The organism is Haloarcula vallismortis ATCC 29715, from assembly GCF_000337775.1.
Classification (GTDB): Archaea; Halobacteriota; Halobacteria; order Halobacteriales; family Haloarculaceae; genus Haloarcula; species Haloarcula vallismortis.
The window spans coordinates 1-55,967 of the sequence record NZ_AOLQ01000040.1; the positions used below are offsets into that span (position 1 = coordinate 1).

Below are 55,967 nucleotides of genomic sequence, written 5' to 3' on the forward strand. Positions count from 1 at the left end.
ATCGTGCGCTCGGTGAGTGCGATCAGGATGTCGAGGCGGTCGACGACACTCTCAACTCGGTCGACTGACGTCCGTACCTTGTAAGCAGTGTACCCGCCACGGATGCGGGAGGCGAAGTCCTTTGAGGTGAAGACGTGTCGACCAGCCCGGGAGAGTGCCTGCGCGAAGATCTTCCCGGTGGAGTCGATTCCATCGCCGGCTTCGCCGCCGATGGCCCAGTTCAGGTCCTCTGGCATTATATCCCTCGGGTAGCCAGCGTGGTAGGAAAAGCCTTCCGTAACCGCCCGCGCGCGCACTACTCGCTTTCGAGTGAATTTTCACATAGTTTCGAGCGAAAAACGGCATCATCACTCGTATGTGTGAAAAAACCGGCAACGCGGGCCGGGTAGACTGAAACTCCGCGACCGTAACCCCCTTGCCCAGCCACGGTAACTCTGAGGTATGGATGAACGAGTCCTCGACGTGGTTGCCGTCCGAGATGCCGGACCGGACACCGTGGCGATTGACTTTGAGACACCAGAGGCCTTCGACGCACAGCCCGGTCAGTTCGTCAAGCTGACACTGACCGTCGATGGAGAGGACATCTCCCGGTTCTACACTATCTCCTCGCCGACGGTCGACGAGGCGTTCGAGATCACCGTCGGCATCGACCCCGACGGCGAACTGGCACCACATCTCGGCGCGCTCGAAGCGGGCGACGGCGTCCGTATCGCTGGGCCGTTCGGGTCGGACTACTACGAAGGCGAGAGTCGCGTCGTCGTCCTCGCTGGCGGTCCCGGTGTCGGCCCGGCGGTCGGTATCGCCGAACGTGCACTGGATGACGGCAACGAGGCTGCAGTCGTGTATCAGGACGACGCGCCGGTCCACGAGGACCGACTGGACGCGCTCGCACAGGCCGGGGCGCTCGTCTCAGTCATCGGTGGTGGGGCGTCCCTGACCGAGCCGGTCGCTGATGCCGTCGAGGACGGCGGTCAAGTGTTTATTTACGGCTTCGCGGACTTCCTAGATGCGGCCACGGAAGCGCTCGAAGCTGCCGGCGTCAGTACCGACGACGCGAAGGTCGAAAACTTCGGATAGGTCGGTCGAGGGTCGTTCGAACGGCGTCTCGCCGGCTGGTAATATCGCCATGACAGACCACTGGGAGCGATGCTAGCTTTCGTCACCGGCATCCGAAGCTCGAACAGTCATCACCGGCACCGGCGAGGTTCGGACCAGTTTTTCCGCGACGCTGCCCAGCAGGTAGCGGTCGATACCAGTGCGGCCGTGGGTCCCGATGACGACGAGGTCAGCATCAGTCTCCTCGATGGCGTTGAGGATGGCCCGATACGGGACACCATGGGTGATGGCTGTCTCGACGGTCTCAACTCCCAGCTCAGAGAGCCGGTCGGACGCATTCTCTACGGCGTCCGTCGCAACCGACTCCAGTTCGTCGATGATAACGCTCGACCCGACATCGATACCGAGTGACCGAGTGTCCACGACCGAAACGAGGTGGACAGTGGCATCGGTTGTGTTTGCGAGCGCGCCCGCCGGTTCGATAGCCGCCTCTGCCCCGCTACTGCCATCGGTCGGGAGCAGAATGTCGTCAAACGAGACGGGTCCCGGCTCAGCGTCGGCTCTGACTGAGAGGACTGGCACATCGGCGAGGCGGACGACTTTCTCGGTCACGCTGCCGAGGAGGAACCGACGGACACCAGTCCGACCGTGGGTTCCCATCACGATGAGGTCGATGTCGTTCGCGTCGCCGTAGTCGAGAACCGCATCGTGGACGACCCCCTCGCGGACCGCGGCGGTGATGGACAGACCGTCGGTGTCGACGTGGTCGGCCTGGGACTCGACGAACGCTTCTGCTGGGGAGTCGCCGTCGTAGTCCCAGTCGTCCGTGGGTCCGTGCTCGTCGACAACTGAGAGGACGTGGACGGCCGCATCGTGAGTGCGGGCGAGCGTGGCGGCCACTTCGAACGCGCGCTCGGAACCGGGGCTGCCGTCGGTCGGAACGAGAATGCTGTCGAACATTGGATGTCGCTATTCACTGCCGACAGTGATAAACTATCGTGGCTGAGACAGGAACATCAGGAGAGCCCCACTGCGGCGGTACGAGAACAGAACAAAGCATATAACAGTTGGATGCGAACTTTTCCCATGCGCGAGGCAAGTCGGACGACGCGCCAGCGCATCGCTGATCAACTACGCGACGAAGCGATGGCCGCCGGGACAATCGCGAACGAGTTCGAGATACAGACCAGCGACGCACTCACGCACGTAGAACACATCGCGAAATCCCTAGACTCGACTGACGAAGAGCTTCTCGTCGCCCCACCGGAATGTGAAGAGTGTGGCTTCACAGACTTCGATGACCTGACCAACCGACCGAGTCGGTGTCCGGAGTGTAAATGTGAGGCTGTCTCGGAGCCTGCGTACCGAATCAGCTGAAACGCTCCGCGGCACCGCTGCTGTACGTTCAGTTCCCGGAGAAGCCGATGCGACCGCGTGAGGAGAGGTCGTGGTCGCCGGAAGGGCCCTGATTTTCGAACTCGTAGCGCTCGTCGGTCAGATAGATGTCGCCGTCCTCGGTGGTAATAGCGACTTCCTCCAGAACCGCCCCCTCGCAGGGGCCGTAGTTACACAGCCCCGAATCGGACTCGAACGTGGCCCCGTGTTTCTCACAGACGAGTTGCCCATTGCGAACCGTTGCTCCACTTCCTTTGTCCAGTCGGACATCCGTCCAGTGTGGACAGTAGTTCTCGAACGCGACGACGGCGTCAGATAACTCGACGATAATCGCTTCCTTCGTGTCGAACCCGTCGCGAACAGTAAACAGAAATGTTCCGTCATCGGGCACCTCGTCCAGCGCGACGATACGGCTGTCCTCGTCCATACTACCTGCTTGTAGGGACCTAAGCCGTTTTAAACCGCCGGTCCCGGCGCTATTCTCGTATCGAGGAGACGAACACCAGGACTGCATCTGCGTCAGTAGTGCTGCTGCTCGATTCGCTCGTCGAACAGCCGCTGGAGGAGTTTCGTCATCGGCCCGCTCCCCACGGAGATGCCGTCGACGGTCTCAATCGGTCGGATTTCCCACGTCGAGTTCGTGAGAAACGCCTCGTCGGCGTCGCGCAGGGCATCGAGCGAGTAGTGGCCTGTTTCGACGGGGAACTCTTCGCCTCGGGCGATGTCCATCACGATGTCGCGGGTGACCCCCGGCAGCAGGTCGAGGTCCGCGCTCGGTGTCCGGAGGCCGTTGTCGGTGACGAAAAAGAGGTTGCTCGTCGCCCCCTCGGCCAGATTGCCGTCCATATCCCGGATGAGACACTCGTCAGCTGGTTCACCGCCGGCGGCGGCCTTTCGGAGTTCCAGTCGGCCGAGGATGCCGTTGAGGTAATTGTGGGTCTTCGCGTCTGCCGGGACGGCCTCGCTGGGAATCCGTCGGGTCCGGACCGTCTGGACCGACGCCGGTCCGTCCCAGACGCGTTCGCCCTCTAACCCGCCCCGCGGGAGTTCCTTGCAGATGACGACGATAGTGGGGTCAACATCGGCTCCCGGCGTGAGCTTTCCGGGCTGGACGCCACGCGTGACAGACAGTCGGACGTAGGCCTCGTCGAGGTCGTTGGCAGCGAGCGTATCGTCGACGCGCTCCCGGAGGTCATCGGGCACGGCGTCGGCGAAGCCCAGCGTCTCGGCCGTGCGCTGAAGCCGCTCGCGGTGGGCGTCCCACTGGAACGGTTCGCCCCCGTAGGCCCGGAGTGTTTCAAAGGCCGCGTCGCCGTACATGAACCCGCGGTCGCGCACTGACACCGTCGCCTCGTCGTCGGGGACGAGCGTTCCGTTTACGTGGTATTGCATAGCAAGCAGAAGTTCTCGATCATAGCCTTGCCGTGGTCGGTCAGAATGCTTTCGGGGTGGAACTGGACGCCGATGTGCGGGCGGTCACTGTGGCGAACGCCCATGACGACCTGCGACTCATCCGTGCCGTCGGCGACGGCAGCGTCGGCTGAATCGGGTTCCACAGCGGCCCCAGCGTCGTCGCTGACGGTGTACGCTGTCTCGGTCAGCGCGTCAGGGAGGTTCTCGCGGTCGACCGCAAGCGAGTGGTAGCGGCCGACCTCGAACGGCTCCGGAATGTCTTCGAACACGCCAGTACCGTCGTGAGTAACCGACGAGGACTTGCCGTGGACGACCGCCTCGGCGTGGCCGACAGGTGCGCCGTTGGCCGCACACAGCGCCTGGTGGCCGAGACAGACTCCCAGCGTGGGGTATTCCAGCTCCTCGAATATCGGAATTGAGACGCCGGCGTCCTCCGGCGTGCCCGGGCCTGGTGAGACGACGATGCCGTCCGGGTCCAGCTCGCGGATGCCCTCGACATCGATGGCATCGTTGCGCCGGACGACGACGTCGGCTTCGGTCCCGCCGAGCCGGAGCACCACTTCGCCGACGTACTGGACGAGGTTGTACGCGAAGGAGTCGTAGTTGTCGACGACCAGCACGGTCGGTGCGAGCGAGTCTCCCGTCGAGCCAGTGCCGCCGCCGTGGGGGTCACTCATCCGCCGTCCTCCATCGTCAGGTCGAGGCGTCTCCCGAGGGCCTCGTCGACGGCGGTGACGAGCGCCCGGCCCTTATCCAGTGTCTCCTGATACTCGCTGTCCGGGTCCGAATCGTGGACGACGCCGGCACCGACACGGAGGTGGTATTCCTCGGCGTACCGGACTAAGGTCCTGATGACGATGTTCAACGTCGCGCGGCCGTCGAAGCCGAACAGGCCGATGGAGCCGGTGTACGGTCCCCGTCGCGTGGCTTCGACCTCATCGATAATCTCCATCGTCCGGGGTTTGGGCGCGCCGGTGATGGTCCCGCCGGGGAACACCGCGGCGATGGCGTCCTCAAGCGTCGCGCCGTCGCGGAGCTGCCCCTTGACGACCGAGACCAGATGCATCACCTCGGAGTAGCGGTCGACGCGGCGGTAGTCCGACACCTCGACGCTCCCAAATTTGCTCACTTTCCCGAGGTCGTTGCGCTCCAGATCGACGAGCATCGCGTGTTCGGCCCGCTCCTTCTCGTCGTCACGCAGGTCCGCTTCCAGTTGGTCGTCGGCTTCGGGCGTTTCGCCCCGCGGGCGGGTGCCGGCGATGGGTTCAGTCTCGATTCGGTCGCCGTCACGGTGCAAGAGCAGTTCCGGACTGGCGCTGACGAGGTCGACGCCGGGGAACTCAAGTAAGGCGGAGTACGGTGCTGGATTCACGCTCCGAAGCGCGTCGAAGGCCTCGACCGGATGGACCGCTGCGGGGGCACGGAGGCGCTGTGAGACGTTCGCCTGAAACGTGTCGCCCTCGCGGATGTACTGCTTGACGGCCCGGACCCGGTCAGCGAATGACTCGCGCGTACAGTCGCTCTCGAAGGTCGCTTCGTCGGCCTCGACCGGCGGGTCCTCGACACCCGGGTCGCCCTGTACGGCCGCCCGAGCCAGGTCAAGCGCGTGCTGTTTGCCGAACTCGTAGGCCAGTTCGGCCGTTTCGAAGTCGCCGATTCGCGGGCAGGCTGTCACGCGCAGCGTTACCGACTCACCGCGGGGCTCCTCCCAGGCCGCGAAGCGGTCGTAGCGAGCTATCTGGAGGTTCGGGAGCGCGCGGTCGGCGTCGGCGCTGTCGGGCAGTGACTCCAGTTCCCGCGCCACGTCGTACGAAAGCCACCCGACGGCTCCGCAGGGATACGGCACGCCACAGTCACCGCGGACCAATCGCTCGCCCTCGACAAATTCGGTCAGTGCGGCGAGGGTCCCGCCCGCTCTGGGGCTGACCTCGCGAAAGTTCGCGGGAGCGGTCCCGAAGTAGCCCCAGCCCGACTGGCCGCCGGTGGTCGCCAGATACACGCCCCCCGTCTCGTCACGCGCCCGACGATAGGCGAGAAACGGGTCGTCGATATCCACGTGCACCTCGACGGGGACGCGCGCCGCTGCGGGTGCGTCGGCCGCGAGGTCGGTGAACGTAGTCCGGTCGGTTTCGACCGATTGCATTACCGAATGAAAGCAGTGCGGCGACTAATTCCCTTGCGGTTCAAAAAGATGGACTGCCAGTTGTCTCAGAACTCTTCTGCCCGCTCGATCCAGCCCGAAACGCGGCTCTCTGAGAGGTCGGTGTCCGCGGCGATGTCCGCTGCGTCCCCAGCGGCGAGTTCGCTGACCGTCTCGATACCGATACCGTCGAGCCGGTCGGCGTAGGCGGGACCGATACCTTTGATTTCCGTGACAGGGGCGGTGTTTTCCCCGTCGCCGGTCTCAGCTACGTCCTCGTCGTCAGCCTCGGCCGGTTCCTCGTCAGCGCTGCTCTCCGAGTCGCTGGCTTCGTCGTCGAGCGCTGTGTCTTGCTCGGACTCCGGGGGAGAAGCATCGGTCGCAGATTCTGATTCGTCGTCGGTGGCGGTCGGTGACGCAGCGGTCTCTGACTCGTCCGTCTGCGTCGATGTTCCACTCCCAGTCCCCGATGCAGTACCGGCCCCGTCCGCAGTATCGGATGTGTGGGTCTCGGTAGTCGCGGCAGTGTTCGTCCCCTTCACAGCGTCTTCGTCTTCAGTAGAGGGCTCTCGCTCGACGGTCACGTCCACGTCGCGATTCGTTCCCGACGTGGATGACCCAGTCCCGTCAAGCCCAAGGGCGGATTTCAATTTCTGAAGCAGACCCATACATGAACGTATTTATCCCCTACACAAATCTCTTGCTGGTGACCGGTCCGCTACAGGTGTTCACGCAACTGGCTGTTCATACTATCTACTGGCGCGTCTTGGCCAGTCCAGCGTTCGAACGCTTCGACCCCCTGATACAGGAGCATCCACGCGCCGTCAACGGTCGTTGCGCCCGCAGCCGCCGCGTCCTGTAGCAGGCGGGTCTCAATCGGCGTGTACACCGCATCGAGCACCGCAAGGTCGCCGTGCAACGCGTCGGCGGGAACCGGCGTCTCGTCTTCCTCCATGCCCACGCTCGTACAGTTGACGAGGATGTCGGCGTCCGCGAGTAGACCGGGAAGCGAATCAAGGCCATGGCCCGTCGCGTCCGGGACCGCATCGGCGAGCGCATGGGCTTTCGATTCGGTCCGGTTTGCGACCTTCACCGACAGCCCTTCATCGGCGAGACCGAACGCGACCGCCCGGCCCGCGCCGCCGGCTCCGACGACGACAGCGGTACCCGATAGCGGTACCTCGTGGTGGTTCAGCGCTCTGACCGCACCGACCGCGTCGGTGTTGTAGCCTGTCGGCGTGTCACCGGTGAAATCGACGGTGTTGACCGCGCCGATGCGCTCGGCGAGCGGCGCGGGGTTGACGGCGTCTAGCACGTCCTGTTTGAACGGGATTGTGACGTTGAGGCCGCTTATTCCGAGCGTCTCTGCCGCCTCGATGGCCGCAGCACCAGAGTCCGCTGGTGGTTCGAACGTGACGTAGCGTGCATCAAGTCCCAGTGCCTCGTAGCCCGCCTCGTGCATCGGCGGCGACAGCGAGTGCCCGACCGGGTTTCCGAGAAGTCCGTAAACGTCCATACCAACGTCAGCGCGCCCCGGTCGTATCAACGCCACGCTCTGCGGGACACAGCCTCCGGCCGACACTTTCGCAAGCTTTTCAGCCGGACCCAGCCACACTTCCGACAGTGAGTCGTCTACGCCATCCACTGATTCAGGTTGCCGTCGCGCTGGCCCTGACCGTCGGCTGGATTTACCTCTTTATCACCGGCATCGAAGTCGGGAACGTGACCACCGTCGCGGTCAGTGGGCTCGCCGTTCTCGGGGCGTCGTTCCTGCTGGCCTGGGGCGCTGAAACAGCCGAGAAAGACGTGCCAAGAGCCTTCGCTATCGCTGTCCTCGCCATTCTCGCCGTTGCTCCCGAGTACGCCGTCGACGCGCTGTACGCCTGGAACGCCGGGGCGGGTGGCGCGACGACGGAAGCCTGTCGCCAGTTCACGGCGGCAGAAATCGAGTCTGCGACCGGGGGCCTCGCTCGCGCCTGTCACGACGCGAACCTCGCCATCGCGAACATGACCGGCGCGAACCGTATTCTCATCGGCATCGGCTGGGCCGGCATCGCCGTGTTCACGGTCTGGCGGGCCGCGAAAACGCAAGACCCCGCAGTCACGAAACGCGACGGCTTCCTGACCGACGCCGTCCAGCTGGACACCGACATCGCGACCGAGATTACCTTCCTCTTTCTGGCGACGATATGGGCGTTTCTCGTCCCGTTTGGCGGCGGTATCGGTATCCTCGATACGCTGTTTCTGGTCGGCCTGTACGTCGCGTACATCGGTCTCGTGCTCAAGTCCGACATCGAACACAGCGAGCACACCGTCGGCGTGCCGAAGTACTTCCAGGGGTGGTCGCTGCCGTGGCGGCCGCTCGTTGTCCTGGCGCTGTTTGGCTACTCCGGTGCGATGATATTCACTGCGGTCGAGCCGTTCGCCCACGGCCTCGAAGAGATCGGTGTCGCCAACGGCGTCCCCGAGTTCTTCATGATTCAGTGGGTCGCCCCGCTGGCCAGCGAGTCGCCCGAACTCATCGTCGTCGCCGTGCTGGTCAACAAGGCCCGGTCGACAGCCGGATTCAACGCGCTCATCTCCTCGAAACTCAATCAGTGGACACTTCTCATCGGGACCATCGCAGTGGTGTACTCCATCGCGCTCGGCGGGTACGGCGTCCTGCCGTTCGACGCCAGACAGGGTGCGGAAATCTGGATTACGGCGGCCCAGTCCTTCTTCGCGCTTGCGATTCTGGTCAACTTCGAGATCAGTATCCGCGAAGCGGTCGGGCTGTTCGCGCTGTTCATTTCGCAGGTGATTCTGGAGTTCGCTATCATCAGGGACCTCGTCGCCGTGCCGATATCGAGCCACGACCTCCTACTTGCCTACACAGCGCTGTACGTCGTCGCCGGGGCCGGACTGTTCATCCAGCGCCGCGAGGCGCTGAAACACCTGTTCGGGCTGGCCGGAGACGCCGTCCGGACCGCAATGGGTCATGAACCGGCCAATCTGGAGAACGCGGACTGATGCTTGGAATCGTCGTCTCACATGCTGACGCGGCGTCGACTCATATCGGTGAGCACCTGCGCTCCCTGCGAGACTGGGACACTCGCGTCGACGAGACGCGGCCCGACGCCGATGGCGGCGGCACAGTGTACCGGACTGACAGCGTGGAACTCCGTGAGTTCGAGGCGCTTCATCTGGACATCGAAAACGTCGCGGCGGCGTTCGACGACCCGGACCTGCTGGTGTTCGCTTCGAAACATGCCGGCGAGACGGACGAACTCCTGACGGCACACCACACCGGGAACTTCGGCGTCGCGGAGTACGGTGGCGAGGACGGTCGGTTCGCCCGCGCCTGCCCCGGCGCACACGAGGCCGTGATTTCGGCGCTCCAGCGCCATGCCCCGCCGGGCTATGAGGTTGGTATGGAGTGTACCCACCACGGTCCGACGGCGGTCGGCGTTCCGTCGATGTTCGTCGAGGTCGGCAGCGCGGAACCACAGTGGGAGGACCCGGACGCCGCCGACGCCGCCGCCAGAGCGATACTGGACCTTGCGGACGAACCGGCCGACAAGCCGCGAGAGAACGGGACGCGCCGCCACCTGCTGGGCGTCGGCGGCGGCCACTACGCGCCGCGGTTCGAGCGCGTCGTCCGCGAGACGGACTGGGCGGTCGGCCACATCGCCGCTAACTGGTCGCTGGAGGCGCTGGCGGAGTGGGCCGACAGCGACGAGGAGCGCGACGCCGTTCTCGAACGCGCTTTGGCAGCCAGTGCGGCCGACTACGCCCTCATGGAGGGCGAACGCCCAGACCTCCAGGCGGCTATCGAGTCGCTGGGCTACCGTGTCGTCAGTGAGACCTTCGTTCGGGAGACAACCGCTGTCGACCTGGACCTCGTCGAGACGCTGGAAGACGCTGTCCGGCCGGTCGACGACGGTCTCAGGTTCGGGAAGCTTGCGCCCGGATACGACGGGGAATGGACGATTCTTGACCTGCCGAACGAACTCATCTCGGACGTGCGCGGGGTCGATAGCGAGGCGCTGCGCGAGACCGTCGAAAATCAGTCCATCGCGTACGCGACCGAACAAAACGGCACCGTCCTCACCGGACCGATTGTCTGCCCGGCGGAGGCGGACCTGCAAGCGGTCGTCGCCCCGCTCGTCGAAATCCTCGAACGAAGATTCGACAGTGTCGAGTGGACTGCGGACGAACTTGTTGCCCGCGAGACAGCGTTCGACCCGGATCTCGCGCGCACAGCCGGCATCCCTGAAGGACCGAAGTTCGGGAAGCTTGCCTCGGGTGAGTCAGTCGAAATCGATGGAGAAGAGATAGAGCCAGAGCGGTTCCAGCGAGAGCGTATACGTCGATATACGCTGTGAACACTGGCGTGTTAGACGCCGAAACTGGGACTCAACACGTCAGACAAGCGTCAGACATAGGGGGAAAACTAATAACTATTCGTCTGCAAGGACGCTTTAAATTATGGATTCGATAATTGACGACGCTATCGACGAGGCAGAACAAGACGGGGAGGACGCGGACGGAGGAAATGTCAGCGAGACGTCATCGACACCGTCACAGGACATGTCCACGTCGGGGACAATGTCCGACGAGGAACTGGCAAGCGTCGTCAAGGACCTAGAGACGAAGATTACGGTCGTCGGCTGTGGCGGTGCCGGCGGGAACACGGTCACCCGGATGATGGAGGAGGGCATCCACGGGGCCAAACTCGTCGCCGCAAACACCGACGCACAGCACCTCGCCGACGAGGTGGCTGCCGATACCAAGATTCTCATCGGCCGCAAACGCACCGGCGGCCGCGGCGCGGGTTCGGTCCCGAAAATCGGTGAGGAGGCGGCACAGGAAGATATCGAGGATATCCAGCAGTCCATCGACGGCTCGGACATGGTGTTCGTCACGGCGGGTCTCGGCGGCGGGACCGGAACTGGCGCGGCCCCGGTCGTCGCACAGGCTGCGCAAGAAGCTGGCGCACTCACCATCTCTATCGTCACGATTCCGTTTACTGCGGAGGGTGAGCGCCGGCGTGCCAACGCCGACGCCGGCCTCGAACGGCTCCGCTCCGTATCTGACACCGTGATCGTCGTCCCGAACGACCGCCTGCTGGACTACGCGCCGTCGATGCCGCTACAGGACGCCTTCAAGATCTGTGACCGCGTCCTCATGCGCTCGGTCAAGGGCATGACTGAACTGATCACCAAGCCCGGCCTCGTCAACGTGGACTTCGCTGACGTTCGCACTATCATGGAGAACGGCGGCGTCGCGATGATCGGCCTCGGCGAGTCCGACTCCGAGAACAAGGCCCAGGACTCCATCCGGTCGGCGCTTCGCTCGCCGCTGCTCGACGTGGAGTTCGACGGCGCGAACTCCGCGCTCGTCAACGTCGTCGGCGGCCCCGACATGAGCATCGAGGAAGCCGAGGGCGTCGTCGAGGAGATTTACGACCGCATCGACCCCGACGCCCGAATCATTTGGGGTGCGTCGGTCAACAACGAGTTCGAGGGCAAGATGGAGACGATGATTGTCGTCACCGGCGTCGAGAGCCCACAGATATACGGACAGAGCGAGGCCGAACAGGAGAAGGCCGCCCAGCAGCTCGGCGAAGATATCGACTACGTGGACTGAAACAGCCTCGCCGTCTGTTCTTCTGGCTACAGGTACTGGATACCCCGTCATCTATTATTTTGACTACAAATACCAGTGGATAGCTCTCTTTATTTACACGAATGCTATCATAAATGATATTCTTGCCGAAAGGGGTTTATTCTGAAATTCAGTCTCTACTCACATGTACTCAGATTCGAGGCGTAATGTTCTCAAAAAGTGTTTAGCTGTTGGGAGTTTGGGCCTCTCGTCTGGCTGTCTTGGATCTCTGAGCGGAAGCGGTGACACTGTGCAGTTTGGTGCACTCCTTCCGCTCAGTGGTGCACTCGCTCCACTCGGGCAACACGGCAAGCGCATGGTCGAGCAGGCTGTGAACGATGTCAACGCTGGCGGTGGAATCGGCGGTAATAGCGTCGAAGTGACCATCCTCGATACCGAGGCGAGCGCCGAAACTGCTGTCGAACAGTACCGCTCGCTCGCCGACCGTGGTGTCGTCGGTTTCGTCGGTGGCCTCGTCAGTGACGCGTCGCTCGCGCTCGCGCCGGAGGCTGCCAGCGACGAAATTATGGAGGTCAGCCCCGCCAGTACTGCCCCGCAGCTATCGACTGCCGGCCGGGCCAACGGGCGGAAGTACTTCGGCCGAACAGTGCCAAGCGACGGGACGCAGGCAGTGGTAATGGCGAAGGCCGTCGACGACCCGCTCTACATCGACGCGGACTCCGTCGCACTACTGAGTATCGACAACTCCTTCGGGGCCGGACTGGCCGAAGTGCAACGCGACGTATTAGACGCCGAGGTCGTCGCCGATATTCGGTACGACCCGTCGTCGGAATCGTTCGACGACACGCTCGCAGACGTGTTCCAGAGCGACCCCGATGCCGTCAGCTTTACTAGTGTCTCCGGTCAGGAGCGCGGTATCCTTGATGCGTACAGCCAGTCGGAGTACGACGTTCCATGGGTGTTGTCTGCGGGGATGTTCGGCGGCGACCTCCCGTCGTATTACGACGGGTTCTACAGCGCGTCGCTGTCATCAGCGCGGACGCAGGCGTACTTCGAGCTTGTCCGCCGACTCTCGGACATCGATGATCCCAGAGCGTACTCGGTCAACGCCTACGACGCGCTGTTTTTGATGGCGTGTGCCGCCGAGCAGGCCGGTGAAGCCAGCGGGCCGGCGATCGCCGAGACCATTCAGTCAGTTTCCGGCGGGTCCGGCCACACCGTCTCAGTCGGCGACTTCGGCCGTGTTCGGTCACTTACCGAAGCAGGACGAGCAGTGAATTACCAAGGTGCGTCTGGAAGCGTCGACCTGACCGGCAATCTCGAGCCGCTGAGTTCGTACCTCATCGAGCGAGTCACTGATGGGTCAGTCGAGTCTCTGGAGCTATTGCAACCGCAGTTCTTCAAATCGGGAGGGAACCGATGAGTTCGCTCCCGAGCCGGATGGTGCAGGCGACGGAGCGCGCGCTCCCAAGCGTCATTCGGCGGCGGTACGCGGCGAAGTTCGGTGTGCTGTTGCTCGGCGTGGTCGTCTTGCTCGCACTCGGTGGGGCAGCCATCAACCTCGAGACGGGAGCGCTGGTCGAGTCACAGACAGAAGAGCAGATCCGCGGTGTTGCGGAGTCCCAATCGAGTTCCGTCTCCACGTGGGTCTCGAACAAGCAGTCGACGGCATCGTTCCTTGCGGCGTCTATCGGTGACCGGTCCGAGTCGACTACGGACAGAGAACATCAGCGGTGGCTCGAACAGAAGCTGATTGGGCTCCCGGGAGACGTTCGCGCGCTTCATTACGTCGACGCCGCTGACGGCACAGTCACTGCCAGCACCGACGACGAACTGAACGGCGTCGCACTGAGCGACGTTGACGACCCGTGGACGGACGCGAGTGGTACGGTCGTCTCATCGGGACCGACGAGCACGTCAGAAGCGTACCAGAGCGGTAACGAGTCGGTTATCGCCTTCGTCCAGCCCGTCTCCGGCAGCGACGAATACGTCGTGTTGACGGCGTCGCTTGAGGCGCGCTCTCATGAATTTACCTCACCGTTTGCGACCGGCGACGTGAAGGTAGTCGGGTCGGACGGCCAGATCATACTCGACAATCGAAAGAGTTCGATTCTCGAACAGTACGCGGCGACCGGGGACGCGACCGACACGAGTGTCGAAGCGGCACTGAACGGCGAGACCGGCTACAAATCTGTCTCCGCCAGAACGGGGATGGAAGACGGTCAGTACGTGATGGCGTACACGCCGGTGACCGGCACTGAGTGGGCGCTGCTGTATCACGTGCCCCAGGACCGCGCGTTCGCACTGCAATCGGCTGTCTCACAAAACATCGTGCTCCTGCTTGCGCTTGCCGTCGGGGCACTGTTCGTCGTCGGTGTGACAATCGGGCGCGGAACCGCGAACGCGCTCTCCCGCGTGGCCGAAAGCGCCGAGGACATCGCTGCCGGTGACATCAACAGTACGCTCCCGGAGACCACCCGCGTTGACGAGATGGGACAGCTGTACGACTCATTCGCGTCGATGCAGGCGTACCTGACGACCGCCGCGGATCAGGCCGACGCGCTCGCAGCAAAGCGGTTCGACGACCCGGCGCTCGACGAGAGCATCCCCGGTGAGTTCGGCGCGGCGCTGGAGGAGATGGGCGAGGATATCCAGACGTTGATTACTGATGTCGAGGCCGCCAGAGACGAGGCGGAGGCAGCGAAAGAAGACGCTGAGGAGATGGCGTCTGCGCTCGAAGCAAAGGCAGCCGAGTTCAGCGACGTGATGGACCGGTCGGCGGCCGGTGATCTCACCCAGCGGATGGCTACCGACAGCGACTACGACGCGATGGTCGATATCGCGGAGAGTTTCAACGAGATGATCGCTGAACTCGAACGGACCGTCAACCGCATCGAAGGGTTCGCTGGAACCGTCGACAGTTCGACGGAGACGATTTCGGCGAGCGCACAGGAGGTGCGGTCGGCCAGCGAGTCGGTGAGCGAGTCGGTGCAACAGATCGCCGAGGGCGCTGACGAGCAAAACAGAAACATCCAGCAGGTGAGCGACGAAATGACCGACCTGTCGGCGACCGTCGAGGAGATTACTTCGTCAACCGACGAAGTCGCCTCGAAGTCACAACAGGCCGTCAACGACGGCGAGTCCGGCCGCGAATACGCCGAGCAGGCCGCCGCCGAAATCGAGGCGCTCGAACGGAAATCCACCGAGGCTATCGAACAGGTGGAGTCCCTCGCGGCGGAGATGGAGCGCATCGGCGAAGTCACGACGCTCATCGACGAAATCGCGGAACAGACGAACATGCTCGCGCTCAACGCGAACATCGAAGCCGCCCGGGCCGGTGAGGCGGGCGAAGGGTTCGCTGTCGTGGCTCGCGAAATCAAGACGCTCGCCGAGGAAACGCAGGAAGCGACGACTGACATCGAGTCGATGATCAGCGAGATCCAGTCCCGGACTGACTCGACTGTCGAGGATATGCAGGACATGGGCGAGAGTGTCGACACCGGGAAAGAGACGGTCGAAAACGCGACCGACGCGCTGACCAGTATCGTCCAGCAGGTCAACGAGGCAAACGACGGCGTGCAGGCTATCAGCGACGCGACCGACGAACAGGCCGCCTCGATGGAGGAAGTCGTCTCGATGGCTGAGGAGGTCGGCTCGATCAGCGAGGAGACATCCGCCGAGGCAGAGAACGTCGCCGCGTCCGCCGAGGAACAGACGGCGTCGATCACGGAGGTCACCGAGAAGATACAGTCGCTCTCCAGTCAGGCGACTGACCTCAAGGACCTCATCGACCAGTTCGAAACCGGCGATGCCGGTGACGGCAGTGAACTGGGAGCACACGAATCGGGCGGGACTGCGTTGACCGACGACTGACGAGCAGCTTCGGAACGCCAGTGCCGGGCATTGTCCCGTTCGGCCGGCCATTTTTTCAGCCGCGATACCCAGAGCGCGTTGTGAGTGGCGCGAACTCGTCGTCGCGCACCACAATATAGAAAAGCCACCAGTGGGTACGACCCGCTATGGACGTTCCATACGATCTCACCTCCTACATCCGCGTACTCAAACTGGCGAGTACGCCGTCGTGGGAGGAGTTCTCCCAGATCGCGAAGATCGCCGGCGCGGGCATCGCGCTGGTCGGACTGCTCGGGTTCATCATCTTCGCCGTGATGACCTTCGTGCCTGGCAGCAAGCCGGTGTAAACCGATGGGGATCTACGCAGTCAAAACCACGGCCAGCCAGGAACGCACCGTCGCGGACATGATTATCTCCCGCGAGGAAGACGAGATTCACGCCGCGCTCGCACCGGACTCGCTGACGAGTTACGTGATGGTCGAAGCCGACGATCACAACGTCTTCGACCGGATTCTCGACGAGATTCCTCACGCCAACGGCGTCGTGCAGGGGGAGTCCTCGATGGCGGAGGTCGAGCACTTCCTCTCCCCGAAACCGGACGTGGAAGGCATCGCGGAGGGCGACATCGTCGAACTCATTGCTGGCCCGTTCAAAGGCGAGAAGGCACAGGTCCAGCGTATCGACGAGGGCAAAGATCAGGTGACCGTCGAACTGTACGAGGCGACGGTCCCGATTCCGGTTACCGTGCGCGGTGACCAGATTCGCGTGCTTGACTCCGAAGAGCGGTAGAGAAGCCCCGGGCCGCGAAACCGTGTGACGCGGTCGGCGAAGCGACTCTCGTTCACCTCGAACGGGCGGCGACCGAAACTGCAAAGCAGACTTTTCGGGCGAATTGTCTGCGGTCCGTCTCAAAGAGCGACTGCCGCAGTATCGACGCTACGCTTCGCCGCCTTCCAGTCGGTCGATGACTTCGCTCATGTTGGCGGCGGCCTCGACGGACTCCTTTATTTGTTCGCGGCGGCGAACCTCGGCGGCGGAGGCGTCGTAGGCGCGGACGTACTCCGCGCGGGAGTGCTCGTCGAACGCGTGCTTGATAGCGAAGTAGCCGTCAGGGACGACGGCACCGCAGACCTTGCACTCGATACGGTCGTGTTCGACCGACTGATGGATGATGAGCTCCTCAACGCGGTCGAACTGTCTATCGTCCCCTTCGATGTCGCACTCCCAGCGTGGCATTTGCTCAGTCGCAGGCGACCCGGGGGTAAAAACCTTGGCTGCCACCTGTCAGCAGCCTGTCTCGCAGACTGCCGAAACGGAAACCCCTAATGGCAGTACGGAGTTAGCGTCGACCGTGCAACCCGAGGGGTACGCCGTTGATCTCCACGTGAAAGTGCTCGACGACGGGGTCGTCGAGCGCGCGAAGGCACGTGGCCTCGACGCGCTGGTGTATGCGCCGCATTTCACGCGGCTACCGGAGATACGGCGGCAAGCAGAGACGTTTTCCGACGAAGAGCTGACCGTGTTTCCAGCCAGAGAGATATTTACTGGGACATGGCAACAGCGCCGGCATGTGCTGGCGCTTGGCCTCGAAGAGCCGGTTCCGGATTTCATTACCTTCGACGGCGCAATGCGTGAACTCGACCGCCAAGACGCGGCCGTGCTCGTCCCCCACCCCGGCTTTCTCAACGTCAGTCTCGGGCTGGACGATATCGAAGCCTACGGGGACAGCATCGACGCGCTGGAAGTGTACAACCCCAAACAGCTGTCCCACCACCGAGACCGCGCGCAGTCGTTCACGTCAGAGACCGGTCACAAGCCGTTCGTCTCATCGTATGCCCACGTCCGTGGGACCGTCGGCGAGGCGTACGTGACCTTTGCCGAGGCGTTCGACGATGTGGCAGCGCTCAGTACGGCGCTGAAAAGCGACGTGGAACGGTCGCTGTTCCATCGCGATGGTCTCTCACACGACCTCCGGCGGGCGGTCGAGTGGGCGCATCTGGGGCTGGAAAACACGTGGGGCAAGTTTGACCGGCTGATGCTCCAGGGAACCGAGCCGACGCATCCTGACCACGTCGCGTACGACGGGCGGTTCAACGACGTGAAGGTGTACTAAACCAGAAACGCGCTGTTTTCGACGACGAAGGTTCTGACCGTTGGCGGCAGGTACTGCGGGAGGACGTGGACGAGCAGGGCGACCGCGAGCAGTTCGAAGGCGGTAATCACGACGGTAACGGCTTCGGCGTGGTCGCTGGATGTTGTCACACCCGTCGGTGAGCCATACTCTGTGTCCGAGATAGGGTAAAACAGCGCGATACCCCGGCGGGAGCCGAAGTAGTCCAGCACGTAATGTGTGAGGACGCCGAGCCACACCCACTGGAGATTACCGCCGTGATACAGTGGGTGCGCCAGAAAAATCACGAGGACCGGGATGTTGTGCAGCGTCTTGCGGTGCTTGCCGAAGGCAGTGTCGACATCGGGGAACAGTGCGCCCAGAACGAGGGGAAGGAACACTTCCGCGATTGTCGCGAACGTCGTTACATCACCAGAAGGGTCGAGGACGTACCCCAGTCCGATGCTCAGGAGGACGGCATTGAGGACGTGCCCACGTTTGTTCATCTACCGGACCGTCTGTGTCCCACCTAAAAGAGCTTACTACTCCTGTAAGGCGGTTTCCAGGTCTCGGAGTGCCTGTGTCGCGATGCTCGCCTTGATTTCGCGACGGGTGCCGTCGAACTCGTAGCGGGACACAGTCACGCCGGATTCGTTGGTCCCCCACGGGGCGGCCTCGGCGACGGCGATGTAGACTGTCCCGACAGGCGTCTCCGACGAACCGCCGCTCGGCCCGGCGACGCCGGTCGTGGCGACGCCCCAGTCGGTTCTGGCCGTATCGCGGACGCCCTGTGCCATTTCGACAGCAACCGGCTCAGAGACCGCGCCGTGGGCGTCGAGCGATTCCCGCGAAACTGCCAGCAGTTCTCGCTTGGCCTCGTAGGAGTAGGTGACCAGCGAGCGGTCGAAGTAGTCGCTGGAACCGGGTATGTCCGTTATCTTCGACCCGACGAGACCGCCGGTACAGGATTCCGCGGTAGCGACCGTGGCATCAGCTTCTCGGAGACGCTTGCCGACGCGCTTCTCGGCCGGGTCCGCAGTATCGTCTGTCATTACCAGTAGTTGTCGTGACAGGCGAATAAACGTTCAGGACGGGGCGAGATACTTTCAGCTCGAAGACATAACTGCGTGTATGAGCTATCAGACGACGCTTGGCTGGTCACTCCTCACGTCGGGTCTCGTGACGCTGTTCCTCTGGGTCCTGCCCGGCTCGGACCTCCTGTGGGGGGCACTGTTGCTTGTCCTCGGTGGGCTGACACTGTACGTCCGCCAGTAGACAGAAAAACAGACGGGGCCGGCAGCCGGAGGGTCTGTATGGACTACACGGAACCCCAGTTCTTCCGGGTCATGCAGTACGCGGCCCGGGCCGACCGGGACGTGGTGGACATGGTGTCGGGCAACCCCGACTGGGACCCGCCCGAGGGGATTCGGGACGGGCTCAGAGACTACGCCGAGGCCCCGGCGGATGACTACCAGTACCCGCCCAGCGTGGGGATGACGCCCCTTCGCGACGAAATCGCCGCCCGACGCGGTGTGGACCGGAACCGAGTACTTGTCACGAACGGTGCGGGTGAGGCGAACCACCTCGCGATGACCGGCGGGCTCCACCGCTTCGACGGCAACGAGATTCTCTTGACGGACCCGGTCTACCCCTACTACGCCGGGCGGGCGAACTTCATCGGTGCAGACATCTCCTTCGTCCCGGTCGACGAGGACAACCGACTGGCCCCCGCGGACGTTCGAGCGGCCGCGAGCGAGGAGACGGCCGTCATCGTCGTCAATTCGCCGAACAACCCCACCGGGGCGGTGTACGACGCAGACGCGATGGCCGAGTTCGCAGCCATCGCCGAGGAGTACGACGCACTGCTGCTCAGCGACGAAGTGTACGACCACTTCGACTACGCAGGTCGGTTCAGTTCGGCGCTGCGCGCCGACTCTGACCACGTCGTCGCCACCAACTCCTTTTCGAAGACGATGGCGATCACCGGCTTCCGGGTCGGCTACGCGATTTTCCCGCCAGAGGACGGCCCGACCGGTGACCTGCTGGAACGGGCTCGAACCCAGCACATGCTCACAAATGTTACCGGGAGTCGGCCGGCACAGTACGCCGTCCTGCGGGCGCTGAAGACGACGAGTCCGGACTACTACGCTGCTTGCCGACGCCGCCTCGAAGCCCGCGTCGATGAGTTCTGTGGGGCGCTGGCGGAAGCCGGGGCCGAGTACAACCGCCCCGACGGCGGCTTCTACGTGATGGCGCGGTTCCCCGACTTCCCGGGGTCGTTCGAGAACGTGTACGAACTCGTGGACGAAGCCGGCGTGGCCGGGATGCCCGGCGAAGCCTTTGGCGACTCACGGAGCGACTGGATACGGTTCGCGCTCGTGACGCCCAGGGTAGACGAGGCGGCGACGCGGCTGGCGGAGTATTTTGAGTAAGCAAAAACGGTCGTCGGCGTAGGTCAGCCGAAAATCAGGTCCACGTCTCTCGCCCGCGCCAGTAGGTCGTCGGCGTAGTACTCCCCGGTCTGGGCGGGGTGGGTGTCGTCGATGGCCCGCACCGTTTTGACAGTGTTGGCGAAGTTCTTGTAGGTCGCCTCGTCGACCATCTGGCCGTCGACGACGACCGCGCCGGTCCCCTCGCGCTTGGCCTCGTTGAACGACTCGATCTTGTGGAGGTCCCGCTCCAGTTCCTCGGTCGTGGGCATATGGATGCGGTTGGCCTGCGTGGTCTGTTTGGGGTGCAGCGACCACGAGCCGTCGATGCCGATGGTCGCCTCGTGTTCGACCTGGTCGGCGTAGCCCTCGGCGTTGTAGTAGGTGACGCCGGCGCGCTCGTGGAACAACTGATCGAAGGGGCCGCCGATGGAAACGATGTCGGCCGCGCTCGTCTCGTTCGAGAGCGCTTCGAGCAGGCCATCCCAGCGGGGCCGTTCGCCGTTGAGCGCGCGGCCGCCGAGTTCGGCGGTGTAGTCCACAGGGCCGAAGACGAGCGCCGACAGCCGCGAATCAGCCGCGAACTGGCAGATTTCACGGAGGTCGGAGCGGCCCGGCGCTGTCTCCAGAATGATAGCCATATCCAGCGCGCCCTCGGAGAGCCCGGCGTCCCGTTCAGCGTCGGCGATGACGCCCGCAGCGTCGCGCACGTCCTCGAGGCGGCCGACCTTCGGGAAGACGAAGCCGTCCAGTTCCTCACCGACCTCATCGGCCAAGCGGGTCACCTGTTCGATGCCGCGCTCGCGGGCGTCGGCGTCGTCGTAGGCCCACTCGACCCGCGGGAGAATCTCCCCCGCGAACTCGTCGGCGTGGTCGGGGACGTGTTCGATGATGTTGTCGACGGCCTCGGCTTTCATCGACGGCGCGGTGCCGTCCTCGATGTCGGGGACGAGCCAGTCGGGGGTCTGGAACCCCTCGCTCGTGAGTCCCGAGACGAGGAACTTCGCGCTGTTGTCGTTCGGTATCGCGGCCGGTGCGGTCTGGAATGTGCGACAGAGTCGTGTCATGTATCTCGCTGAATGAGTGCGGTTCGCCGGCCAGAGTAGACCGGGGTCTGCTCCTGATTGAACGCGACGTGTTCGAAGGTGACCGCGCCGGCCCGCGATGGCCCGGCGTCGGGGTCACAGTCGAGGACGCGGGTGAACCCGTAGACGGTGTCACCGAGCGTGACGAAGTCGTGGAACCGCTCGTCGGCGAAGCGGTGCTCGCGGTAGGTCGCCTCGTCCGAGCGGGCGTGTGCCAGCGCAATCGAGCGGGTCACGTCGCCGTAGGCGACGATGTCGCCCGAGGGCGAGTCAGCCATCTCGTCGCGGTTGTGGTGCTGCCGGGCGGTGTTGAGCGTCGCCAGCGGGAGGCCCGCGACCAACTGGTCGTCCATCGTCCGCCCGCGTTCGTGGCGGTAGGCGACGGCGGCGTTCTCCTCGCGGGCGGTGTCGAGCGCCCGCTGGAAGTCCTCGAAGTGTTCTCCCTCGGGTGTGACGAGCGTGTCCGGGAGCGTCGGGTCGCTCTCATCCTGCTCGCCGACCGCGCCGCCGTCAGTCGCCGCCGGCTCCCGGCGCGGGATCATATTCGTCCGCTGGTAGGAGACCAGTCTCTCGCCGGTTTCGCGGTTCCGGCCCTCTGTCTCCCACGTAACGATGCCGTACTTCGGGCGGGACGAGGAGGTCCGGGTGTCGACGACAGTCGAGGTGACCGACAGCGGCGTGCCGGCCGTCGCTGGCTGATAGAACTCCACGTCGTCCCGGCCGAGGAAGTAGCCCCCCTTCTCTGAGAGGTCCTCAACGGTAATGCCCATCACACAGGCCAGCAGGTAATCGGGGTGAACCGGGCGCTCCTCGAAACCACGCTCCTGGGCAGTGTCAGCCCGCCAGTACGCCGGGTCGTGGTTGAGCGTCTGGCCCATCCACTGCTCGCTGCCGTGATGGGTGAGTCGGAGGCCGGGGTCGTGCACGAGTTTGTCGCCCTCCGCGAAGAACTCGAAGAAGTGGCCCTTCTCCCGGGTGTCGGCCCGGTCGAGCAGCCTGTCGAACGTCTCGCCGTCCGAGAGGTCCAGCGTGTCGGGGTCGGCCCAGTCAGTCATCGGCCGGCACCTCCCGTGTGGCTGCCCGGCGCGCAAGCGCCCGCCGCATCTCGTTCGTGACGACCATGAACCCCTCGTCGAAGCCCATGCCCGGTTTCGCCAGCACCTGCGCGGCGTCGGTCGCCAGCGCGACGTGGGCACAGGCCCGCGCCGAGGTCACGGTCTCGTTACAGGTCCCGCCGACGTAGGCACGGGTGTCCGTTCCCTCGCAGTACAGTACCGCCTCGGCCGAGCGCTGGATACCGCCGAGGTCCGGCGTCTTTATCTGGACCAAGTCGGCGGCTTCCGCGTCGACGAACGCCTGCACGTCCTCGAAGGTGTTGCACCACTCGTCGGCGACGATGTCGACCTCGACGCCGGCATCCGCGAGGCCGTCCCGGAGTTCGGCCATCTCGGTTATCTGCGCCTCGCGGCCGCCGGCGTCCATCGGACCCTCGACCTGGAGGGGGTACGGCGCGGCGGCCTCCTGCAGGGTCTCGAAGTAGTCGGTCACCTCGGTCCGGTCGTACGGCGGGCCGAACACCTTCCCGAGGATGCCGTACACGTCGACGTGGAAGCGCGGCGAGTACGGTTCCGGCCCGAGCGCCGTCGCTCGGTCCGAGAGCCACGCGAGATAGTCACGCAAGCCCTCGCCGTTCTCGCCGACCTTCTCGACGCTGTTGAACAGACCGTGGGGGAGCACCGGAACGCCCTTGATGAGCATCTTCTCGGCGTTGATGCGGCGCTCGTCGCCCGACTGGCCGAACACCGGAATCGGTGAAGTCGCCGGCTCCGTGTCGTAGGTGTCGGCGAGTACGTCCGTCGGCGTCACGCCTTGCGCCTGCGCGGCGGCGTTCAGCAATGCTTGCGAGACGCCGTATCGGACCGCCGTATGGAGTTGGCCACCGCCCGAGCGGTGGGCGTCCATCTCCTCTAGCATTGTCGTGTTGGCCCCGAACTGGGTCGCGTCCTGCCCGCGGAGGGCGTCGGCGACGGGCCCCTCGACGACGGGGCGGTACTTCTCGGCCCGGAACAGCGGGTCCCGACCGCCAGCGCCGGAGTACTGCACCGCGGCGCAGTCGCCGGTCGCAATGGAGCCGTCGGCGAGTTCGATCTCCACGATAAGCGCCTCGCCGGCCTCGCGGATGCGGTCAAACCCCTCGGTGACGGGCTGGCCGTCGTAGGCGAACCCGCTCTGGGTCGCCCCGTCCTTGATGGCCTGCTGGTCGTCGAAGAAGAACCCGGAGAGGCCCGGAACCGTTCGCACGTCCTCAATCCGCATCGCTGGCACCCCCTGCGGGGCTGTTGTCGCCGGTCGGACGCCCGATGAGCTTCCCGTCGCTGATGGCGTCCACGTCGTCGGCGACCATCCGGAACGACTGGTCGCGGCCCTCGGTCTCGGCCCGTTCGCCCAGCCGCGCGGCGTGAATCTCCTTGATGTCGTCCGGGAGCGCGAGGTCCGCGAACTCGAAGATTCGGACCCGGCCGTCGTCGTCTCTGGCCGGCAGCACTGCGCCCTCGGCGGCGTCACTCGGCGCAAAGGGCACGTCCAGCGCGCCGCTGTCGAAGGCGTTGATAACCCCCTGTGCCACGTCGCCGTCGCCGGCGTCGTAGATAGCGTCCATCAGCGCCCGCGTCTCTCGCTCGATGAGCGCCTGTTCCTCTTCGATACCACCCAGATCGATGTCCTGTTCGATCATCATATCGATAAGCTGTCTCGTCGTTCGCAGTCCGGCCGCGTTGGCCTCTTTCGTCGGCACGCCCTGGAACTCCTGGGCGGACTTCGTGATGACTTTGTCCGGCTGGGCGACGGCCGCCGTCGCGCCGCCGAGGCTGATGACGCCGTTGGCGCGGGCCTCGTCGGGCGGGAAGCCCCCCATCCACTCGTGGAAGACGGTGGTGACAGTCACTTCGTCGCGGAGGTACTCGTTGCCGAGCTTCCGCAGCGCGCGCAGCGCCGCCACGTCCTGCACGAGGTTCCCGACCTGTCCGTAGCCCAGCGTGAGCGACCGAACGCCCTGCGTCGCGGCTAACTCACCCTCGACAAGCATCACTGCGATGGCGATGCTCGGCGGGACAAGGGTGCCGGTCAGCGGGCCGAACGGTTCGCGGTTGATGGTGACACCGCGTTCGGTGTAGGCTCCACAGAGCCGGTCGACGAACTGCCAGTGCTCGATGGTCGTCGCGAGGTCGTGCCGCTTGGTGTACGGAATGTTGTAGGATATCGGCCCGCCCTCGAAGCTCTGGAAGCCGCCGGCGAGCGTGACCATCGCCAGCAGTCGGGCGTCGGGCGTGCCGTGGCGGACCTCGACCGGCGCGTCGAGCGCCCGGATAAGCCGTCGGCAGTCCTCGACGCCGTGGTTCACTGCGGGGAAGCCGTTCAGTTCGTTCTCGTCGCTGCCGCGAGAGGCAGCCAGTCCCTCTTCTGCCTTCTCGTACTCGTTGTCACGCGTGTACGAGTCGATAGTCGTCGGCAAGAGGTCCGCGCCGCCCTCGTCCTGCAGGTACCGCAGCAGGTCGATCTGTTCTTCGAGGCAGGGAACACCCGCCCGCGGCTGGAGGAGTGGCTGGTCAGCCGACTCCAGCACCGTGGCGAACTGTTTCGAGGCGGGCAGCGACTCGTGGAAGGCGATGGCCTCCTCGAAATCGACTTCCCGGCCCGTGTGCCAGTTGTCCCTGAGTTCGTTTGCGATGCGCTGTAGCTGGTCGTCGCTGAGTCGCTCGTCAGTTGGCATAGTCACCCGTCAACCCTGATCTGCTCCGCCTCTGTTGTCGTCAGTTGCAGGTCTTCGCGGAGCATCTCGATGGCCTCTTCCGGGTCTGTCTCCGCGTCGAAGACCCGGTCGAAGCCCATCTGCCGGAAGGTTGCCTGCGTCTCCTCGAAGTCGGACTGGCCGACGGCGAGGTTCCCACCGACGTAAGTGAGCACGTCGAGCCCAGCGTCGTCGAGCTCGTCGTGAAGCCCCTCGCAGTCCTGACGGGCGTGCCCGTACAGCGAGGATACGAGTACTGCCTCGGCGTCGTGAGATTTCGCGGCGGAGACGAACTCGTCCTGTGACGTCTGGACGCCGAGGTTGATGACCTCGAAGCCAGCGGCCGAGAGCGCCTGCTCTAGAATCGTGATGCCGACGACGTGCGCGTCGGAGCCAATCACGCCGAGGATAACGGTCCGGGGCATGTACTACCCCGTCATCGGCGGGTAGTGATAAACCTAATGGTCTTTCATGATAATATGGCCTTAAGGAATTTATAACGGACGTTCAAGAAGGTTTATGCGGCCGCCCCGTCGTGATTTTCCCATGGGTGCGCTTGACGACTTGCGTGTGCTTGACCTGACACAGGTCCTCGCCGGACCGTACTGTACGATGTTGCTCGCTGACATGGGCGCGGACGTGGTAAAGGTCGAACGCCCCGGCGGCGACCTCATCAGGTCGAACCCGCCGTTCGTGAGCGACAGCGACGAGGAAGCCTACGGCGGGTATTTCCAGAGTGTCAACCGCGGGAAACGCTCGCTCGAACTCGATCTGGGGACCGATGAGGACCGTGAGGCGTTCCTCTCGCTCGTCGAGCGCGCAGACGTGGTGGTAGAGAACTTCAAGGCCGGCACGATGGAGAAGTTCGACTGCGGCTACGAGACGCTTCGGGAACGCAACCCGGACCTCATCTACTCCTCCATCCGTGGCTTTGGCGACCCGCGAACGGGTGAGACCCACCGGCAGGGCCAGCCCTCGTTCGACCTCATCGCGCAGGCGCTTGGCGGCGTCATGGAAATCACCGGCCAGTCGGATGGTCCGCCAACGAAGGTCGGCCCGGGCGTCGGCGACCTCTTTACCGCCGTGTTGAACGCCGTCGGTATCCTCGCGGCCGTGCATCACCGCGAGCGAACGGGCGAGGGGCAGTACGTCGATACGGCGATGTACGACTCGATGGTGTCGCTGTGCGAGCGGACGGTGTATCAGTACTCCTGTGACGGCGAGTCGCCGACCCGGCAGGGGAACTCCCATCCGACGCTGTTCCCGTATGACTCCTTCGAGGCCGCCGACGGCCACGTCGTCATTGCGGCGTTCTCCGACGGCCACTGGGAGGCGCTATGTGAGGCGATGGAGCGCCCGGACCTCGCTGCGGACTACCCCGACGCCGGCAGCCGGATCGCGAACCGCGAGTCTCTGCGCCGCGAGATCGCCGATTGGACCGCGACCATCGACTCTGAGACGCTCCTCGATCTGCTCGAAGGACGCGTGCCGGCCGCCCCCGTCCAGAACACCGCCGACATCTTCGAGGACCCCCACATCCACGACCGGGAGATGCTCGCCGAGGTGGACCAGCCGGGCGCAGACGACCGGATGACCATCGCCGGGAGTCCAATAAAGATGACCGAGACGATGCCCTCTCCCGGTGGTCGCGCGCCGTTGCTAGACGAGCACAGGGCGGAACTGCTCGATGAGGCTGGGGTCGGGACAGAGACTAATCGCGTCGAAGGCGACGACTAATCGGCAACTGCCGGCAATTTTCACCACATCAGGGCAGGACCATTATCTATCATGAGCCGTAGAATAGGCTATGGTCGAAGTTCCAGATGCGCTCAGTACATTGTTCAGTGCCCAGATAGAAACGGACGGGGACCGATATGTCGTCGAAATCCCGAAAAGTGAAGTATCCCACGGCGCAGTTTCGCCGGGCGAGACCTATCGTGTCGGCCTGCTTTCGCAGGTCGACGCCGGCTCGTCGACGGCAGCCCCGACCCAGGCGCCCAAGCAGGATACCGATCCGGGTCGAGTCGACACCGGCGTCCCGCAACCGCCAGTCGACGAGGGCGAAATCCGAAACGTGACCATCGAATCGCTCGGCGATCAGGGCGACGGCATCGCCAAGGTCGAACGCGGGTACGTCGTCATCGTTCCCGACGGCGAACCGGGCGACTCACCGACTGTCGAAATCGAGACTGTACAGGAAAACGTCGCGTTTGCGAGCGTCGTCGATAACGACGGCCGGACCGTATAACGGCGCAGGGTCCTCTTTACTGGCCCCAGTGACCACCAGGCCAGCCCCGAGTGTTGGAACAAACAGTCACAGCAGGGGCGCTCAACCGACAGACTCCTACTTGAATGGAATCTGTCGGACGTGGTAGAGGTCGAAGAACGACTAGTAATCACAGCATCACAAACGTTTATATGATTTAAATCCGGTATTTAAAACACTATATGGTCGACCCAAAAGAGAGCATTGACATCGAAAATGTCGTTGCTTCGACCGGAATCGGACAAGAACTCGACCTTGAGAGCGTCGCGATGGACCTGGAGGGGGCCGACTACGACCCCGAGCAGTTCCCGGGCCTCGTCTATCGGACACAGGACCCTAAATCCGCCGCGCTCATCTTCCGGTCGGGCAAGATCGTCTGCACGGGTGCGAAATCGACGGACGATGTCCACCAGAGTCTGCGTATCGTCTTCGACAAGCTCCGCGACCTGAACATCCAGGTCGACGACGACCCAGAAATCGTCGTCCAGAACATCGTCAGCTCCGCGGACCTCGGTAGTTCGCTCAACCTCAACGCCATCGCTATCGGTCTCGGGCTGGAAAACATCGAATACGAGCCAGAGCAGTTCCCGGGCCTCGTCTACCGACTCGATGAGCCCGACGTGGTCGCGCTACTGTTCGGTTCGGGGAAGCTCGTTGTCACCGGTGGCAAGCGAAAGGAGGACGCCGAAGAAGCCGTCGACACCATCGTCGAGCGACTCAGCGACCTCGGTCTGCTGGACTAACGGCTCGGTAACAGTGACTGGGCGGCGGTCAGTCACAGCCCGTTTTTCCGTTCACTGCGGTTCCGACGCGATGTACGCTGAGCAACTGCGACGGCGAGGAACCCTGCGGTTCAAATACGAAGCCGACTAACCCCGGTTCAATGGCAGACCCTGCCTCGACGGGCACGGAATCCTGGCGCACGTATTTCGGCTTCGACGAGCCGTACGAGAATCAGGCCGACGCCGTCGAGCGAGCCATCGAGGCGGGCAAGGCCCGCGGCTTTCTTGCGATGGAGGGCCCTTGCGGGACCGGAAAGACGATGGCCGCGCTTACCGCCGGCGCAACGCTCGTCCGCGATACGGACCTGTACGAACGGATGGTCGTCGTCACGCCGGTCAAACAACAGCTCCAGCAGTTCGTCGACGACCTCCGCGCGCTCAACGCCGGTATCGAGGAGCCGTTCGATGGTATCTCGCTGGTCGGCAAGCGCGACCTCTGTCCGTACGGCCGCGAGGGTCAGTTCCCGGACGACGTGGGCACGCACGACCGCTGTGAGGAGCTCAGGGAGGCGACGGCGCGGTTAGTCGAGGACGATGGGCGCTCGGACGGCGCGGCCGTCGCGGACGCCGCAATCGCCGGTGAAGCCGACGACGACCAGTGGTGGGACCCGCGAAAGGGACAGGACCTCGCCGCGGCTGCACGCCCCGACGCGGCCGAGCAATCGACCCTCGGCGAGGACACGCTCCAGACAGCCGGTGCGGCCTCACCGTACAGACAGACTCAGCCGACGGCGCCGGAGTCGATGGCGGAAGGGTCGGACCCGCCGCTGTACTGTCCGTTCGAGGCGGACTGGTACGCCCGCAACAAGGGTTCGCCCGTCGACTTTTCCGCCGGGGAGAGGCACGTGGTGACGATGGACGACTATCTCCCGGCGGCGACGGAGCGCGGGACCTGCCCCCACCGGGTGATGAGCGTCATGTTGAACGAAGCCGACGTTATCGTCGGGAACTACAACCACCTGTTCGACCCCGGCTCTCGCCCGCTGCTTTCGGACGTGCTCGACGACCAGACGCTCGTCATCGTCGACGAGGCCCATCGGCTGGAAGAACAGGTTCGGGACCTCCTGTCAGACCGCCTTGGCCGCCAGACCATCGTGCAGGCGCGAAACGACTGTACGACGCTTATCCAGCGCGCCCAGCAGAGCGCGGACCACAAGGCGCAGGTGCGTGAGGTACTGTCCGCCCGGGAAGTCCCGCTGGACGCGGTCGACCAGGCCAGAAAGTTCTACGACGACCTCGTCCGATGGCTCGACGACCGCATCGAGGGGTTCCTCGACGCCGAACACGAAGGGTGGCGCGCGGACCCGTCGACCTTGCCGGAACACGACAGGGAGATTCCGCTGCGGGACCCCGACACGGTCGAGCAGGACGAACTGACCGAGTGGGCCGAGCGCAAGGGCTACGACGGCTCGCTCTGGCGGTCGCTGTCACAGGTCGGGGTCGCCGTCGAGGACGCAATCGACCAGCTTGGGCTGACACGACAGCCGGTGTGTGCCGCCGTCGGCGTGCTGGCCGGGCAGTGGTGGGAGCGCGACCACGCAACGTTCCTCCGGGAGATCGAACTGGAGCACTCGCCGAACCACGGCCAGACCCTCGACGCAGACTACCAGGCCGTCTACACGCCGGGCCTGCTGTGCTACAACTGCATGCCAGCGACGGCCCTGCGGAACGTCTTCGACGACCTCGGGGGCGGTATCCTGATGAGCGCGACCCTAGAGCCACTTGACGTGTTCACCCGCGTGTCGGGGCTGGATTCGATGGCCGAAACGGGGTCGACGGCCCCGGACGAGGGGGCCGGCGACGGGCGGCCGGTCCGCACGACCACGTACGACCTGCCGTTCCCGCCCGAGAATCGAGCATCGTACCTCGTCGACGCGACGCCGTTTACCGCGCGCAACCGCGGCGACCCCGAGACGATGCGGCCACTGGGCGACAACTGGAACCCGACGCGCGACGAGTATGCACAGGCGCTGCGTGCGCTGGCCCGCTCGCCGGGCAATGTCATGGTCGCGATGCCGAACTACCGTGAGGCCCGCTGGGCCGGGGCATACCTGCAGGACGCTGTCGACAAGCCGGTGCTCGTCGACGAATCGTCCAGCAACGAGGAGACCGAACGGCTGAAACGCGAGTTCTTCAGCGGTGACGGGACGGTCATGGTCACGTCGACGCGCGGGACGCTGACCGAGGGGGTCGACTACGACGGCGAAAAGCTGTCCACCTGTGCGGTCGTCGGTATTCCGCTGGTGAACATTGGGTCGCCTCGCGTCCGGGGCGTTCAGCGAGCCTACGGCGACGCCTTTGGCGAGGACAACGCCTTCGAGTACGCCCTGACAGTTCCGGCTGTGCGGCGCGCGCGCCAGGCCATCGGTCGCGTCATCCGCGGCGTCGACGAAGTCGGGGTGCGAGCGCTGGTCGGCCGCCGGTACACGCCGGACGCACGGCATTCAGTGTATCCGTACCTGCCTGTCGACGAGCGCGAGGAGTTCACCCGGATGACACCCGATTTCCTGGCGAGCCAGCTGGATTCGTTCTGGGCCGACCATCAGTAGCGCCGCCTGTTGATTAACCGGAAGATTTCGTGGGCAGCGGAAGGCATATACATCATGGAACGAGTGTACCTATAGATGCCCGAGTGTCAGAACTGCGGTGAGTTCGTAACCGAGCAGTACGTACGGGTTTTTACACCAGAAGCCGTCGAGGGTCACGGTCCTCGGGTCTGTCCGAACTGTGAGGACAAACTCCGTGACGGCGCAGATGTCCGTGAAGCGCGGTCTTCGAGACAGTAGGACAACTCCTTTTCGGGAAGTACTCAAGGCCGGACGAGCGTAGCTTCTGGCATGAGCGAACTCGACGTCGAGGCGGTCGACGACATTGACGCACCCGCGGGAATCGACGCGGCGGAGTACGTCCTCTACGGCGGGAAAGGCGGCGTCGGCAAGACGACGTGTGCCGCAGCCACAGCGCTGGCCTCCGCGCGCGACGACACGGCGACACTCGTTGTCTCCACGGACCCCGCCCACTCGCTGTCGGACACGCTGGAGGCGGATATCCCGGCGACGCCGACACGCATCCGCGAGGATATCCCGCTGTACGCCGCGGAAATCGACCCGGAGGCCGCTGTCGGTGAGGGCCCGCTTGGCGTCGAGGAAGACGCGCTGGGCGGTGTGGGCGAACTACTCGGTGGCGACGGGATGTTCGGCGGGGGCGCAGGCGGTGCGGCGGGTGCAGGCCAGGCTGAGGACCCCATCGGCGGCGAGGAGGGCCTGCTCGGCGGGTCGATGCCCGGAGCCGACGAGGCCGCGGCGCTCCGGCTCCTGCTGGACTACGTCGACGACGACCGCTTCGACCGCGTCGTCATCGACACCGCCCCGACCGGTCACACGCTCCGCTTGCTGGAACTCCCCGAGACGATGGACTCGATGGTCGGGAAGATTCTGCAGCTCCGCGAGCGCTTCTCCGGAATGATGGACAACCTCACCGGGATGTTCGGCGACGACCAGAACGTCAACGCCGAGGCCGGTATCGAGGACCTGCAGGAGCTGTCAGACCGGATCGAGCACCTGCGGTCGATCCTGCAGGACCCACGGAAGACGGACTTCCGCATCGTGATGGTGCCCGAGGAGCTGTCCGTGGTGGAGTCCGAGCGCCTGCTCGCACAACTCGACGAGTTCAACATTCCCGTCAGTACCGTCGTCGTCAACCGCGTGATGCAGGACCCGAGCGAGGTGCTCGGTGAAGACGTAGACATCGCCGGCCCGAACCACGCCGACTGCGAGTTCTGCGCCCGACGCTGGCAGGTCCAGCAGGACGCGCTGGCCCGGTCACAGGACATGTTCCGCGGCCACGACGTGCGCCGCGTCCCGCTGTTCGCCGAGGAAGTGCGCGGCGAGCGATTGCTGTCAGTCGTTGCGGCCTGTCTGGACTGAAATAGGCGGCAGTCGTTGCTTAGCTCGTCAGTTTCCGGATGACACCGAATGCCGCGTCGCGCCACCGCGCCGGCAGGTAGTCGAGCATGAGCAGCAGTTGCGCGCCCTGGCCGACGGGATACCGTGGCTCGGGGTCGCTGGCGTTGGCGGCGTCGCGGATGGTCAGCGCGACCGTGCCGGGGGTGACCGACAGCGCGTCCTGGATGCCGACGAGACTCGAATCCTCGTGGGCCTGATACAGCCAGTCGTACGCGCCGGACTTATCCAGATTGTCGATTTCCTCGTCAGCGCGGTCATCGAAATTGGTCTCGACCGGCCCGGGCTCGATGAGTACCACGTCGATACCGAACTCCTCGACCTCCATCCGGAGCGCGTCGCTGAGCCCCTCCAGAGCGAACTTCGAGGCGGCGTAGCTGCCCTGATTCGGGAACGCGATACGGCCCGCGACGCTTGAGACGTTGACGATGGTCCCGTTCTCGCGAGCCCGCATGTGCGGGAGCGCTTCGCGGATGAGGCGATGCGGACCGTAGAGGTTGACATCGAACTGCTCGTGGAGCGCTGCTGTGGATACGTCCTCGACTGCGCCGAACTGCGGATAGCCGGCGTTGTTCACCAGACAGTCGAGCCGACCCTCTGAATCGATGAGCGCCTCAACGACCCGCTCACACTCCCGCGGATTTGTCACGTCGATTTCGGCAGTCTGACAGCCCTCCTCGCCGAGGTCTTCGATGTCCGATTCCTCGCGGGCGGTCGCCCAGACAGTCCAGTCGTCGGTCAGGAACGCCTCGGCACTCGCCCGTCCGATACCCGAGGACGCCCCCGTAATCAGCACCGTCTTCGCCATGTGTTGGCCAGGAGAACACACCCCGGGAAGTTATACTGTCGGTTATTCGGACGGATCACTGCTGGCGGCCTTCGCCTCGTCGGCGTAGCTGTCGGCCAGCCGGGTCGGCTCGGGGAGCTTGTAGCCGTCGGCGGTGCCTTCGACGAGATCCGCTGCCGTGCTCGCGCTGACGCGGTGGCCGGGGCTGACGATGAGCGGGTTGATGTACCGGTTCGGCGAGTCGTACTGACGCGTCTGGACCGCGTGACCGATGACAGTCCCGTTTGGACACGTCTCGACGCTGTCGTCGGCCGCAATCGGAATCCGCGTGCCTTCCGGGTACGTTTCCTCAAGCGATTGCGCCGGCGTGCCACAGAGGAGGCTCTTGGCGACGCCGACGGCCGGCACGTCCAGCGTGACACCGATGTGTGTCGCCAGGCCGGCTTCCCGGAAGTGGATTCGCCCGCTGCCGTCGACCAGCACCACGTCTGGGTCGGTCTCCAACTCCGCAAAGGCGGCTAAGATTGCACCGCCCTCGCGGAACGATAGCAGGCCGGGAATGTACGGAATTTCGGTTCGTTTGACCGCACTGACCCGCTCGATGACCTCGCCGTTCCGTAGTACGACGATAGCCGAGACGGCCCTGTCGTCGACGAACGCCTGGTCGACGCCGGCGACGAGCGGCGGAGCAGTCGTCCTGTCTCCACCAGTCAAAGTCGTCTGGTCGTCGTCCGGCGTGTCCCCGGCGCGCGCCATCGTGTCGGGTGAAAATCCCAGATCATCGTCGAATCGCGCAGCCTCGGCGATATTGCGTTGCAACGCCTCCATCTCTGTCTGTGAGAGCGATGGATCAGGGACGAACTCGGGGTGAACCGGCTCCATGGTCACGGCCGACGGCGGCCCGGACCGCCGGGACCGCCCGGTCCACCGGGGCCGCCTGGACCGCCGCCACCGCCGAACTGTATCTGGCCGGGCATACGGGCCTTGCCCTTGATTTTCTGGCCGTACCAGAGCCCGATGACGAGCCCGATGAGGTGGGCGAGGTGCGCGATGTTACCGCCGAGCAGGCCGGCCCCCATCGGATTGAGCGACCCGAAGATGCTCAACAGGAAGTAAAAGCCAGTGATCGCCCATATCGGGACGGGAATCAGGAAGTACAGGTACACGCGGAGGTCAGGCTTCAGGACGGTCAGGAACGCCATGATAGCCAGCGCCGCGCCGCTGGCCCCAAGGACGCCGGCGGATGTCCCCTGTACGGTCTGGATGGCAATCTGTCCGAGGCCCGCCAGCGCCCCCGAGACGAGGAAGAAGATCGCGAACTTCTTCGACCCGATCTGTTGCTCGACGAGCCGGCCGAAGAAGTAGATGATAATCCCGTTGCCGAGGATGTGATAGAACCCGAAGGGAGCGTGTGAGAACACCGAGGTGACCCACGTCCAAACGTACTCGGGGTTGTTCGGATGAAGGACGAACAGCGTCTGAAACGCTTCGCTGCCCAGAGAGAGAATGACGACGTGTTCGAGGATGAACACGATGCCCATAATCGCCAGGAACAGGTACGTGACGTTGCCCCGGAAGTACGCCAGCGGCCCGCCGGGCCCGGTGTCGACACCGAGTCGGTCGGCGACGCCGCCGCCAGAGGTCTGGCCGGTGTTTACACTCTCGTCGAACCCGCTGTCGAACACGCCGCCCGGGTCGCTCCAGTTGTCAAGTCCGGGGCAATCGTGGGCCTCGGGCAGTCTGTGTTCCGCACAGTAGGTCCCGCCACAGTGCCCACACTGGTACGGCATGTTCTCCTGCTTTCCACAGGCATCGCACTCCGACATTATCCTATGATAAGAGTGGCCCGTGGAAAGGGATTGTGCTTACAGTGAGCCAGCCACCGGGAGACCGCTATGATACTGCGATGTCTGCGCCGGTAACAACAAAGAACTGCACGCAGCAGTCACACAGCGACCTACCCGTCGGTATCGGGATTGCTTTTAGCGTCTCGAAGCACGCCTATCCACGCCGGGTCGCCATCGTACTCAATCGACCCGCCGGACACCTCGATGGTACGCGTCTCACCGTCGGCCTGTTGCCCCTCGAACTCCGAGTGGAACGTATCGAGCTCGTCTGACTCTGCCGTTCGGAGTGACTCAGGAAGTCTGTCGCCGTCGCCTTCTGCCGTGAGGAGGGACGGGGGTTCGCCGATGAGTTCACTCTGGTCATAGCCGAAAATGTCGGCCAGCTTCTGGTTCACGTAGACAAACGCCCCGTCCTGGATGATGCAGACGCCCGCGAGCTCCTGTTCGACGAGCCGCTGATACCACGAGAGCGCGTTCCAGAACCGCTGTTCGGTTCGGTGTTGCTCGATAGCATTCCCGATTCGGTTGGCGAGGACATCGTACGTATCTGATCGCCCTCCCTTCTGCATATAGTCCGTGACGCCCGACGCAATTGCCTCGCTGGCGATTTCCTCACTGCCCTTGCCAGTGAACAGAATAAACGGAATGTCCTGATACTGCTCGCGGACGAGTTCCAGAAACTCCAGCCCGTCGGTGTTTGGCATATCGTAATCACTGACGATACAGTCGACCTGCTCGTTCCGGAGGACCTCAAGCGCGGCGACGGCGCTGGTCTTGGTCACGACGTTGAACTCGTCGTTGATGCGCTCGAGATACATCTCGACCAGCTCACCTACCTGTGGATCGTCGTCGACGTGTAACACCGTACACTCCTGTGACTGCGCCACTTTCGCCAGCGGAATCGGGACCTCTGTCCGCATCTCGTCGCGTCGGTCCACTGATTCGGTCCGGAGAAGCGGTGTGTGTCGCGTCGCCGCGCGTTGGCTCCCGCTGATGACTGAACTCGACAACTCGACTGTCTTGTCCCCGAGCCGCCATTGCTCCTCAGAAGCCATCTTTTCTCCCTGTGGTGCCGACAAAGCCGCCAGCAGGCATCCATTCGGTCAAATTGGTAGCGATTGCCGTATACATCGACCGCCCTGCGTCCGTCCCCCGGAGCGAACCAGCAGGACATATATATTCTAAACAATTATCGGCTGATTTCCATTTACACATCAATACTAGACCCTGATTATCAATTACATACCTGTCTACTAAACGCTACTGATGGGGGGTATCGCTGGGTACCTCTCGTGTGTACGCACGTCCTGTGCGTGTGCTTCTGCCCACTAAACACACGTTTCCGTCCTTGTGAGCCTTAGTTTCTAGATTTGACGTTTAATTCTATCCTTAATACAATATATTATATGTAGGTACTTTTCAAATAAATTTAATTATCTCCCCACCATCATCGAAATTGTATCATGTCAGATACCACCATGCGCGAATACCTCGCAGAGCACCCGAAAATGGCCGGCGCACTGTTCACCCTCCTGATGTTACTATCTCAGGCTGGGACTGTAGCAGCTGCTAACAGTTCAAGCTATGCCGGTCCGTAGAGGCCACATTAAGTAGAGTCAATCAATAGTTTCGTTTCTCAGCAACGATTCATTTGCCCCCATATATGTTTGTTATTTTTACAATACTTGATCAAGTGATAATGATGTACTCCAATGTAGGCCGTTTTCTGTTCGCACTGGGACTTCCTCCATATTAAGGAATCTCAACAACTCCGACTCAGAAACACTAAATTCTCCGATAGTTCCAGAGCTGAGGTATTGCTTATCAATATTCTCGATATATGGTATAATTAAGCTCCCTAGCCCCCTATTATCTGTAGTATATGTTATCATATTTACAGTATACTCATTCCCTTCCGGTTCGATTTTGAGCACATTTGGTATTCCGCTTTCGGCTTGGGCTACAGTAACACTACCATCACCAACCACAATATACTGCCCCCCGAGGACACTCTCACCGCGTGCGATAGTAAGCGCCGCTCGGAGCGGGAACCCACAGTTCAACAACCGTGCGACCGTCTCACCGATGCGAATCGCGCCGTCGTTTAGCACTTCGTTGAGCGTGACGATGCCAGCAATTGCACCTTTTTCGACGAGCGCCAATCCCTGATTGTAGGAGTTACAGGCGTTCAGCAGGAACGTGTCGATGCCGACCGAATCAACTGTCGTCACGTCGAGCTTGCCGTCGGAGCAGACGAAGCCATCGTGCTCCGTATGGCCGATATAGTGGAAGAACTCAGCGTCGGTCGTGAGTACGGTCCTGAGTTCTGCCGTCGTCAGGTCGTCGTGGACCGTGACATCGAACGGCAGGTCGTCGCGGCTGCCGTACACTTCGTCGACGAGTTGTCGTTCCTCGTCCATTCGGGTGTCGTTCTGGACGACGCGAATCGTGATGTCTTCGGCGTTTGTATCGCGGTCGAGTCGGTGCTCGAACGCCGCTTTGGTCAGCTTACTCGCACCGATGGGGATGCTGTCCCCGATCCAGGCCTGTTCGAGTGAGTCCTCGGCCTGCGGTTCGACGTAGTCCGTCTCGGTTGGGGCGGTGGCGGCGTCGGAACTCGCGGCGCGGGTGATGACGTCGTCCCTGGTGAACTCGGCTTCTGCCTCCGCCGGAACACTCGCCTGTTGGAGCCGTTGCTGCTGGTGTGTCCGGACAATAGCGAGGTCGTCAACGACGTAGGGCAGTTGCTCTGCGTTCGTCGGCACCGGGTCGATGTGCGTCGTCAGCCGCCACTTCGGGATATGGTCCTCGATAACGTCGTACGGGACCTGCAGGTAGGTGGCGACTTGCTCCGCCAGCGGTTGCTGGTACAGCGACTGGAAATCGAGGTCGACATACGGTTCGATAGCCGCTCGCTCGTGCAGGTCGATCTGGTGGAACCCCTCGGTGCGTGTGACACAATCGAGGAAGAACAGACGTTTGAGTGTGCGTCCGACCTCCGACTCGAAGCCGCGTGCGGTGTCGAGCGAGTAAGTAAACCCCGTGTCGGTCGTGAGTCGCGGCGTGGATGCGGGGACGAGCGAGGCACCGAGGTAATACGAAAGCGGTGCGGCGACGAAGACGGACGCGAGGTCGGGCGGTAGTTCGAGCGTGACACCGGTGTCCGGTCTGTCGATATCCGCCGGAATGTCGAGACTGTCACCGACCTCAATCGCCGGCGGATGGCCGCGGAGCGTCGGATAGGAGCGCTCGGGGTCGTAGGCCTTGAGCGCCGATCCGAAGGTCTCGACTGCGGCCATCACGTCTCTCGGGTTCTCGGTCGTCGTAACTGTGGCTGCGGGCCGGTCGTGCTGGGACCGAGCGCCGATGAGCACGTCCGTCGGGGCGTCGAACTCGATGCGGGTCCGGTCCGAGTCGACGGTGACCTCCATCGCGGTGTCCTCGACTCGCATGTACGTCTTGATCTGTGTCAGCGGATCAAGCACGTAGTCATCCGCCGGTAGCGTCTCCGATTCGAACTGGGCAACCTCGGCGGCTATCGCTCCGCCGTCGTCGCGGACGTACACCATGACGACCGTCGGAAGTTCGATAGCGCGGGTGCGCATCCGGACAGCGTCCCCGACCGGATACTGGAACACGTCTGTCGCCGCCTTTTTGCGCCCGATGGGGGCCGGCGTGTGTATCCGATAGCGCTGGCGCTCGATCTGATCAATGACCGCGAGCCCGGGTCGGTCGTCCAGCGGTTCGAACGTTAGAGTCATATAATAAACGAGGGGGGCAGTAGTACTCTCGTACAGTGAGAACGACAGAGACAATCAAAAAGATATCGCCGGCGACGTTCCGCCACAGTCAGGACGGCTTGCTGGGCGAAGCGAGTAAGGGCCACCCGATCTAATACTGGCGTAGTGAAAGAGTTCGAGCGCAAACAGTTGCTGGAGCGCGTCGAACGCGACAGCGCGACCGTCGGCGCGGAGATCCCCGACGAGATCACCGTCCAGGGCGAGGAGATCGAACTCCAGTCGTTCGTCTTCGAGATCAAGCGTCGGGACACGGTTCCGCGGGGCGAGCGCGAGCGCGTCGAGCAGGCGAAAAAGAACCTGCGGCGGGAGCGCCTCCAGCGCAAGCAACGCATCGAGGACAACGAAGTGAGCTACGAGCGCGGCGAGGAGCTGGCCACGGCTATCATCGGCATCGACCGGGCGCTCAACGCGCTCGAACAGCTCGGCGCGGCGGACATCGAACAGGAAGCGCAGGCACAGGAGGCAGCCGACAGGAAGCGCTGGATGAAGTTCCTCCAGAAAGCACTGGGCCACGAGGACGCGGACTCCGGCACGGGTCGTGCCGGGCGGAGCTACTAACATGAGTCGGAACGACGAAATAGCGACACTGCTCGAAGAGTTCGCCGACCTGCTGGACGCGAAAGGCGTGGAGTACAAGCCCCGCGCGTACCGCCGGGCGGCCGAGAACATCAGGGCCTTCCCCGGAGCAATCGAGGGCCTGGCCGCCGAGGGCGAGGACAGCGTCGGCGAGATAGACGGTGTCGGTGACGCCATCTCCGCGAAGGTGATCGAGTACTTCGAGACCGGCGAAATCGAGGAGCTGACCGAGCTCCGAGAGGAACTCCCGGTCGAGATGGACGCGCTCACAGCGGTCGAAGGTATCGGTCCGAAATCCGTCGGCTCGCTGTACGAAGCGCTTGGCATCACCACCCTCAATGAACTAGAAGCGGCCGCCGAGGCCGGCGAGATACAGGAAGTCTCGGGTTTCGGCGCGAAAACGGAGCAGAACATCCTCGACAACATCGACTTCGCCCGCGAGGCCCACGAGCGGTCGTTGCTGGGCGAGGCCCGTCCGCACGGCGACCGGATTCGGGGCTACATGGCCGCTGGCGACGCCGTGGCCGAGTGTGCCCTCGGCGGCTCTATCCGCCGCTGGCGACCAACTATCGGCGACGTTGACGTCCTTGTCGGGAGCACCGACCCCGACGCCGTCGTCCAGCGGTTCGCCGACTGGGACGGGCTCGACCGGGTCATCGAATCCGGCGAGACGAAAGCGAGCGCCTACGCGGACGACGTGCGGGTCGACCTGCGAATCGTCGACCCCTCGGAGTTCGGCGCGGCGCTGCAGTATTTCACCGGCAGCAAGGACCACAACGTCGCGGTCCGCAACCGCGCCATCGAGCGGGACCTGAAGGTCAACGAGTACGGCGTCTTCGACGTGGAAGGTGTCGAGGACGACGACCAACGGGCCGGCGAACTGGTGGCCAGCGAGAGCGAGGAAGCCGTCTACGACGCGCTGGGGATGGAGTGGGTGCCGCCGGAACTCCGCGAGAACCGCGGCGAAGTCGAGGCGGCCGCCGACGGGTCGCTCCCGGACCTGCTGGCCGAGGGCGAGGTCCGCGGCGACATCCACACTCACACCAACTGGTCCGACGGGGGCAACACTATCGCTGAGATGGTCGAGGGCGCTGCCGCGTTCGGCCACGACTACCTCGCTGTCACGGACCACGCGACCGGGCCGGGGATGGTCGGCGGCGTCGGCGTCCCGGACGAGAAGCTCCGCGAGCAGATAGAAGAAGTCGAGTCGGTCGCAGCGGACGCCGACATCGGCGTGTTCACCGGCGTCGAAGCCAACATCGCCGGGGATGGCAGTGTCTCTGTCGCCGATGACCTGCTAGCGGAACTGGACGTGGTCGTCGCCTCGCCACACGCAGCGCTGGACGGCGACGGAACCGACCGACTCGTTGCGGCCGCAGAACATCCCCACGTGAACGTCATCGGGCATCCGACGGGGCGCTATCTGAACCGCCGGGAAGGGCTGGATATCGACATCGAGCGTCTCGCAGCAGTTGCCGCCGACAACGAGACAGCGCTCGAAATCAACGCCAATCCCGCCCGACTGGATCTCGGCGGCGGGACGGTCAAGCAGGCTGTCGAGTCCGGGGCGACAATCGTCATCAACACGGACGCCCACAGCCCGGGCAACCTCGAACTGCTCCGCTATGGCGTTCACACAGCGCGGCGGGGGTGGGCCGAGACGGCGGACGTGCTGAACACGCGCGACGCCGAAGGGCTCCGTGAGTTCCTCGATGCCTGACGATGAAGCTCCGGAGCGGCTGGTGCTCGACGCGATGCTCGGGAAACTCGCCACCTATCTGCGGATGTGTGGCTACGACACGGCTTACGGACTGGACCGGGATGCCGAGGCCGACGACGATATCTTGGAACTGGCCGACAGTGAGGACCGACTGCTGATAACCCGGGACAGGGACCTCGCCGCTCGCGCGCCGGACAGCGTCCTCCTCAGCAATCGAGAAATCGACGGACAGTTGCGGGAACTCGCTGACGCCGGCTTCCAGCTCTCGCTCGCGCCGGAGCCGGCCCACTGTGGCGTCTGTAACGGGTCGGTCGAACAGGTCGACTCAGTGGAGCCCACCCCGGAGTACGCGCCGAGTGCGGACGAGGAAGCGGTCTGGCGCTGTACCGACTGCGAGCAGCACTTCTGGAAAGGAAGCCACTGGGAATCAGTCGCGGCGACGCTGGAGACTCTCTAAAGTACAACGATAATCGAGCGGCGCTACAGTTCCTCAGCCACGGCGACGGCCTCGTCGGTCGTCCCCTCTACGACTACGCCCGTCGTGACGTCGCCTTCGGTCCAGTAGACGACAGCCCTGTCGTCACGCTCGACTGCAGTGGCGTTCTGCCCGTTCACCTGCACCGCCGTCCCGTTCTCCACGTCGTCCAGATAGCTCGACGCGCCGGTCGCGGTCAGGACCGTTACGTTCTCCCCATTAGCGTCGTACTGCTGGACCACAGCCGTACTCTCGGGCCGGCTGATGTACCGGGCTTCCTCGAAGGTCCCGTTCTCGTATTCGGGCAGGTCCATATCCGTCGCGGACTGAGCCGCGTCGTAGGAGTCGTACGTTTCGACGGTCGTGACGGCGACCCGGTCAGCCGGCGGATCGAATTGGCTGTCGTCGATGCTGACGTTGAAGTTCGTCTCCTCGACGATGAGTTCCGTCCGGTTTGTCCCGTCGTCGGTGGTCATCTTGTGGACGCGGTAGTCCTCGGTGTCGACCCACAGCGTCGTGTTCGGCGCATCGACGCTCTCGTTGGTCGGTTCGAGGTCGAGAACGTACGTCGACTCACCGTTGACCGCCTCAGTCCCGCGGAGCGTCGCAGTGACGTTCTCCTCGGGAACCGGGTCCGTCGTGTCGTTCATCGCCACGGACTCCGCGGTCAGTTCGCGGGCATACGACTGATTCTCGCCGACTGCCCAGACGACGGTCCCGTTCGTCCCCATCTCGTAGGACCGGTTCTCGCTCGTGACGGCAGCCCACGTCTTGTTCGGCTCAGCGGCGGCATATTCGACCGTCGCAGTCTTCGAATCAGAATTGTTCGCGACGGTCACCGTCGCCGTTCCGGTAATCGTCTCTGCTCCATCGTAGCGCTGCTCGGTCCGGTCCAGCACGTCGTCGCCGGACGGCTGCCCCATCTCGCTGAGGCCGGATACGCCAGCGACCGCCCCAGCGGCCAGCAGTCCGATGGTGACAAACACAGCGACGATAGCCAGTCTCCGTCCGGTATTGGCTGTCATTGTCCTGCCTTAGGACTGGAGTAGTAAGTGGGTTGCTCCTCTCACACCGAGAAAGACTATCGCCGAGCGTGCCTGCGGTCGAACCCCTCATTGCCGTCCGGTCCGTATGCGTGGCCGTGAGCGAGTCAGCGAACACGACCGTCCGTGTCGACGGCGTCAGCAAGCAGTACGACCTCGGCGGGACGGTGATGGCGCTCGACGACGTGAGCCTTGACCTTTCAGCGGGGTCGTACACGGCGGTGATGGGGCCGAGCGGCTCCGGAAAGAGCACCCTATTGAACCTCATCGGCGGACTGGACACGCCGTCGTCGGGGCGGGTCGTCGTCAACGGACAGGACGTTTCGGCAGCCAGCGAAGCCGAGCGGGCCGACATCCGTGGGACAGAGGTGGGATTTGTCTTCCAAACGTTCAATCTCATGCCGCGACTGTCCGCAGTGGAGAACGTCGCGCTGCCACTCGTCTTCGACGGCTGGGACCGGGACCGCCGCCGCGAGCGGGCCGCGTCGCTGCTCTCGGAGGTGGGTCTCGCCGACCGCACCGACCACGTCCCGTCGGAACTCAGTGGCGGCCAGCGCCAGCGGGTCGCCATCGCCCGAGCGCTGTCGACCGACCCGGCCCTGATTCTCGCCGACGAGCCGACCGGCAACGTCGACACTGATACCGGTGCCCAGATACTGGACCTGTTCGACGACCTCCACGCGGCCGGCAACACCTTCCTGCTGGTGACCCACGAACGTCACGTCGCCGAGCGGGCCGAGCGCATCGTCCACGTCGAGGACGGCCACATCCAGTCCATCGAGGACGTCTCCGGGGGGCAGCACTGATGGACACCGGCGAGAGCGTGCGCATCACGCTCCGGTCTATCCGGGCCCACAAACTCCGGTCGGCGCTGACTGTCATCGGCGTCGTCATCGGTATCGCCTCGGTTATCACCTTCGCCACGTTCGGGGCCAGCGTCGAGGCTGAAATCGTCGGCGACATCGAGACATCGAACGCGGGCAACATCTACGTCTTCGGGACCCCGGCGGACGACGACGATTTCGACCGGACGCTCCAGCCGGTGTTCACCGAGTACGACATCCAACAGTTGGAGCGTATTGCGGGCGTAGAGGCGGTGCTCCCGCGGGGTATCGTCCAGACACAATCGATACAGCATGGGGATCAGACACTCGCCAGACAGCAGGTCACGGCGACACGGCCGGCCAGCTTCACGCAAAACGTCCTCGTCGAGGGGCGTTCCTTCGAGGCCGACGAGGAAGCCGTCGTCGTCAACGAGCGCATGGCCGGGTCGTTCTCCGAGAACCTCACGGCTGGTGAACGGCTCACGATGACGATGCCCGACGGGAGCGAGCGCAACGTCACAGTGGTCGGCGTCGTCAACGGGACCCGCGGCGAAGTCCCAGTCAGCGAGTTTGCCCGCCAGCCGCGGGTGTACGTCCCCATCGACCCGTTTTACGACTCGGTCGTCGAGAGCCCGTCAGCAGGTGTGCGACAGCGCGCGTACCCGCAGGTGACGCTCGTCGTCGACCCGCGGGCGATTCCGGAGACACAGTCGGCGATTCAGACGTATCTCTCCGGCGAGTCCGACGCGCGGTCGCTGTCGGCCGACGACACGGAACTGGTCGCCCGGTCCGGGAACGACTTCGTCGAGGAGATCAGCGACGTCATCGAGCGCATCACGCGCTTCGTCACCGGTATCGCCGTCATCGCACTCGTCGTGGGCGCTATCGGCATCGCCAACGTGATGCTCGTCAGCGTCACCGAGCGGACCCGCGAGATTGGCATCATGAAAGCAGTCGGGGCGCGTAACCGCGACGTGATGCAGGTGTTCCTCGTCGAGGCCGCGCTGCTCGGGACGCTTGGCTCGCTGCTTGGGGTCCCGCTGGGACTCCTCGTCGGCTACGGCGCGACTCGGTACGCCGAGGTCACGTTCTCGCTCGCGCCGCTGTGGATGGCGCTTGCGGTCGGCGTTGGCGTGCTTGTCGGCGTCGTCGCCGGTCTTTACCCGGCGTGGCGAGCCGCGCGGGTCGACCCCATCGACGCGCTCAGATACGAGTGAGCCCTACCCGGATTCAGAACACCGAAATACGTGGTCGTCGTACCGACGGGCCATGACCCTCTCGGAGGAGGCCCGCGAACGGCTCGCCGACATCGTCGAGCTCCAGCCGACGAAAAACGGCGAGTTACAGGAGCGCTGGGACATGGATAGCGGGAGCGAGGTCCACCAGTACCTCGAATCCGAACTCAAGGAGTACTACTACCGCAACGACAACAGCCTCATCTGTGCGACGCCGGAGGCGACGACACTCATCGACGGCGAGGACTCGGAACGGATACAGACGGTGACGGTCACCCCGCTCCAGCAGGCCATCGTCGACGTGATCGCCGGCCCCGACGAGGAGAGCCAGAGTGTCGTGGCCGTGTTACACGCCCTCCGCGAGGTTGGCGAAGACCGTGACACCGACGACGTTCGCTCCGCGCTCCGGAGCCTTGCAGACAAGGGTATCGTGGAGACAGTCGAGAAGACCGTGCCGACGTTCAGGCTGGCCGTTCCGCGCGACGAACTGGACATCGAGCTATCTGAGGAGTGAGGGCGGCCCGCAGTACCGTCAGTTACTCTGACAGTCCCGGCCGCTGGCGGCGGCGTCGGCGTTCTAACACCCGTTGTATTGCGTTGCCAGGTCCGCCGTCGAGGGGCCACTCCATCGACCGCCACGCCGGGGGCTCGGGCTCGTAAGACGGGCACTGCCCCCGACACTCCGCCGCTGTCGGCAGACAGTCTTTCGCCGCGCAGTAGGGATAGACGCCAGTCTCGTCGGCAGTAAGTTGGAAGTGCCTGCAATCGGGACGCATTGTATCCGCATACGCGCGCCACCCGCGAGCGTACGCTCGCTCCGCGATGGCGAGTCGGCGCTCTCGCTTCCAGCCGGTGTCCACGTACTCGAACCGCGCCGCGCTGGTGTCGTCGTCCGGCCGGTCGAGAATGCGCGTTCCGGGCTCGTCGACTGAGAGCGACCGCGGCTGCCAGACCGCTTCGGCCGTCGCCTGCTCGGGGTCGACAGTCAACACGCCGGCGGCCGCGGGCAGGTCCGCCAGCAGTATCGGCTCGACACGCTCGTCGGTCGCCGCTGTCGCGACCCACACCTCGTCGGCCAGCGACAGGGCGATGTCCCGCTGTAGTTGCGGGACGAGGTTCCTAGCGGCGCTGGCATTCAGATCTGGTTTGTTCTCGATGGCGATGACTCGCCGGAGCCAGTCCGGATAGGGTCGCACCCGGCGGATTTCGATGCGATTGCCCCGCTTTCTGGTTTCGATGGCATCCCGGTCGGCCGCCTCGTGAATCGACTCCCGGACGTACCGCCACGGATAGCCCGGATCGGGCAGCGCGTCGCGGTAGTAGGTCCAGTCAGCCGGTGCGTTCTGCAGGACGTGCAGAAGGTCGGAGTCGAACGGATCAGCGCCGAACGTCGCCCGCTCACGGAGTCCGTCGGGGTCACACTCCAGTACAATCGTATCCCAGCGGCGGTGTTTCGTCCCGAACTGTCTGGCGACCAGCACCGCCGCGTCGTCGGCCGGCGACCACGCTCGTTCGGCCCACTGGCAGACAGACAACTCGAAGGCGAACTCAGAGTCCGGGTCAGCTCCACCGCTCGGTGTCACGTCTCTGGAAAAATAGTCGACCGCGTAAGAACTGATTGGTTAGACCGACGTGGTCGGGCCTGTTACCTGCTGTGCGTTCTTGTTCGTCTGGCTTGCAAACGCTGTTCCGAACATACGGAAGACAGCGACCTGTCCGTAATAGGTGACAAACGGCACGAGGACGAGTCCGATGACAGTAATCGCCAGAATATTGCTGACGATGTTGGTGATGATGCCGACGACAATCGGCATCAGGACTGCGATGAAGTAATCGCTCGTGAGGACGACGTTTTTCAGCAGTGAGAAGTCGAACGCCGCGCTGAGGCTGCCTTCGACCGCCATATTAGCAAGCGCTGCTGGGACGATATAGTAAACGAGGAACAGTACTGGAATCAGAAGAAGCATTGTCATGAGTCCGAAGCCGGCGATGATTCCGCCACCAGACTCACCAGCAGCGCCACCCAATCCGAGGAGGACGCTGCCAACACCGAAGATAACAGCTATGGGAACGATAGAGTACACGAGACCCACGATACTGAACTTGATTCCGTCGATGATGAGTTCGCCCCAGTCGTCCCAGGCTGGTGGCTCGGATTCACCCTCAACGGTCGTTCCAATCACACGAAGCAGGTATCCGTTGAACGCGAACACCGGAATCAAAAGGAAAAAGAACACCAGCAGTACGCCGCCGATCAACATCTGTGCTATCCAACTGTCGCCTTGCATTGGGTACGATAGTCCGTCTTCTAACATTTTGGATGCCTCTTTGCAAAGTGTAATCGTATGCTATTTAAAAATACTGTTAGTATCGGGGTATATATTATTTATAAAATATTCTTCTGGTTCGTAATTAGTCCAGCAGCGACTAACGTCCCGGAAGTAGTGTTTAGATTACAGCGGTGGTCGCTCGGTCAAAGATTCTATCACTGAACGTGATTCGCTACTGTCATTTACACCTCATTTTGGGGCTTCTGTGTTCCTCAGATGGCTCTCTGGAGAGATTCCTGATTCGATCAGCAGGTGAGAGCAGAGCTGAAGCTACCCAGAGCACCGCACCGGGACGCCTGGAATACGGTTGCGTGTCGCCCCTTCTCCCTTACCCCTCGTCGTCGCGCTCGTCGAGGAACTCGTGTGCCTGTTCGAGTATCTCGCGTGGGCCGTCCTGCGTAACCGTGTTGATGGCCTGCTCGTAGTCGCGCCACTGCAGGTCGCGGTGTTCTGTGGACAGTTCGGCTGACGCTTCGAACGATTTCGCGACGAACAGATGGACCGTCTTGTGGATGGTGTTGCCGTTCGCCTCGAACACGTAGTCGTAGTCTTCGCGGAACCCGTCTAAGAGCCGGAAATCGCCGATCCCGGCCTCCTCTTTCACTTCGCGTATGGCGGTCTGCTGGAGCTCTTCCTCGCCCTCGACGCCGCCCTTGGGGAACTCCCAATCGCCGGGTCGGCTCTTGAGCAGGAGGTACTCCCGCCGGCCACGCGTATCGCGAAAGAGGATGGCTCCCGCGCTCGTGGCCTCTATCATTATCGGATTTTATGACACCGCTACTTAAGAGAATATCGGAGACACAACGGAAACAGATGGCCTTTTGTCACTCGCGGCTGAGTGTTTGTCTACAGATGCCTTTCGTCACGACGCTTACTTTCACCAGTGGGGACCGACACCGCCTCGAGGACATCGTCACAGAGATCAAGCAGAGCGCCGAGCAGAAGGGAGTTGAACTGAAAGGCCCGCACCCAAAGCAACCACAGGAGCTGCGGATTCCACAGTCGAAGTCACTGGGGCCAAGCGGCGGCCGCTTCGAGTCCTGGAACCACTCTGTTTACACGCGAACGATAGAGATTGTCGGATACGAGGAGTTTGCACGGACTGTTACTCAGCGGACCTTCCCGGACGCCATCCACGTCGAGGCCGGCGTCGAACAGCGGACGCAGATCGGCAGCGGATCGTAGGGCTGTCGCCCGTTCCTGTGGGTTCTTATAAGTAACTGTAACTCGTTTCGCCGCCATGAGCGAAGCCCGACAGGAGCGGCTCAGGTCCGTCCGACGCGACCTGCACAGCTATCCCGAACCCGCATGGCGCGAGTTCTACACCACCAGTCGCATCGTCGACGAAATAGAGCGAATCGGCGTCGACCAGTTGCATCTCGGTCGGGACGTGCTCGATGGCGAGGCGCGGATGGCAGTCCCCGACGGTGATGAACTCGAGAAGTGGCAACAGAAGGCCCGTGCGGCCGGAGCCCGTGAGGACGTGCTAGAGGCTGCCGATGGGGGATTCACTGGGGCCCTCGCTGTACTCGAACAGGGCGAAGGCCCGACTGTTGCGCTCCGAGTCGACATCGACGCGCTCCCGATACGTGAGTCAGACAGCACAGCACACGCCCCGGCGACAGCGGCGTTCCGGTCAACGAACGACGGGTTCATGCACGCCTGCGGGCACGACGCCCACGCGACAATCGGTCTCGGCGTGCTGGAAGCAGTGAAGGAGAGCGACTTCGAAGGGACGTTCAAAATCGTCTTCCAGCCCGCTGAAGAGGTCATCGGCGGCGGAAAGGCCGTCGCGGAGAGTGGCCATCTTGACAACGTGGATCACCTGCTGGCGATACACGTTGGTCTCGACCATCCGACCGGAGAGATCGTCGCTGGCGTCGGCGGCTTCCTCGCCGTTCGACAGTTCAAAGCGACGTTCACCGGCGAAACGGCCCATGCCGGAGGGCATCCGGCACAGGGACGGGACGCTGTGCAGGCCCTGGCGACCGCTGTCCAGAACCTTCATGCGATTCGACGGCACGGTGACGGCGCGACGCGTGTCAACGCCGGGGTTGTCGAGGGCGGGACGGCGACGAACATCGTCCCCGAAGAAGCGACGCTTGAAGGCGAAGTCCGCGGCGAGACGACCCCACTCAAGGAGTACATGAGCGAGCGGGCGGACACCGTCATGTCGTCCGCAGCCGAGATGCACGACTGCGAGGTCGCTATAGAGACGACTGCGGAAGCACCGAGCGCGGTCAGCGACGACGCGCTTGCGGGCGTGGTGTACGACGCGGCAGCATCAGTTTCCGGCGTCACCAGCCGCCTTCGGACCGATGACCTCGGCGGGAGCGAGGACGCGACCTATCTGATGGACCGCGTGCAGGACCACGGCGGCACGGCGACGTTCGTCGGAATCGGCACCGACCATCCCGGGGGCCACCACACCCCCACGTTCGATGTCGACGAGGACTCGCTGGCCATCGGCGTCGATGTCGTCAGCGAGGCGATCAGCCAACTGAGCGAGTGAAGACACTATGGCGCTTCCCAACTGGCGAGCTGAATAGATTTATCGCTGTCCGACGGTTCCCAGTTCAGCGTGACCGTCGCATCTGAGAGGTCAAGCGAACTCCTTGAAAACGTCACCCGCGATCCGGCTGTGATGTCCGAACCAGCCGCCGGTGCACCCCCGAGACTCGTGAAGTCGTGCTGTCCGTTGTCGCTTGAGGCCCCGCTAACGGTGATGTACAGATTTCCAGCCTGAACCGAGTCACCGCTCCGGTGTTCAATCGTCAGGCTGTCGGGACTCCCAGACTCGTACTCGAACGAAAACGCGGCCTGTGGCGCGTTTTCGCCGAGGTTGCCGGACCCGAAATCGAGGAAGAACGTCGCTGCTGTCGCCGCTAACAGCACTGTTATTGCAACCATCAGTATGACCCCCACAACTGGCGAGACTGCACTGTCGTCGAATTTGAATCTGCGTGCTAGCATGGTTGACCCCCACTCGGGTGACGGTCGACACACTGTCTCCGTCTCGGTGACCCCCCGGTCGACCGACCCCAGAGCGACTTCATTTTGATATCATGTTGTCGAATAATAAAACTTGTTGTTCAAAAGTATAGTTTATATTATTATTAATTACTATCCAGACCGCACGCAAATCAGACATCTGCCGCTGGTGAGTTCGCGCCAAGCGGTAGAATCAACCGAAAGACGCAACGAACCGCTGCGTCAGTACTTGGGATCTGCGCCAGTGACGTCGTAGATATCGTCCATAATCGAGTCGCGCTCGCGTTGCCAGGCCTCGAAGCCAGTACGGTCACTGGGGTAGGATTCGTAGTGGTCTAACAACCGGTCGGCGGCCTTCTTCGTCTGGTAGAGGTCTCGGATTGTCCCGAGGTGGCCGATGCTCTTGACGGCCATCTTGAGTTTGAGTCCGAGCCCGATGCTGGTCGAGCCGCCGTACAGCGCCTCGGCGAGTTTTTCTCCAGGCAGCGCGGCCAGCAGCGCCATCAGATCATCGACATCGTAGGCAGTGGTGAAGATATTGTACACGTCAAGCGCCGCATACCGGGCCCCGAAGTGGTCCATCACGCGCTCATTGTACTCCCAGAGCGCGGCTTCGTCGTCCGTCCGGCCGGATTCGATAGCTTCGATGGCCTGTTCAGCGGCGTATGTCCCGGCGTAGGCTGCACCGGCGATACCGCCGCCGGTCGTCGGATTGACGTGTCCGGCGGCGTCACCGACAGCCATGAATCCGGGCGCGACGGCGGAGTCGTACGGCCGGCGCGTCGGCAGGGCAGCGCCGAGTTTGTCCTGTACCTCCGCGCCCTCGAACTCGCTTCGGCCCTGAAGATCGCGCTTGAGGTCGTCGACCAGTTCCATCGGCTCCTCGTTCATCTGGAAGCCGAGGCCGGCGTTGATCTCCGTGTCCGTGCGCGGGAAGTACCAGAGATAGCCAGCGGAGCGCTCGGTCGGTTTGAACACGAGCGCGTCGTCCCACTCAACCGGTTCGTCGACCTCGATGATCTCCCGGTACGCCGAGCAGAACTGCGAGTACTGGACGTTCGTATCGAAGGTCGCGTCTTCGAGGTCGGTCTTGTCCTGGAGGATCGACAGCGCACCGGCTCCGTCGATGACGATGTCGCCCTCGTAGGTGACCGGGTCGCCCTTCCGCATGGCTTTCACACCGGTTACGCGGCCGCCGTCGTCCTGCAGCACGTCCTGAACGACTGTGTCGTAGTGGAACTCTACGCCGCTGTCGGTTGCACCCTCGATGAGACAGCGACCGTACTCCCAGCGGTCGATGACGGCGAGTTCGCCCGGGACCGGGATTTCGAGGACGGTGTCCTCCTGTGGGATCTCGAAGCGGCCGTGGTCGACATCCGTGTTGGTAAAGGCCGGTTCGAGCTGAGACTTCGGAATCGCCTCGGGGAAGTCGCTGGCCCCCTTCAGTGCGTCCCCGCAGGCGATGTGGCCGGCTTCGGTCTCGTCTTTGCGCTCTACGACGACGACGTCGTAGCCCGCGTCCGCAATTGTCGCGGCGGCGTAGCAGCCGGATGTCCCGGCCCCGACGACGACAACGTCCACGGAAACGGTCCGTGCCGTCGCCGACGCTCCGCCGGCGTTGCCGTCCTGGTGTGTGGTCATGCACTCTCGTCCTGCCCGGAGAGAGAAAATTATTCCGCTACGGGTTTCAGCGGACCACTGGAACAATTCTTCGCCGTGAGCGGTCAACTGCAGGTGCTTTGTGTGGCGCCGACGGATAGCAGTCCGTTTCACTCCGGGACAGCGGTGATAAAGAGTTTTGCTGGGGGGTATCAAATGGCCGAGCATGACCGAGCACACGGTGACGTTCGTGGGGACGGGCGAGGAAATCACCGTCTCCGAGAAGGAGACGATTCTCTCGCGGTGTATCGAGGAGGGTATCGCACAGGAGTACTCCTGTCGCGTGGGGATGTGCCTGGCCTGCTCGGCGGAAATCGTCGAAGGGTCGGTTACCCAGCCTGCCGCCCGTGGCCTGACCGACCGAGAACGAGAGAACTACGCACTGACTTGCATGGCGCGGCCGCAATCGGACCTGAAACTCGACCGTGGGAAGTACCCGCCCAGTATTGAAGGCGATGTCAGTCCTGAGGACGGCGACCCCACACCTGCGGACGACTAGTAGGAACTGAATACTGCTACCATATGGCCTACTAGAATGTCTGTAAATACCTTTAACATACGCCTGAGCTATCCCCTGATATAGAGCGGTGAAACCGCGAATGAAGGACAGGTCATATAAGCAAGTGGCCCCTAAGGAGTAGTGACTACAGCGTCAGCGGACGGCCTTCGACGACTGATACACGCTTCCCCAACCATGACCAGCCGCGTATACAGACTTCACTCGACACTTGAACTGCCACTGGAAGACGCATACGATTTCTTCGAGGATCCGGATCTTCCACCTGAAATCGCTGACATCGACATCACCCGTCGAAACAATACGCTCATCGTCAGCGCCGTCGCCAAAGACGACTCCATGAGCAAGTACACCCCGACGGCCCAGCTCAAGGCGAGCGTCACGGAGAACCGGGTGTACGAGGAGGACCCCGACGAGATGGGCCCGCCCGGGGCCGCGAGTACCGGAAGCTCGGGGGGTGGCCCCCAGTGGGGCGCACTCGAAGAGGAAGAGGAAGAGATCGAGTCTGAACTCGTCGAGTACGCCTGTTTCAAGGGCGACCGCGAGACCGTACTCCAGAATACTGCGCTCCAGTACGCGATGTTTGAGGTCCTGTGTGACATCGCGAAAGTCGCAGAGAAGGGAACGCTAACGGCAATTGCGGCGGTCGATGAGGAACTCGAAGCTGTCCGCATCGTCGATGGGGAAGAACGACCCGCTGCGATCAACGTTGCAGAGGAACCCCGTGACGGCGAGGAAGAAGAGGGCGTCAACTGGCGCGACAACGAGTTCATCTCGTAACGCGGCCCTGTGTGGGGTCACGGATTCAATTTTGCCGAGCCGTAGCTCAACATCGCGTAGTAGACAGTCTATACCGCTAAGCTGGCGTGATGCCTGAGAGATCGGCGTCGGTAAATCGTGACGCGATTTCGATGGTAAGATTCGCTTCGATGTAGGCCGCAATCACGATGAACACGGCGGCCGTCGCAAGCAGCCACCCGGCTTCCCGAATGTCCTGTCCAGTGACCAGTTCGTTCGTGTGGCCGCGAATGTACTGAATCGTGCGCCATCCGAACCGGAGTCCAACGGCGGCGACGATGAGCAGCGCAGGGATCTCGATAAGCCCGTGTGGGACGATGAGCGCGGCGACCACGACGGGCGACACCTGCTTGAGTGCAATACCCACGACAGCACCGATGAGCACTCCGTTCAAGACGAGTGAGAGAACCGTCATCGAACCGAGCGAAATAGCGCCGAGCAACATCACGAGCAACGCACCGAGGTTGTTAATCGTCAGCGAGAGGGTCGTCAACTCGGCCGGCATAAATGGGTTTTCGCCGGTCGTTCCGGGGTTCTGAAGCCATTCGGCTGGGACCTGGCTGCCGAACCCATATCCGACCAGCGCGCTGGCAAACAGTATCAGCGCGGCTACGGGGACGTAGCGTAACAGCCAGCGGTGAAAGAGACGGGTCGGGAGGCCTGGGCGGTCGTCCATACCATGGCATTCGCGCCGGGAACAAAAAACCCGAGTGACCGTAGACATGCGACCGACAGCCATTTGCCACTATCTCACACACCTGTCGGACATCCAAAAAGTACTTGCCACTCGTAATTATATCTCATTACACTATGTCCGAATCAGCAGAGTTCCCGGACTATCTGGACGTTGATTACACTGACGGGGAAGGCGAAGACCCCGAAGAGTACCCGACTGTCAACCACAAGATCGAGAAGGCTATCGAGGTCACGAAGACCGGCCTCGAGGAGTACGAGAACCCTGTCGTGATGTGGACCGGCGGCAAGGACTCGACGCTGACGCTGTACTTCGTCAAAGAAGTCGCCGAGCGCTTTGACCTCGAAGTTCCGCCGGTCGTGTTCATCGACCACTACCAGCACTTCGACGAACTCATCGACTTCGTCAAGCACTGGGCCGACGAGTGGGACCTCGACGTCATCTGGGCCCGTAACGAGGACGTGGGTAACTACGTCGACGAGAACGGGCTGGAACCGGGTGATGATATCCCCGTCGATGAACTCTCCGAGCACAATCAGCACCACATCCGGAACATCCTCGAATACGAAGAGGACACGTTCCCGTTCCTGCTCGACACCTACGTCGGCAACCACCTCCTGAAGACGGTAGCACTCAACGACACTATCGAGGAGCACGACGTCGACGGCATCCTGTCGGGCATCCGCTGGGACGAGCAGGAGTCCCGCGCCGACGAGACGTTCTTCTCGCCGCGTCACGACCCGGACATCTACCCACCGCACGACCGCATCCAGTCGATCCTTCAGTTCGCGGAAGCCGACGTGTGGGAGGCCTTCTGGAACTTCGTGGTCCCGGACACAGTCGAGGGCTACCCGGACGACGGCTACGTCCCGCAGGGCCAAGACGACCTGCCCGAAGGCATCGAGAAGGAAGACGTGCCGGTCTCGCCGAAGTACTTCGCCGGGTTCCGCTCGCTCGGGAGCGAGGTCAGCACCGACAAGTCCGCCGAAGAGCCTGCCTGGCTGCAGGACATGGCGAACACGACCGAGCGCGCTGGCCGCGCCCAGGACAAGGAAGACCTGATGGAGCGCCTGCGCGACCTCGGCTACATGTAAGCGGGCACGGAACGGCTTCGAATTCGTATCGGCGTTTTTCTTCCTGCCCCAGTAGCGATAGTCGCCGTGTAAATGGTAGATAGCGGTCGGATTCGCCTGTCGACCGAGCCGAGCGGCCAGCGGTAGCGGGTCCCGGAATTCGGGACCTCCACTCGGTGTTGCGTATTGTCCCTCTAACACTTCGACAGGAGTCGATGGAGACTGCGCCGCCAGCACTCCCGGCCACAGTGCGGTCGAATACACAGAGCGGACACGGCCGTCGGTGCGTACGCGTCAATGGCTACAGGCGTTGACTGGCATCCGTTACGGGCTCCCGTTCACCCTTGCTGACTGATGTACGTATCCGTCCCACAGCCCGGTAGATGGCAGTACAGGCCTCGACACTCGTGTAATCCGGCCAAAAAAGTATTATAGACGATTGTCGAGAAAAGGTTTAGGTACTGTCGAACACTACCAACAAGCGGATGAGTTCAGACCAGTACAACTGTCCGAACTGCGGGGCGGAATTGAGCTACCAGACGACAAAGCACAACGGCTGTTCGAACTGCGGTTTCGTTCCGCCCCACAGTGCCGAGTAACGCGGATTGAGACGGGTAAGCGGTCGCTCTGTTCTATTGTCGGTAGTTGTCGAGCACTACGAGTAGACACCCGTAGTTGGGTCCGACATCTATTTTCCTCGCGTCGGCGTATTCCTCGCCTGTGACGGACCGCACAGACCGGGGCGTTCTCGCGGGCGTTATTTTTGCTGTGTTGCTGGCGCAGGTCTTGCTGTATCCGGGCGTCGACAGACTCGTCCAGACGCTGGGTGCGACGACAGACCTGAACGCGAGTATGTGGTTTCTCGCCGCTGAGTTCGGGGCGTTCGCGTTTTTGCCGGCGTGTGGGGCGTACTCAGCGACGCCACCGGACGGCGAACCCCGTACATTGCTGTCGGGGCGGGCGCGGGCGCAGTGCTGTACGCCCTCATCGCGTGGCTCCCCGGTGTTGCCTCGTTCCCGTTTGCCGGCGTGCTGGTCCTGCGAGCGCTTCAGGGTGGAGCCACCATCGCGGCGTTTTCGCTTTCGATGACGATGCTGATGGATCTGGGCGGCGGCCACGGCAAGAACATGGGGGCGGCGGGTATCGCAATCGGGAGCGGAACGGCCCTTGGTGCGCCACTTGGCGGCCAACTGTACGAGATTGGGACGACGCTGCCGCTGTACGTGGCGAGCGCGTTGTCGCTCGTCGTCGCCGTGGCTGCCCTGCTCGTGACCGACCGCGCACCGTCGGGCGGGCGGTCGGGGCTGGCCGCGACCGTCTCCGGGCTCAAACAGCGGCCGACGCTCGGCGTGCCCTATGCCTTCGGGTTCATCGACCGGCTCACCGCTGGCTTTTTCGCGCTCGTGGGAACCCTGTATTTCAGGGAGACGTTCGAGCTCGGGCCCGGCGAAACCGGCGTCATGCTGGCGCTGTTTTTCGCGCCGTTCGCCCTGCTACAGTACCCCTTCGGCGTGCTCTCGGACCGTATCGGTCGCACCGCCCCTATCGTCGCCGGGTCGGTGCTGTACGGCCTCACTGTCATCGGCGTCGGGCAGGCTCCGACGGTCACCATCGCTGGTGCGGGGATGGTGCTGACCGGCGTTATCGGCGCGCTGATGGCCCCGGCGACGATGGCGCTCGTGTCGGACCTCGCCGGCGAGACGGAGCGCGGGAC

General features: G+C 63.2%; 58 protein-coding genes and 1 pseudogene (1 of these 59 running past the window's edge). 31 read left to right on the forward strand and 28 right to left on the reverse strand.

The window, feature by feature from the left end:
* Positions 1-236 (reverse strand): 2-oxoacid:acceptor oxidoreductase family protein (locus C437_RS09965; protein WP_004516820.1); only part of this gene is annotated, 236 nt, incomplete at its 3' end.
* Between the two features lie 205 nt (positions 237-441).
* Here C437_RS09965 and C437_RS09970 point away from each other — a divergent pair.
* Positions 442-1,077, forward strand: coding sequence for an FAD-dependent oxidoreductase (locus C437_RS09970; protein ID WP_004516821.1), 636 nt, complete (start codon positions 442-444; stop codon positions 1,075-1,077).
* Positions 1,078-1,149: 72 nt separating this feature from the next.
* On the opposite strand, the gene C437_RS09975 is transcribed toward C437_RS09970, so the two are convergent.
* Entirely contained in the window at positions 1,150-2,016 is an 867-nt protein-coding gene (locus tag C437_RS09975; protein WP_004516822.1) for a universal stress protein, read from the reverse strand.
* 126 nt (positions 2,017-2,142) lie between these two features.
* On the opposite strand from C437_RS09975, the gene C437_RS09980 reads away from it, so the two are divergent.
* Positions 2,143-2,433 carry a transcriptional regulator gene (locus tag C437_RS09980; protein ID WP_004516823.1) on the forward strand — a complete coding sequence of 97 codons (291 nt, stop codon included), beginning with the start codon at positions 2,143-2,145 and terminating at the stop codon, positions 2,431-2,433.
* Between the two features lie 28 nt (positions 2,434-2,461).
* Here the strand turns inward: C437_RS09980 and C437_RS09985 are convergent, their stop codons facing one another.
* From C437_RS09985 to C437_RS10010, 6 genes are all read right to left on the reverse strand, one after another.
* Complete coding sequence (locus C437_RS09985; protein WP_004516824.1) at positions 2,462-2,878, reverse strand: Rieske (2Fe-2S) protein; 417 nt, start codon at positions 2,876-2,878, stop codon at positions 2,462-2,464.
* A gap of 92 nt (positions 2,879-2,970) precedes the next feature.
* Positions 2,971-3,843 carry an aminotransferase class IV gene (locus C437_RS09990; RefSeq protein ID WP_004516825.1) on the reverse strand — a complete coding sequence of 291 codons (873 nt, stop codon included), beginning with the start codon at positions 3,841-3,843 and terminating at the stop codon, positions 2,971-2,973.
* Entirely contained in the window at positions 3,828-4,541 is a 714-nt protein-coding gene (locus C437_RS09995; RefSeq protein ID WP_004516826.1) for an anthranilate synthase component II, read from the reverse strand. The genes C437_RS09990 and C437_RS09995 overlap by 16 nt, the downstream gene beginning before the upstream one ends.
* Positions 4,538-6,007: an aminodeoxychorismate synthase, component I gene (pabB, locus tag C437_RS10000; RefSeq protein ID WP_004516827.1), complete on the reverse strand. Its 1,470-nt coding sequence runs from the start codon at positions 6,005-6,007 to the stop codon at positions 4,538-4,540. Before pabB ends, C437_RS09995 begins: the two co-directional genes overlap by 4 nt.
* A gap of 65 nt (positions 6,008-6,072) precedes the next feature.
* Positions 6,073-6,672 (reverse strand): helix-hairpin-helix domain-containing protein, encoded by a 600-nt coding sequence (locus C437_RS10005; protein WP_004516828.1) that lies wholly within the window; start codon positions 6,670-6,672, stop codon positions 6,073-6,075.
* Positions 6,673-6,722: 50 nt separating this feature from the next.
* Positions 6,723-7,520: a shikimate dehydrogenase gene (locus C437_RS10010; protein WP_004516829.1), complete on the reverse strand. Its 798-nt coding sequence runs from the start codon at positions 7,518-7,520 to the stop codon at positions 6,723-6,725.
* Positions 7,521-7,651: 131 nt separating this feature from the next.
* Here C437_RS10010 and C437_RS10015 point away from each other — a divergent pair, with 131 nt between their 5' ends.
* The 7 genes from C437_RS10015 to C437_RS10045 all read left to right on the forward strand — a co-directional run bounded on the left by C437_RS10015 (position 7,652) and on the right by C437_RS10045 (position 16,252).
* Positions 7,652-9,013, forward strand: coding sequence for a sodium:calcium antiporter (locus tag C437_RS10015; protein WP_049919727.1), 1,362 nt, complete (start codon positions 7,652-7,654; stop codon positions 9,011-9,013).
* A complete protein-coding gene (locus C437_RS10020) occupies positions 9,013-10,368 on the forward strand; it encodes a D-aminoacyl-tRNA deacylase (protein ID WP_004516831.1) in 1,356 nt (451 codons plus the stop codon). The genes C437_RS10015 and C437_RS10020 overlap by 1 nt, the downstream gene beginning before the upstream one ends.
* 103 nt (positions 10,369-10,471) lie before the next feature.
* Positions 10,472-11,632 (forward strand): cell division protein FtsZ, encoded by a 1,161-nt coding sequence (gene ftsZ / locus C437_RS10025; RefSeq protein ID WP_004516832.1) that lies wholly within the window; start codon positions 10,472-10,474, stop codon positions 11,630-11,632.
* Between the two features lie 163 nt (positions 11,633-11,795).
* Positions 11,796-13,034 (forward strand): ABC transporter substrate-binding protein, encoded by a 1,239-nt coding sequence (locus tag C437_RS10030; RefSeq protein WP_241431660.1) that lies wholly within the window; start codon positions 11,796-11,798, stop codon positions 13,032-13,034.
* Positions 13,031-15,484, forward strand: coding sequence for a methyl-accepting chemotaxis protein (locus tag C437_RS10035; protein WP_049919723.1), 2,454 nt, complete (start codon positions 13,031-13,033; stop codon positions 15,482-15,484). Before C437_RS10030 ends, C437_RS10035 begins: the two co-directional genes overlap by 4 nt.
* Positions 15,485-15,630: 146 nt before the next feature.
* Entirely contained in the window at positions 15,631-15,810 is a 180-nt protein-coding gene (locus C437_RS10040; protein WP_004516835.1) for a protein translocase SEC61 complex subunit gamma, read from the forward strand.
* Between the two features lie 4 nt (positions 15,811-15,814).
* Positions 15,815-16,252 carry a transcription elongation factor Spt5 gene (locus C437_RS10045; protein ID WP_004516836.1) on the forward strand — a complete coding sequence of 146 codons (438 nt, stop codon included), beginning with the start codon at positions 15,815-15,817 and terminating at the stop codon, positions 16,250-16,252.
* 147 nt (positions 16,253-16,399) lie between these two features.
* On the opposite strand, the gene C437_RS10050 is transcribed toward C437_RS10045, so the two are convergent.
* The gene (locus C437_RS10050) at positions 16,400-16,699 is read right to left on the reverse strand and encodes a DUF7565 family protein (protein ID WP_004516837.1); all 300 of its coding nucleotides are present in this window, start codon (positions 16,697-16,699) and stop codon (positions 16,400-16,402) included.
* A 115-nt stretch (positions 16,700-16,814) separates the two neighbouring features.
* On the opposite strand from C437_RS10050, the gene C437_RS10055 reads away from it, so the two are divergent.
* Positions 16,815-17,576, forward strand: coding sequence for a PHP-associated domain-containing protein (locus tag C437_RS10055; protein ID WP_004516838.1), 762 nt, complete (start codon positions 16,815-16,817; stop codon positions 17,574-17,576).
* Here C437_RS10055 and C437_RS10060 read toward each other — a convergent pair.
* Both C437_RS10060 and C437_RS10065 read right to left on the reverse strand, forming a co-directional pair.
* A complete protein-coding gene (locus tag C437_RS10060; protein WP_004516839.1) occupies positions 17,573-18,079 on the reverse strand; it encodes a metal-dependent hydrolase in 507 nt (168 codons plus the stop codon). The two genes, C437_RS10055 and C437_RS10060, sit on opposite strands and share 4 nt — an antisense overlap.
* A gap of 36 nt (positions 18,080-18,115) precedes the next feature.
* Positions 18,116-18,625, reverse strand: a complete 510-nt coding sequence (locus C437_RS10065; RefSeq protein ID WP_004516840.1) for a CinA family protein — start codon at positions 18,623-18,625, stop codon at positions 18,116-18,118.
* Between the two features lie 79 nt (positions 18,626-18,704).
* Between C437_RS10065 and C437_RS20620 the strand changes: the two genes are divergently transcribed.
* On the forward strand, positions 18,705-18,848 hold the full coding sequence (locus C437_RS20620) for a hypothetical protein (RefSeq protein WP_004516841.1): 144 nt from the start codon (positions 18,705-18,707) through the stop codon (positions 18,846-18,848).
* 38 nt (positions 18,849-18,886) lie between these two features.
* Positions 18,887-20,005: a pyridoxal phosphate-dependent aminotransferase gene (locus tag C437_RS10070; protein ID WP_004516842.1), complete on the forward strand. Its 1,119-nt coding sequence runs from the start codon at positions 18,887-18,889 to the stop codon at positions 20,003-20,005.
* A gap of 23 nt (positions 20,006-20,028) precedes the next feature.
* Here C437_RS10070 and citE read toward each other — a convergent pair whose 3' ends face one another.
* From citE to glmS, 5 genes are read right to left on the reverse strand one after another with little or no spacing between them, the layout of a single operon-like run.
* On the reverse strand, positions 20,029-21,069 hold the full coding sequence (gene citE / locus C437_RS10075; protein WP_004516843.1) for an L-malyl-CoA/beta-methylmalyl-CoA lyase: 1,041 nt from the start codon (positions 21,067-21,069) through the stop codon (positions 20,029-20,031).
* Positions 21,066-22,142, reverse strand: a complete 1,077-nt coding sequence (gene mch / locus C437_RS10080; protein ID WP_004516844.1) for a 2-methylfumaryl-CoA hydratase — start codon at positions 22,140-22,142, stop codon at positions 21,066-21,068. Before mch ends, citE begins: the two co-directional genes overlap by 4 nt.
* Positions 22,135-23,403: a methylaspartate ammonia-lyase gene (locus C437_RS10085; protein ID WP_004516845.1), complete on the reverse strand. Its 1,269-nt coding sequence runs from the start codon at positions 23,401-23,403 to the stop codon at positions 22,135-22,137. Before C437_RS10085 ends, mch begins: the two co-directional genes overlap by 8 nt.
* On the reverse strand, positions 23,393-24,856 hold the full coding sequence (locus C437_RS10090) for a methylaspartate mutase subunit E (RefSeq protein ID WP_004516846.1): 1,464 nt from the start codon (positions 24,854-24,856) through the stop codon (positions 23,393-23,395). The genes C437_RS10085 and C437_RS10090 overlap by 11 nt, the downstream gene beginning before the upstream one ends.
* Before the next feature lie 2 nt (positions 24,857-24,858).
* Positions 24,859-25,299 (reverse strand): methylaspartate mutase subunit S, encoded by a 441-nt coding sequence (gene glmS, locus C437_RS10095; RefSeq protein WP_004516847.1) that lies wholly within the window; start codon positions 25,297-25,299, stop codon positions 24,859-24,861.
* Positions 25,300-25,420: 121 nt separating this feature from the next.
* Between glmS and mct the strand changes: the two genes are divergently transcribed.
* From mct to C437_RS10120, 6 genes are all read left to right on the forward strand, one after another.
* Complete coding sequence (mct, locus tag C437_RS10100) at positions 25,421-26,611, forward strand: succinyl-CoA:mesaconate CoA-transferase (RefSeq protein WP_004516848.1); 1,191 nt, start codon at positions 25,421-25,423, stop codon at positions 26,609-26,611.
* A 70-nt stretch (positions 26,612-26,681) separates the two neighbouring features.
* Complete coding sequence (locus tag C437_RS10105; RefSeq protein ID WP_004516849.1) at positions 26,682-27,122, forward strand: TRAM domain-containing protein; 441 nt, start codon at positions 26,682-26,684, stop codon at positions 27,120-27,122.
* Between the two features lie 200 nt (positions 27,123-27,322).
* Positions 27,323-27,883 (forward strand): TATA-box-binding protein, encoded by a 561-nt coding sequence (locus C437_RS10110; RefSeq protein WP_004516850.1) that lies wholly within the window; start codon positions 27,323-27,325, stop codon positions 27,881-27,883.
* Positions 27,884-28,023: 140 nt separating this feature from the next.
* On the forward strand, positions 28,024-30,471 hold the full coding sequence (locus tag C437_RS10115; protein WP_004516851.1) for an ATP-dependent DNA helicase: 2,448 nt from the start codon (positions 28,024-28,026) through the stop codon (positions 30,469-30,471).
* A gap of 75 nt (positions 30,472-30,546) precedes the next feature.
* Positions 30,547-30,708, forward strand: a complete 162-nt coding sequence (locus C437_RS20625; RefSeq protein WP_004516852.1) for a DUF7563 family protein — start codon at positions 30,547-30,549, stop codon at positions 30,706-30,708.
* A 51-nt stretch (positions 30,709-30,759) separates the two neighbouring features.
* Complete coding sequence (locus tag C437_RS10120) at positions 30,760-31,848, forward strand: ArsA family ATPase (RefSeq protein WP_004516853.1); 1,089 nt, start codon at positions 30,760-30,762, stop codon at positions 31,846-31,848.
* Between the two features lie 19 nt (positions 31,849-31,867).
* On the opposite strand, the gene C437_RS10125 is transcribed toward C437_RS10120, so the two are convergent.
* The 4 genes from C437_RS10125 to C437_RS10140 all read right to left on the reverse strand — a co-directional run bounded on the left by C437_RS10125 (position 31,868) and on the right by C437_RS10140 (position 35,573).
* The gene (locus C437_RS10125) at positions 31,868-32,692 is read right to left on the reverse strand and encodes an SDR family oxidoreductase (protein ID WP_004516854.1); all 825 of its coding nucleotides are present in this window, start codon (positions 32,690-32,692) and stop codon (positions 31,868-31,870) included.
* A gap of 42 nt (positions 32,693-32,734) precedes the next feature.
* On the reverse strand, positions 32,735-33,553 hold the full coding sequence (locus C437_RS10130; protein WP_004516855.1) for an endonuclease V: 819 nt from the start codon (positions 33,551-33,553) through the stop codon (positions 32,735-32,737).
* Positions 33,554-33,555: 2 nt separating this feature from the next.
* Entirely contained in the window at positions 33,556-34,497 is a 942-nt protein-coding gene (locus tag C437_RS10135) for a rhomboid family intramembrane serine protease (RefSeq protein ID WP_004516856.1), read from the reverse strand.
* Between the two features lie 131 nt (positions 34,498-34,628).
* The gene (locus C437_RS10140; RefSeq protein WP_004516857.1) at positions 34,629-35,573 is read right to left on the reverse strand and encodes a response regulator; all 945 of its coding nucleotides are present in this window, start codon (positions 35,571-35,573) and stop codon (positions 34,629-34,631) included.
* Between the two features lie 408 nt (positions 35,574-35,981).
* Here C437_RS10140 and C437_RS21280 point away from each other — a divergent pair, with 408 nt between their 5' ends.
* Positions 35,982-36,116 (forward strand): DUF7503 family protein, encoded by a 135-nt coding sequence (locus C437_RS21280; protein WP_449271426.1) that lies wholly within the window; start codon positions 35,982-35,984, stop codon positions 36,114-36,116.
* A gap of 78 nt (positions 36,117-36,194) precedes the next feature.
* On the opposite strand, the gene C437_RS10145 is transcribed toward C437_RS21280, so the two are convergent.
* A complete protein-coding gene (locus C437_RS10145) occupies positions 36,195-38,279 on the reverse strand; it encodes a caspase family protein (RefSeq protein WP_004516858.1) in 2,085 nt (694 codons plus the stop codon).
* A gap of 144 nt (positions 38,280-38,423) precedes the next feature.
* Between C437_RS10145 and C437_RS10150 the strand changes: the two genes are divergently transcribed.
* From C437_RS10150 to C437_RS10160, 3 genes are read left to right on the forward strand one after another with little or no spacing between them, the layout of a single operon-like run.
* Positions 38,424-38,876, forward strand: a complete 453-nt coding sequence (locus C437_RS10150) for a DUF5788 family protein (protein WP_004516859.1) — start codon at positions 38,424-38,426, stop codon at positions 38,874-38,876.
* Position 38,877: 1 nt separating this feature from the next.
* A complete protein-coding gene (gene polX, locus C437_RS10155) occupies positions 38,878-40,614 on the forward strand; it encodes a DNA polymerase/3'-5' exonuclease PolX (RefSeq protein ID WP_004516860.1) in 1,737 nt (578 codons plus the stop codon).
* Positions 40,607-41,071: a Mut7-C RNAse domain-containing protein gene (locus C437_RS10160; protein ID WP_004516861.1), complete on the forward strand. Its 465-nt coding sequence runs from the start codon at positions 40,607-40,609 to the stop codon at positions 41,069-41,071. Before polX ends, C437_RS10160 begins: the two co-directional genes overlap by 8 nt.
* 23 nt (positions 41,072-41,094) lie before the next feature.
* Here C437_RS10160 and C437_RS10165 read toward each other — a convergent pair whose 3' ends face one another.
* On the reverse strand, positions 41,095-42,114 hold the full coding sequence (locus tag C437_RS10165) for a LolA family protein (RefSeq protein WP_004516862.1): 1,020 nt from the start codon (positions 42,112-42,114) through the stop codon (positions 41,095-41,097).
* A gap of 116 nt (positions 42,115-42,230) precedes the next feature.
* On the opposite strand from C437_RS10165, the gene C437_RS10170 reads away from it, so the two are divergent.
* The 3 genes from C437_RS10170 to C437_RS10180 are packed head-to-tail and all read left to right on the forward strand — an operon-like array spanning position 42,231 to position 44,705.
* Positions 42,231-42,938, forward strand: coding sequence for an ABC transporter ATP-binding protein (locus C437_RS10170; protein WP_004516863.1), 708 nt, complete (start codon positions 42,231-42,233; stop codon positions 42,936-42,938).
* Positions 42,938-44,173 carry an ABC transporter permease gene (locus tag C437_RS10175; protein ID WP_004516864.1) on the forward strand — a complete coding sequence of 412 codons (1,236 nt, stop codon included), beginning with the start codon at positions 42,938-42,940 and terminating at the stop codon, positions 44,171-44,173. The genes C437_RS10170 and C437_RS10175 overlap by 1 nt, the downstream gene beginning before the upstream one ends.
* Positions 44,174-44,225: 52 nt before the next feature.
* Positions 44,226-44,705, forward strand: a complete 480-nt coding sequence (locus C437_RS10180; RefSeq protein ID WP_004516865.1) for a DUF5797 family protein — start codon at positions 44,226-44,228, stop codon at positions 44,703-44,705.
* Between the two features lie 22 nt (positions 44,706-44,727).
* On the opposite strand, the gene C437_RS10185 is transcribed toward C437_RS10180, so the two are convergent.
* The 3 genes from C437_RS10185 to C437_RS10195 form a co-directional block, all read right to left on the reverse strand.
* Positions 44,728-45,774, reverse strand: a complete 1,047-nt coding sequence (locus tag C437_RS10185) for a DUF5787 family protein (RefSeq protein WP_004516866.1) — start codon at positions 45,772-45,774, stop codon at positions 44,728-44,730.
* A 39-nt stretch (positions 45,775-45,813) separates the two neighbouring features.
* Positions 45,814-46,479, reverse strand: coding sequence for a DUF4013 domain-containing protein (locus C437_RS10190; protein WP_241431661.1), 666 nt, complete (start codon positions 46,477-46,479; stop codon positions 45,814-45,816).
* Positions 46,480-46,849: 370 nt separating this feature from the next.
* Complete coding sequence (locus tag C437_RS10195; protein WP_004516868.1) at positions 46,850-47,278, reverse strand: bis(5'-nucleosyl)-tetraphosphatase; 429 nt, start codon at positions 47,276-47,278, stop codon at positions 46,850-46,852.
* Positions 47,279-47,373: 95 nt separating this feature from the next.
* Between C437_RS10195 and C437_RS10200 the strand changes: the two genes are divergently transcribed.
* Positions 47,374-47,706, forward strand: coding sequence for an uS10/mL48 family ribosomal protein (locus tag C437_RS10200; RefSeq protein WP_004516869.1), 333 nt, complete (start codon positions 47,374-47,376; stop codon positions 47,704-47,706).
* 55 nt (positions 47,707-47,761) lie between these two features.
* Positions 47,762-49,033: an amidohydrolase gene (locus C437_RS10205; RefSeq protein ID WP_004516870.1), complete on the forward strand. Its 1,272-nt coding sequence runs from the start codon at positions 47,762-47,764 to the stop codon at positions 49,031-49,033.
* 5 nt (positions 49,034-49,038) lie between these two features.
* Here the strand turns inward: C437_RS10205 and C437_RS10210 are convergent, their stop codons facing one another.
* A complete protein-coding gene (locus C437_RS10210; RefSeq protein ID WP_004516871.1) occupies positions 49,039-49,494 on the reverse strand; it encodes a type IV pilin in 456 nt (151 codons plus the stop codon).
* 240 nt (positions 49,495-49,734) lie between these two features.
* Positions 49,735-51,153: a geranylgeranyl reductase family protein gene (locus C437_RS10215; RefSeq protein WP_004516872.1), complete on the reverse strand. Its 1,419-nt coding sequence runs from the start codon at positions 51,151-51,153 to the stop codon at positions 49,735-49,737.
* Positions 51,154-51,337: 184 nt separating this feature from the next.
* Between C437_RS10215 and C437_RS10220 the strand changes: the two genes are divergently transcribed.
* Positions 51,338-51,670: a 2Fe-2S iron-sulfur cluster-binding protein gene (locus C437_RS10220; protein WP_004516873.1), complete on the forward strand. Its 333-nt coding sequence runs from the start codon at positions 51,338-51,340 to the stop codon at positions 51,668-51,670.
* Between the two features lie 195 nt (positions 51,671-51,865).
* Positions 51,866-52,468, forward strand: a complete 603-nt coding sequence (locus C437_RS10225; protein ID WP_004516874.1) for a DUF7110 family protein — start codon at positions 51,866-51,868, stop codon at positions 52,466-52,468.
* 76 nt (positions 52,469-52,544) lie between these two features.
* Here C437_RS10225 and C437_RS10230 read toward each other — a convergent pair whose 3' ends face one another.
* Complete coding sequence (locus C437_RS10230) at positions 52,545-53,162, reverse strand: stage II sporulation protein M (protein WP_004516875.1); 618 nt, start codon at positions 53,160-53,162, stop codon at positions 52,545-52,547.
* Between the two features lie 134 nt (positions 53,163-53,296).
* Here C437_RS10230 and C437_RS10235 point away from each other — a divergent pair, with 134 nt between their 5' ends.
* Positions 53,297-54,274 carry a phosphoadenosine phosphosulfate reductase family protein gene (locus tag C437_RS10235; RefSeq protein ID WP_004516876.1) on the forward strand — a complete coding sequence of 326 codons (978 nt, stop codon included), beginning with the start codon at positions 53,297-53,299 and terminating at the stop codon, positions 54,272-54,274.
* A 699-nt stretch (positions 54,275-54,973) separates the two neighbouring features.
* Positions 54,974-55,967 (forward strand): annotated as a pseudogene (locus C437_RS10240) (MFS transporter) (it continues 196 nt past the right edge of the window).

Excerpts from the sequence above, each read along its gene's own strand:
- C437_RS10030 (WP_241431660.1), top strand. The coding sequence starts at position 11,796 with ATGTACTCAGATTCGAGGCGTAATGTTCTCAAAAAGTGTTTAGCTGTT.
- C437_RS10110 (WP_004516850.1), top strand. The coding sequence starts at position 27,323 with ATGGTCGACCCAAAAGAGAGCATTGACATCGAAAATGTCGTTGCTTCG.
- C437_RS10195 (WP_004516868.1), bottom strand. The coding sequence starts at position 47,278 with ATGATAGAGGCCACGAGCGCGGGAGCCATCCTCTTTCGCGATACGCGT.
- C437_RS09970 (WP_004516821.1), top strand. The coding sequence starts at position 442 with ATGGATGAACGAGTCCTCGACGTGGTTGCCGTCCGAGATGCCGGACCG.
- C437_RS10035 (WP_049919723.1), top strand. The coding sequence starts at position 13,031 with ATGAGTTCGCTCCCGAGCCGGATGGTGCAGGCGACGGAGCGCGCGCTC.
- ftsZ (WP_004516832.1), top strand. The coding sequence starts at position 10,472 with ATGGATTCGATAATTGACGACGCTATCGACGAGGCAGAACAAGACGGG.
- C437_RS10160 (WP_004516861.1), top strand. The coding sequence starts at position 40,607 with ATGCCTGACGATGAAGCTCCGGAGCGGCTGGTGCTCGACGCGATGCTC.
- glmS (WP_004516847.1), bottom strand. The coding sequence starts at position 25,299 with ATGCCCCGGACCGTTATCCTCGGCGTGATTGGCTCCGACGCGCACGTC.
- C437_RS10130 (WP_004516855.1), bottom strand. The coding sequence starts at position 33,553 with ATGGAGCCGGTTCACCCCGAGTTCGTCCCTGATCCATCGCTCTCACAG.
- C437_RS10235 (WP_004516876.1), top strand. The coding sequence starts at position 53,297 with ATGTCCGAATCAGCAGAGTTCCCGGACTATCTGGACGTTGATTACACT.
- C437_RS20625 (WP_004516852.1), top strand. The coding sequence starts at position 30,547 with ATGCCCGAGTGTCAGAACTGCGGTGAGTTCGTAACCGAGCAGTACGTA.
- C437_RS09980 (WP_004516823.1), top strand. The coding sequence starts at position 2,143 with ATGCGCGAGGCAAGTCGGACGACGCGCCAGCGCATCGCTGATCAACTA.
- C437_RS10070 (WP_004516842.1), top strand. The coding sequence starts at position 18,887 with ATGGACTACACGGAACCCCAGTTCTTCCGGGTCATGCAGTACGCGGCC.
- C437_RS09985 (WP_004516824.1), bottom strand. The coding sequence starts at position 2,878 with ATGGACGAGGACAGCCGTATCGTCGCGCTGGACGAGGTGCCCGATGAC.
- C437_RS10220 (WP_004516873.1), top strand. The coding sequence starts at position 51,338 with ATGACCGAGCACACGGTGACGTTCGTGGGGACGGGCGAGGAAATCACC.
- mch (WP_004516844.1), bottom strand. The coding sequence starts at position 22,142 with ATGACTGACTGGGCCGACCCCGACACGCTGGACCTCTCGGACGGCGAG.
- C437_RS09990 (WP_004516825.1), bottom strand. The coding sequence starts at position 3,843 with ATGCAATACCACGTAAACGGAACGCTCGTCCCCGACGACGAGGCGACG.
- C437_RS10180 (WP_004516865.1), top strand. The coding sequence starts at position 44,226 with ATGACCCTCTCGGAGGAGGCCCGCGAACGGCTCGCCGACATCGTCGAG.
- polX (WP_004516860.1), top strand. The coding sequence starts at position 38,878 with ATGAGTCGGAACGACGAAATAGCGACACTGCTCGAAGAGTTCGCCGAC.
- C437_RS10085 (WP_004516845.1), bottom strand. The coding sequence starts at position 23,403 with ATGCGGATTGAGGACGTGCGAACGGTTCCGGGCCTCTCCGGGTTCTTC.
- C437_RS10105 (WP_004516849.1), top strand. The coding sequence starts at position 26,682 with ATGGTCGAAGTTCCAGATGCGCTCAGTACATTGTTCAGTGCCCAGATA.
- C437_RS10065 (WP_004516840.1), bottom strand. The coding sequence starts at position 18,625 with ATGACAGACGATACTGCGGACCCGGCCGAGAAGCGCGTCGGCAAGCGT.
- C437_RS10060 (WP_004516839.1), bottom strand. The coding sequence starts at position 18,079 with ATGAACAAACGTGGGCACGTCCTCAATGCCGTCCTCCTGAGCATCGGA.
- C437_RS21280 (WP_449271426.1), top strand. The coding sequence starts at position 35,982 with ATGTCAGATACCACCATGCGCGAATACCTCGCAGAGCACCCGAAAATG.
- C437_RS10140 (WP_004516857.1), bottom strand. The coding sequence starts at position 35,573 with ATGGCTTCTGAGGAGCAATGGCGGCTCGGGGACAAGACAGTCGAGTTG.
- C437_RS10040 (WP_004516835.1), top strand. The coding sequence starts at position 15,631 with ATGGACGTTCCATACGATCTCACCTCCTACATCCGCGTACTCAAACTG.
- C437_RS10120 (WP_004516853.1), top strand. The coding sequence starts at position 30,760 with ATGAGCGAACTCGACGTCGAGGCGGTCGACGACATTGACGCACCCGCG.
- C437_RS10005 (WP_004516828.1), bottom strand. The coding sequence starts at position 6,672 with ATGGGTCTGCTTCAGAAATTGAAATCCGCCCTTGGGCTTGACGGGACT.
- C437_RS10135 (WP_004516856.1), bottom strand. The coding sequence starts at position 34,497 with ATGTCGGAGTGCGATGCCTGTGGAAAGCAGGAGAACATGCCGTACCAG.
- C437_RS10190 (WP_241431661.1), bottom strand. The coding sequence starts at position 46,479 with ATGCAAGGCGACAGTTGGATAGCACAGATGTTGATCGGCGGCGTACTG.
- C437_RS10145 (WP_004516858.1), bottom strand. The coding sequence starts at position 38,279 with ATGACTCTAACGTTCGAACCGCTGGACGACCGACCCGGGCTCGCGGTC.
- pabB (WP_004516827.1), bottom strand. The coding sequence starts at position 6,007 with ATGCAATCGGTCGAAACCGACCGGACTACGTTCACCGACCTCGCGGCC.
- C437_RS10215 (WP_004516872.1), bottom strand. The coding sequence starts at position 51,153 with ATGACCACACACCAGGACGGCAACGCCGGCGGAGCGTCGGCGACGGCA.
- C437_RS10165 (WP_004516862.1), bottom strand. The coding sequence starts at position 42,114 with ATGACAGCCAATACCGGACGGAGACTGGCTATCGTCGCTGTGTTTGTC.
- C437_RS09975 (WP_004516822.1), bottom strand. The coding sequence starts at position 2,016 with ATGTTCGACAGCATTCTCGTTCCGACCGACGGCAGCCCCGGTTCCGAG.
- C437_RS10200 (WP_004516869.1), top strand. The coding sequence starts at position 47,374 with ATGCCTTTCGTCACGACGCTTACTTTCACCAGTGGGGACCGACACCGC.
- C437_RS10125 (WP_004516854.1), bottom strand. The coding sequence starts at position 32,692 with ATGGCGAAGACGGTGCTGATTACGGGGGCGTCCTCGGGTATCGGACGG.
- C437_RS10225 (WP_004516874.1), top strand. The coding sequence starts at position 51,866 with ATGACCAGCCGCGTATACAGACTTCACTCGACACTTGAACTGCCACTG.
- mct (WP_004516848.1), top strand. The coding sequence starts at position 25,421 with ATGGGTGCGCTTGACGACTTGCGTGTGCTTGACCTGACACAGGTCCTC.
- C437_RS10010 (WP_004516829.1), bottom strand. The coding sequence starts at position 7,520 with ATGGACGTTTACGGACTTCTCGGAAACCCGGTCGGGCACTCGCTGTCG.
- citE (WP_004516843.1), bottom strand. The coding sequence starts at position 21,069 with ATGACACGACTCTGTCGCACATTCCAGACCGCACCGGCCGCGATACCG.
- C437_RS10175 (WP_004516864.1), top strand. The coding sequence starts at position 42,938 with ATGGACACCGGCGAGAGCGTGCGCATCACGCTCCGGTCTATCCGGGCC.
- C437_RS10045 (WP_004516836.1), top strand. The coding sequence starts at position 15,815 with ATGGGGATCTACGCAGTCAAAACCACGGCCAGCCAGGAACGCACCGTC.
- C437_RS10115 (WP_004516851.1), top strand. The coding sequence starts at position 28,024 with ATGGCAGACCCTGCCTCGACGGGCACGGAATCCTGGCGCACGTATTTC.
- C437_RS10210 (WP_004516871.1), bottom strand. The coding sequence starts at position 49,494 with ATGCTAGCACGCAGATTCAAATTCGACGACAGTGCAGTCTCGCCAGTT.
- C437_RS10230 (WP_004516875.1), bottom strand. The coding sequence starts at position 53,162 with ATGGACGACCGCCCAGGCCTCCCGACCCGTCTCTTTCACCGCTGGCTG.
- C437_RS09995 (WP_004516826.1), bottom strand. The coding sequence starts at position 4,541 with ATGAGTGACCCCCACGGCGGCGGCACTGGCTCGACGGGAGACTCGCTC.
- C437_RS20620 (WP_004516841.1), top strand. The coding sequence starts at position 18,705 with ATGAGCTATCAGACGACGCTTGGCTGGTCACTCCTCACGTCGGGTCTC.
- C437_RS10090 (WP_004516846.1), bottom strand. The coding sequence starts at position 24,856 with ATGCCAACTGACGAGCGACTCAGCGACGACCAGCTACAGCGCATCGCA.
- C437_RS10020 (WP_004516831.1), top strand. The coding sequence starts at position 9,013 with ATGCTTGGAATCGTCGTCTCACATGCTGACGCGGCGTCGACTCATATC.
- C437_RS10205 (WP_004516870.1), top strand. The coding sequence starts at position 47,762 with ATGAGCGAAGCCCGACAGGAGCGGCTCAGGTCCGTCCGACGCGACCTG.
- C437_RS10050 (WP_004516837.1), bottom strand. The coding sequence starts at position 16,699 with ATGCCACGCTGGGAGTGCGACATCGAAGGGGACGATAGACAGTTCGAC.